The organism is Sphingomonas sp. Leaf231, assembly GCF_001421995.1.
Classification (GTDB): domain Bacteria; phylum Pseudomonadota; class Alphaproteobacteria; order Sphingomonadales; family Sphingomonadaceae; genus Sphingomonas.
Window position 1 is genome coordinate 846,204 of the sequence record NZ_LMLS01000001.1, and the last position, 57,017, is coordinate 903,220.

51 protein-coding genes and 1 tRNA gene (2 of these 52 cut by a window edge) are annotated in these 57,017 nt (G+C 67.8%); 27 read left to right on the forward strand and 25 right to left on the reverse strand.

Annotated features, from left to right (window positions below):
* A protein-coding gene (gene lon / locus ASE95_RS04040; RefSeq protein WP_056631735.1) for an endopeptidase La crosses the window boundary here: on the reverse strand, positions 1–901 show its 5' end (the start). The gene continues 1,496 nt to the left of window position 1, outside the view; the window shows 901 of its 2,397 coding nt (coding positions 1–901); its start codon is at positions 899–901; its stop codon lies off the left edge, out of view.
* A 199-nt stretch (positions 902–1,100) separates the two neighbouring features.
* On the opposite strand from lon, the gene ASE95_RS04045 reads away from it, so the two are divergent.
* Together ASE95_RS04045 and ASE95_RS04050 are read left to right on the forward strand one after the other, a co-directional pair.
* Positions 1,101–2,660 (forward strand): M1 family metallopeptidase, encoded by a 1,560-nt coding sequence (locus ASE95_RS04045; protein ID WP_443025430.1) that lies wholly within the window; start codon positions 1,101–1,103, stop codon positions 2,658–2,660.
* On the forward strand, positions 2,657–2,896 hold the full coding sequence (locus ASE95_RS04050) for a hypothetical protein (RefSeq protein ID WP_235528171.1): 240 nt from the start codon (positions 2,657–2,659) through the stop codon (positions 2,894–2,896). The genes ASE95_RS04045 and ASE95_RS04050 overlap by 4 nt, the downstream gene beginning before the upstream one ends.
* Here the strand turns inward: ASE95_RS04050 and ASE95_RS04055 are convergent.
* The 4 genes from ASE95_RS04055 to ASE95_RS04070 all read right to left on the reverse strand — a co-directional run bounded on the left by ASE95_RS04055 (position 2,869) and on the right by ASE95_RS04070 (position 7,716).
* A complete protein-coding gene (locus ASE95_RS04055) occupies positions 2,869–3,993 on the reverse strand; it encodes a calcium:proton antiporter (RefSeq protein ID WP_056631741.1) in 1,125 nt (374 codons plus the stop codon). The genes ASE95_RS04050 and ASE95_RS04055 overlap by 28 nt on opposite strands.
* Positions 3,994–4,205: 212 nt before the next feature.
* Entirely contained in the window at positions 4,206–5,471 is a 1,266-nt protein-coding gene (gene clpX, locus ASE95_RS04060) for an ATP-dependent Clp protease ATP-binding subunit ClpX (RefSeq protein WP_056631744.1), read from the reverse strand.
* Positions 5,472–5,849: 378 nt separating this feature from the next.
* Entirely contained in the window at positions 5,850–6,539 is a 690-nt protein-coding gene (gene clpP / locus ASE95_RS04065) for an ATP-dependent Clp endopeptidase proteolytic subunit ClpP (RefSeq protein ID WP_056631746.1), read from the reverse strand.
* A gap of 130 nt (positions 6,540–6,669) precedes the next feature.
* Positions 6,670–7,716 (reverse strand): glycosyltransferase family 2 protein, encoded by a 1,047-nt coding sequence (locus ASE95_RS04070; protein WP_082449968.1) that lies wholly within the window; start codon positions 7,714–7,716, stop codon positions 6,670–6,672.
* An 80-nt stretch (positions 7,717–7,796) separates the two neighbouring features.
* On the opposite strand from ASE95_RS04070, the gene ASE95_RS04075 reads away from it, so the two are divergent.
* Positions 7,797–9,332 carry a hypothetical protein gene (locus tag ASE95_RS04075; RefSeq protein WP_156347869.1) on the forward strand — a complete coding sequence of 512 codons (1,536 nt, stop codon included), beginning with the start codon at positions 7,797–7,799 and terminating at the stop codon, positions 9,330–9,332.
* 190 nt (positions 9,333–9,522) lie between these two features.
* Here ASE95_RS04075 and tig read toward each other — a convergent pair whose 3' ends face one another.
* Entirely contained in the window at positions 9,523–11,181 is a 1,659-nt protein-coding gene (gene tig, locus ASE95_RS04080; RefSeq protein WP_056631752.1) for a trigger factor, read from the reverse strand.
* Between the two features lie 57 nt (positions 11,182–11,238).
* Positions 11,239–11,323 (reverse strand) — tRNA-Leu (locus ASE95_RS04085).
* Positions 11,324–11,427: 104 nt separating this feature from the next.
* Here ASE95_RS04085 and ASE95_RS17995 point away from each other — a divergent pair.
* Positions 11,428–11,592 carry a hypothetical protein gene (locus ASE95_RS17995; RefSeq protein ID WP_200918733.1) on the forward strand — a complete coding sequence of 55 codons (165 nt, stop codon included), beginning with the start codon at positions 11,428–11,430 and terminating at the stop codon, positions 11,590–11,592.
* 9 nt (positions 11,593–11,601) lie between these two features.
* Complete coding sequence (locus tag ASE95_RS04090; RefSeq protein WP_056631755.1) at positions 11,602–11,802, forward strand: hypothetical protein; 201 nt, start codon at positions 11,602–11,604, stop codon at positions 11,800–11,802.
* 27 nt (positions 11,803–11,829) lie between these two features.
* Here ASE95_RS04090 and ASE95_RS04095 read toward each other — a convergent pair whose 3' ends face one another.
* Both ASE95_RS04095 and gatB read right to left on the reverse strand, forming a co-directional pair.
* Positions 11,830–12,699, reverse strand: a complete 870-nt coding sequence (locus ASE95_RS04095) for a hypothetical protein (protein WP_056631758.1) — start codon at positions 12,697–12,699, stop codon at positions 11,830–11,832.
* Between the two features lie 93 nt (positions 12,700–12,792).
* Positions 12,793–14,250, reverse strand: coding sequence for an Asp-tRNA(Asn)/Glu-tRNA(Gln) amidotransferase subunit GatB (gene gatB / locus ASE95_RS04100; protein ID WP_056631761.1), 1,458 nt, complete (start codon positions 14,248–14,250; stop codon positions 12,793–12,795).
* A 130-nt stretch (positions 14,251–14,380) separates the two neighbouring features.
* On the opposite strand from gatB, the gene ASE95_RS04105 reads away from it, so the two are divergent.
* Complete coding sequence (locus ASE95_RS04105) at positions 14,381–15,427, forward strand: glycosyltransferase 61 family protein (RefSeq protein WP_056631764.1); 1,047 nt, start codon at positions 14,381–14,383, stop codon at positions 15,425–15,427.
* An 86-nt stretch (positions 15,428–15,513) separates the two neighbouring features.
* Here the strand turns inward: ASE95_RS04105 and gatA are convergent, their stop codons facing one another.
* Positions 15,514–16,998 carry an Asp-tRNA(Asn)/Glu-tRNA(Gln) amidotransferase subunit GatA gene (gatA, locus tag ASE95_RS04110; protein WP_056631768.1) on the reverse strand — a complete coding sequence of 495 codons (1,485 nt, stop codon included), beginning with the start codon at positions 16,996–16,998 and terminating at the stop codon, positions 15,514–15,516.
* Positions 16,998–17,285 carry an Asp-tRNA(Asn)/Glu-tRNA(Gln) amidotransferase subunit GatC gene (gatC, locus tag ASE95_RS04115; protein ID WP_056631771.1) on the reverse strand — a complete coding sequence of 96 codons (288 nt, stop codon included), beginning with the start codon at positions 17,283–17,285 and terminating at the stop codon, positions 16,998–17,000. The genes gatA and gatC overlap by 1 nt, the downstream gene beginning before the upstream one ends.
* 139 nt (positions 17,286–17,424) lie before the next feature.
* On the opposite strand from gatC, the gene ASE95_RS04120 reads away from it, so the two are divergent.
* The 5 genes from ASE95_RS04120 to ASE95_RS04140 are packed head-to-tail and all read left to right on the forward strand — an operon-like array spanning position 17,425 to position 21,608.
* Positions 17,425–18,525, forward strand: a complete 1,101-nt coding sequence (locus ASE95_RS04120) for a DUF3089 domain-containing protein (protein WP_056633168.1) — start codon at positions 17,425–17,427, stop codon at positions 18,523–18,525.
* The gene (gene ruvX, locus ASE95_RS04125) at positions 18,522–19,028 is read left to right on the forward strand and encodes a Holliday junction resolvase RuvX (RefSeq protein WP_082449518.1); all 507 of its coding nucleotides are present in this window, start codon (positions 18,522–18,524) and stop codon (positions 19,026–19,028) included. The genes ASE95_RS04120 and ruvX overlap by 4 nt, the downstream gene beginning before the upstream one ends.
* 45 nt (positions 19,029–19,073) lie before the next feature.
* On the forward strand, positions 19,074–19,358 hold the full coding sequence (locus tag ASE95_RS04130) for a DUF1294 domain-containing protein (RefSeq protein WP_200918735.1): 285 nt from the start codon (positions 19,074–19,076) through the stop codon (positions 19,356–19,358).
* 43 nt (positions 19,359–19,401) lie between these two features.
* On the forward strand, positions 19,402–20,391 hold the full coding sequence (locus ASE95_RS04135; protein ID WP_056631774.1) for an aspartate carbamoyltransferase catalytic subunit: 990 nt from the start codon (positions 19,402–19,404) through the stop codon (positions 20,389–20,391).
* Positions 20,388–21,608, forward strand: a complete 1,221-nt coding sequence (locus ASE95_RS04140) for a dihydroorotase (protein WP_056631777.1) — start codon at positions 20,388–20,390, stop codon at positions 21,606–21,608. The genes ASE95_RS04135 and ASE95_RS04140 overlap by 4 nt, the downstream gene beginning before the upstream one ends.
* 3 nt (positions 21,609–21,611) lie before the next feature.
* On the opposite strand, the gene ASE95_RS04145 is transcribed toward ASE95_RS04140, so the two are convergent.
* The 3 genes from ASE95_RS04145 to serB form a co-directional block, all read right to left on the reverse strand.
* Complete coding sequence (locus tag ASE95_RS04145; RefSeq protein ID WP_056631780.1) at positions 21,612–22,460, reverse strand: tetratricopeptide repeat protein; 849 nt, start codon at positions 22,458–22,460, stop codon at positions 21,612–21,614.
* Entirely contained in the window at positions 22,460–23,176 is a 717-nt protein-coding gene (locus ASE95_RS04150) for a ParA family protein (protein ID WP_056631783.1), read from the reverse strand. Before ASE95_RS04150 ends, ASE95_RS04145 begins: the two co-directional genes overlap by 1 nt.
* A gap of 79 nt (positions 23,177–23,255) precedes the next feature.
* The gene (gene serB / locus ASE95_RS04155; RefSeq protein WP_056631786.1) at positions 23,256–24,137 is read right to left on the reverse strand and encodes a phosphoserine phosphatase SerB; all 882 of its coding nucleotides are present in this window, start codon (positions 24,135–24,137) and stop codon (positions 23,256–23,258) included.
* On the opposite strand from serB, the gene miaA reads away from it, so the two are divergent.
* The 6 genes from miaA to ASE95_RS04185 all read left to right on the forward strand — a co-directional run bounded on the left by miaA (position 24,136) and on the right by ASE95_RS04185 (position 30,462).
* Positions 24,136–25,050 carry a tRNA (adenosine(37)-N6)-dimethylallyltransferase MiaA gene (gene miaA / locus ASE95_RS04160; RefSeq protein WP_056631788.1) on the forward strand — a complete coding sequence of 305 codons (915 nt, stop codon included), beginning with the start codon at positions 24,136–24,138 and terminating at the stop codon, positions 25,048–25,050. The genes serB and miaA overlap by 2 nt on opposite strands.
* A 78-nt stretch (positions 25,051–25,128) precedes the next feature.
* Positions 25,129–26,904: a biosynthetic-type acetolactate synthase large subunit gene (gene ilvB, locus ASE95_RS04165; RefSeq protein WP_056631791.1), complete on the forward strand. Its 1,776-nt coding sequence runs from the start codon at positions 25,129–25,131 to the stop codon at positions 26,902–26,904.
* Between the two features lie 139 nt (positions 26,905–27,043).
* On the forward strand, positions 27,044–27,559 hold the full coding sequence (gene ilvN, locus ASE95_RS04170) for an acetolactate synthase small subunit (RefSeq protein ID WP_056631794.1): 516 nt from the start codon (positions 27,044–27,046) through the stop codon (positions 27,557–27,559).
* 120 nt (positions 27,560–27,679) lie between these two features.
* Positions 27,680–28,699, forward strand: coding sequence for a ketol-acid reductoisomerase (gene ilvC / locus ASE95_RS04175; RefSeq protein WP_056631798.1), 1,020 nt, complete (start codon positions 27,680–27,682; stop codon positions 28,697–28,699).
* Between the two features lie 328 nt (positions 28,700–29,027).
* The gene (locus ASE95_RS04180; RefSeq protein ID WP_056631801.1) at positions 29,028–29,750 is read left to right on the forward strand and encodes a hypothetical protein; all 723 of its coding nucleotides are present in this window, start codon (positions 29,028–29,030) and stop codon (positions 29,748–29,750) included.
* Between the two features lie 94 nt (positions 29,751–29,844).
* A complete protein-coding gene (locus ASE95_RS04185) occupies positions 29,845–30,462 on the forward strand; it encodes a YceI family protein (protein ID WP_056631803.1) in 618 nt (205 codons plus the stop codon).
* 65 nt (positions 30,463–30,527) lie between these two features.
* Here ASE95_RS04185 and ASE95_RS04190 read toward each other — a convergent pair whose 3' ends face one another.
* Both ASE95_RS04190 and ASE95_RS04195 read right to left on the reverse strand, forming a co-directional pair.
* Entirely contained in the window at positions 30,528–30,890 is a 363-nt protein-coding gene (locus ASE95_RS04190) for a hypothetical protein (RefSeq protein WP_056631806.1), read from the reverse strand.
* 65 nt (positions 30,891–30,955) lie between these two features.
* Positions 30,956–31,345: a BLUF domain-containing protein gene (locus ASE95_RS04195; protein WP_056631809.1), complete on the reverse strand. Its 390-nt coding sequence runs from the start codon at positions 31,343–31,345 to the stop codon at positions 30,956–30,958.
* Positions 31,346–31,589: 244 nt separating this feature from the next.
* On the opposite strand from ASE95_RS04195, the gene leuA reads away from it, so the two are divergent.
* Positions 31,590–33,248 (forward strand): 2-isopropylmalate synthase, encoded by a 1,659-nt coding sequence (gene leuA, locus ASE95_RS04200; protein WP_056631812.1) that lies wholly within the window; start codon positions 31,590–31,592, stop codon positions 33,246–33,248.
* The gene (locus ASE95_RS04205; RefSeq protein ID WP_056631814.1) at positions 33,245–33,907 is read left to right on the forward strand and encodes an HAD-IA family hydrolase; all 663 of its coding nucleotides are present in this window, start codon (positions 33,245–33,247) and stop codon (positions 33,905–33,907) included. Before leuA ends, ASE95_RS04205 begins: the two co-directional genes overlap by 4 nt.
* A 19-nt stretch (positions 33,908–33,926) precedes the next feature.
* Here ASE95_RS04205 and ASE95_RS04210 read toward each other — a convergent pair whose 3' ends face one another.
* Genes ASE95_RS04210 through ASE95_RS04220 form a run of 3 tightly spaced genes read right to left on the reverse strand, consistent with a single transcriptional unit; the run spans position 33,927 to position 35,391 of the window.
* Positions 33,927–34,352: a DUF1178 family protein gene (locus ASE95_RS04210; protein ID WP_056631818.1), complete on the reverse strand. Its 426-nt coding sequence runs from the start codon at positions 34,350–34,352 to the stop codon at positions 33,927–33,929.
* Between the two features lie 36 nt (positions 34,353–34,388).
* On the reverse strand, positions 34,389–34,646 hold the full coding sequence (grxC, locus tag ASE95_RS04215; RefSeq protein ID WP_056631822.1) for a glutaredoxin 3: 258 nt from the start codon (positions 34,644–34,646) through the stop codon (positions 34,389–34,391).
* A 31-nt stretch (positions 34,647–34,677) separates the two neighbouring features.
* Positions 34,678–35,391 carry a ComF family protein gene (locus ASE95_RS04220; RefSeq protein WP_082449521.1) on the reverse strand — a complete coding sequence of 238 codons (714 nt, stop codon included), beginning with the start codon at positions 35,389–35,391 and terminating at the stop codon, positions 34,678–34,680.
* A 50-nt stretch (positions 35,392–35,441) separates the two neighbouring features.
* Here ASE95_RS04220 and ASE95_RS04225 point away from each other — a divergent pair, with 50 nt between their 5' ends.
* Entirely contained in the window at positions 35,442–36,281 is an 840-nt protein-coding gene (locus ASE95_RS04225) for a class I SAM-dependent methyltransferase (protein WP_056631827.1), read from the forward strand.
* A gap of 3 nt (positions 36,282–36,284) precedes the next feature.
* On the opposite strand, the gene ASE95_RS04230 is transcribed toward ASE95_RS04225, so the two are convergent.
* The 5 genes from ASE95_RS04230 to ASE95_RS04250 form a co-directional block, all read right to left on the reverse strand.
* Positions 36,285–36,671 (reverse strand): response regulator, encoded by a 387-nt coding sequence (locus tag ASE95_RS04230; protein ID WP_056633178.1) that lies wholly within the window; start codon positions 36,669–36,671, stop codon positions 36,285–36,287.
* A 69-nt stretch (positions 36,672–36,740) separates the two neighbouring features.
* Positions 36,741–39,119 (reverse strand): sensor histidine kinase, encoded by a 2,379-nt coding sequence (locus tag ASE95_RS04235; RefSeq protein WP_056631831.1) that lies wholly within the window; start codon positions 39,117–39,119, stop codon positions 36,741–36,743.
* Positions 39,116–40,423, reverse strand: coding sequence for an EAL domain-containing protein (locus ASE95_RS04240; RefSeq protein WP_082449523.1), 1,308 nt, complete (start codon positions 40,421–40,423; stop codon positions 39,116–39,118). The genes ASE95_RS04235 and ASE95_RS04240 overlap by 4 nt, the downstream gene beginning before the upstream one ends.
* Positions 40,424–41,143: 720 nt before the next feature.
* The gene (locus ASE95_RS04245) at positions 41,144–45,364 is read right to left on the reverse strand and encodes a translocation/assembly module TamB domain-containing protein (RefSeq protein ID WP_056631834.1); all 4,221 of its coding nucleotides are present in this window, start codon (positions 45,362–45,364) and stop codon (positions 41,144–41,146) included.
* A complete protein-coding gene (locus tag ASE95_RS04250; RefSeq protein ID WP_056631835.1) occupies positions 45,364–47,577 on the reverse strand; it encodes an autotransporter assembly complex protein TamA in 2,214 nt (737 codons plus the stop codon). The genes ASE95_RS04245 and ASE95_RS04250 overlap by 1 nt, the downstream gene beginning before the upstream one ends.
* A gap of 293 nt (positions 47,578–47,870) precedes the next feature.
* On the opposite strand from ASE95_RS04250, the gene ASE95_RS04255 reads away from it, so the two are divergent.
* Genes ASE95_RS04255 through ASE95_RS04265 form a run of 3 tightly spaced genes read left to right on the forward strand, consistent with a single transcriptional unit; the run spans position 47,871 to position 53,962 of the window.
* A complete protein-coding gene (locus tag ASE95_RS04255) occupies positions 47,871–49,085 on the forward strand; it encodes an efflux RND transporter periplasmic adaptor subunit (RefSeq protein WP_235528173.1) in 1,215 nt (404 codons plus the stop codon).
* A gap of 6 nt (positions 49,086–49,091) precedes the next feature.
* On the forward strand, positions 49,092–52,403 hold the full coding sequence (locus ASE95_RS04260; RefSeq protein WP_056631841.1) for an efflux RND transporter permease subunit: 3,312 nt from the start codon (positions 49,092–49,094) through the stop codon (positions 52,401–52,403).
* Positions 52,400–53,962, forward strand: a complete 1,563-nt coding sequence (locus ASE95_RS04265; RefSeq protein WP_056631844.1) for an efflux transporter outer membrane subunit — start codon at positions 52,400–52,402, stop codon at positions 53,960–53,962. Before ASE95_RS04260 ends, ASE95_RS04265 begins: the two co-directional genes overlap by 4 nt.
* Positions 53,963–54,034: 72 nt before the next feature.
* Here ASE95_RS04265 and ASE95_RS04270 read toward each other — a convergent pair whose 3' ends face one another.
* Positions 54,035–54,370, reverse strand: a complete 336-nt coding sequence (locus ASE95_RS04270) for a phasin family protein (RefSeq protein ID WP_056631847.1) — start codon at positions 54,368–54,370, stop codon at positions 54,035–54,037.
* A gap of 123 nt (positions 54,371–54,493) precedes the next feature.
* On the opposite strand from ASE95_RS04270, the gene ASE95_RS04275 reads away from it, so the two are divergent.
* The 4 genes in view from ASE95_RS04275 to ASE95_RS04290 are tightly spaced (at most 54 nt apart) and all read left to right on the forward strand, a layout consistent with a single transcriptional unit that may run on beyond the window.
* The gene (locus ASE95_RS04275; RefSeq protein ID WP_156347870.1) at positions 54,494–55,033 is read left to right on the forward strand and encodes a homogentisate 1,2-dioxygenase; all 540 of its coding nucleotides are present in this window, start codon (positions 54,494–54,496) and stop codon (positions 55,031–55,033) included.
* Positions 55,030–55,671 carry a peptidylprolyl isomerase gene (locus tag ASE95_RS04280; protein ID WP_056631851.1) on the forward strand — a complete coding sequence of 214 codons (642 nt, stop codon included), beginning with the start codon at positions 55,030–55,032 and terminating at the stop codon, positions 55,669–55,671. The genes ASE95_RS04275 and ASE95_RS04280 overlap by 4 nt, the downstream gene beginning before the upstream one ends.
* A gap of 54 nt (positions 55,672–55,725) precedes the next feature.
* Complete coding sequence (locus tag ASE95_RS04285) at positions 55,726–56,958, forward strand: M20 metallopeptidase family protein (RefSeq protein ID WP_056631854.1); 1,233 nt, start codon at positions 55,726–55,728, stop codon at positions 56,956–56,958.
* Between the two features lie 5 nt (positions 56,959–56,963).
* On the forward strand, positions 56,964–57,017 hold the 5' portion of the coding sequence (locus tag ASE95_RS04290) for a biliverdin-producing heme oxygenase (RefSeq protein WP_056631857.1). The gene runs 468 nt beyond the window's last position; the window shows 54 of its 522 coding nt (coding positions 1–54); the start codon lies at positions 56,964–56,966; the stop codon falls past the right edge of the window.

Consider the following 57,017-nt stretch of genomic DNA (forward strand, 5'->3'; position numbering starts at 1 on the left):
TGCCCCAGGGAAGGCCCAGCAGCACATCGAGGTAGTTGCGCACGACCGTCGCCTCGGCACTCATCGGCGCCATGGTCTTCAGCTTCTTCAGCTCCGAGGTGGCCTTGGTGCGGGCTTCCTTGGACAGCTTGAGCGTCGCGATCTTCTGCGCCAGCTCGGCAACCTCGTCGCCCTCGCCCTCTTCACCCTCGTTACCCAGTTCGCGCTGGATCGCCTTCAACTGTTCGTTGAGGTAATATTCGCGCTGGGTCTTTTCCATCTGGCGCTTGACCCGGCTCTTGATCTTCTTCTCGACCTGCAGGACGCCGAGTTCGCCCTCCATCAGCGCGAAGCCCATTTCCAGCCGCTTGAGCGGATCGGTCTCCATCAGCAACGCCTGCTTTTCGGCGACCTTCACCTGGATATTGCCCGCGACCGTATCCGACAGGCGGCCAGCGGCATCGATTTCGGCAAGCTGCGCCGCCAGTTCGGTCGGAAGCTTGCGATTGAGCTTCGCGTAATTCTCGAACTGATCGATGACCGAGCGCATCAGCGCCGCTACCTCCGGACCCTCGACCTCGGCATCGGCCACCGGCGCGATCGTCGCGGTGAGATACTCACCGGCCTCCTCCAGCATTTCCAGCGTGGCGCGCGCCTTGCCCTCGACCAGCACGCGCACGGTGCCGTCCGGCAGCTTGAGCAGCTGGAGCACGGTGGCGGTGACGCCCATCGTGTACAGATCGTCGCGCGCGGGATCATCCTCGGCCGGGTCCAGCTGCGCGACGAGAAAAATCTCCTTGTCGGCGGCCATCGCGGCTTCCAGCGCAGCGACCGACTTGTCGCGTCCGACGAACAACGGCACGATCATATGCGGGAAGACGACGATGTCGCGAAGCGGCAGAACGGGGAAAGTGGACGTCATGGAAACTCCGGTGCCGCCCGATGGGGGCGGTAAGTGTCGTTTATATGGTGCGTTGAGGCGCGGCATCAATCTCACGCTCGCGCTCTCCGTCCCAGGCTCGGTCATCGCTGCCCAGCTGCCGGTCAAGGGCGAGCCGCCGATCAGCGCGCAAACGCAGATCTCGGGCGGCGTCCGGGCGGACGGGCAGGACGATCTGGCGATGCGCGCCGCCGACCTGTCGTTTGCGCCCGACCCCGTCACGCGGCGGATGACGGCGCGGGCGACACTGGTGCTGGAGGCGAAGCGCGACGCGGCGCGGCTGACGCTCGATCTCGATTCGAACTACAACGTGCGGACGCTGGCGCTGAATGGACGGGCGACGCGGTTCACGCGGCTCGACGGGAAGATCGTGGTGATGCGTCCGCTGGCGAGCGGAAAGCGTGCGACGCTGACGATCGTCTATGACGGCGTGCCGCACGTCGCGCTGAATGCGCCTTGGGACGACGGAATGGTGTGGTCGCGGACTCCCGATGGACGCCCGTGGATCGCCAGCACCACCGAAGGCTATGGCTGCGACCTGTTGTGGCCGTGCCTCGATTTCCCCAGCGGCGAGCCGGAGGTCGCCACGCTCCATATCACCGCGCCCAAGGGGCTGAAGGCGCCATCGAACGGACGGCTGATCGGCGTCGACACGCTGCCGGACGGGCGGACGGTGTGGAACTGGCGGGCGCGCCAGCCCAATACCTACGCCATCGCAATCAACATCGGCCCGTACGAGGTCATCGAGGGTAGCTACCAAAGCCGCTTCGGCAACACGATCCCGCTACATTACTGGCACCTGCCGGGCGAGGGAGCGAAGGCGCGAACGCTGTTCGACGAGTTCGCGCCGACGCTCGATTTCTTCGAAAGCGTGATCGGACCCTATCCGTTCGCCGACGAGAAACTTGGCGTGGTCGAGACTCCGCACAAGGGCATGGAGCATCAGACGATCAACGCCTACGGCAACGATTATGCCAAGGCGCCGGAAGGATTCGATTGGCTGTTCCATCACGAATTCAGCCACGAATGGTTCGCCAACCAGCTGACCGCCGCCAATTGGGACGATTATTGGCTTCACGAGGGATTCGGCAGCTACATGCAGCCGTTATACGGACAGTGGCGCGAGGGCGAGGCGCGCTATGCGGTGATGATGGAGGCGCAGCGCAACCAGATCGTCAATCGCGCGCCGCTGGTCCGCGACCGGGTGCTGACCGAGGAAGAGGTCTACGAACCCGCCAGGGGCGGCGCGGGCACCGACATCTATTACAAGGGGTCGTGGACGCTCCACACGCTGCGCTGGCTGATCGGCGACGCGCGGTTCTTCGCGTCGGTTCGGCGGCTGGTCTATGGGCGGCGCGATCCGCAGCCCGGCAACTTCAGCCCGCGCTACGGCTCCACCCGCGAGTTCGAAGGGATCGTCCGCGAGGAAAGCGGGCAGGATCTGTCGTGGTTCTTCGACACCTATCTGCGCGATCGTGCGTTGCCCGAACTGACGATGACACGCGATGGCGGCACGTTGCGGCTGCGCTGGACGACGGAGGGCAGACGCGCCTTTCCAATGCCGGTCGAGCTGCGGATCGACGATGAAGTGCGACGGGTGGAGGTGCCCGCCGACGGCGCGACGATCACGGTGCCGGCCGCTGCCCACGTCGTGGTCGATCCGGCGGCGCGCATCCTGCGCCGATCGGTGGCGGTGGAGGACTATCAGGCATGGCAGACACAGCAACGAAGGGCACGATGACCCCCCGGATCGCGGAGATGGCCGCGATCTTCATGATCGGGGACGGATTGCTCGGGCTGACCCAGCCGGAACGCCATATCGCCTTGTGGCAGGACGGCGCGCTGGGTGCCGAACATACGGTGCGCCCCTTTGTGGGACGCCCCGGTCGCCGGAGGCTCTATGCGATCGTGCAGATCGCCGCCGGGCTGGCGCTGGCGGCGCGCCAGCGTCAGGGCACGACCGTCGTGAACAGGTAGACCGCGAAGATCACCAGATGCACCGCGCCCTGCAGCACGGTCGTCCGCCCGGTCCCGAGCGAGATCGTCGCGATGAACAGCGACAACGCGAGCAGGATGATCTTCATCGCGCTTAGCCCCAGCGCCAGCGGCAGGTCGAGCACCAGACTGACGATCGCGACCGCGGGGATGGTCAGCCCGATCGTCGCCAGCGCGGAGCCGAGTGCGAGGTTGAGGCTGGTCTGGATCCGGTTGCGCGACGCCGCCCGGTAGGCGGCAAGACTTTCGGGCGCGAGCACCAGTGCGGCGATGACCACGCCGACCACGGCAAGCGGCAACCCGGCACCGAGCACCGCTTCCTCGACGGTTTGCGACAGCGCCTTGGCGAGCAGCACCACCGCAACCAGCGCGACAAGCAACGTGCCGAGTGCAAGGCCGGTGGTCAGCCGCGACGGCATGGCGGCGTGGCCATCCTCGCCATCCTCCTCCGGCAGGAAATACTCGCGATGGCGCAACGTCTGCACCATCACGAACATGCCGTAGAGGAACAGGCTGACCACCGCGACCAGCACCAGTTGCGACGTCGCGTAATAGGGGCCGGGGGTCGTCAGCGTATAATTCGGCAACACCAGCGTCAGCACCGCCAGCGCGGCCAGCGTGCACAGCGCCGCGCTGACGCCGCGCAGCGTGAAGCGTTGCTCGCCATGCCGGACACCGCCGATCAGCAGACACAGCCCGATGATCCCGTTGAGGATAATCATGATGGCGGCGAACACCGTATCGCGCGCCAGGGCCGAGGCGTCGCCCGCGTCGGACAGCATCAGCGAGACGATCAGCGAAACTTCGATCACGGTGACGGCGATCGCCAGCACCAGGGTCCCGAACGGCTCCCCGACACGGTGGGCGACCACCTCGGCGTGGTGGACCGCCGCAAGCACACAACCGAACAGCACTATCGTCGCGCCGATCGTACCGGCCGCACCATACGTATAGAGCGAGAACAACACCGTCAGGATGCCGAGTGCCGGCAACCCCAACGTCCACAACGGCAGGTCGAGCCGGTGGAGCAGCGAGCGGCGAACGTCGGCGGGCGGCAGGGCGTCGTCTTCGATAGTCATGCGTTGGATCGGGCTCCCGTTTCCCGACCAATGCGCGAGCGACGGACACGATCCACGTCAAAGGCTCGCCACGTCGATGGCTTGACCTTGAACCACATGCGGCGGCGAACGGCGGAGCGCCATTTCCGTGGCGGGCGCGGTCCCGGTCGCCGCCGCCCCGATCCCGATCGGCAAGGAGCCGTCACCCGGTCACAGGTGACGGCTTCCGATCGTCAGGCGACTTCGCCGGCTTTCTTCTTTTCGGCATAGACGCGGACCGGGTCCTTACGACCCTCCACCACGTCCTTGTCGATCATCACTTCGTCCACCGAATCCATGCCGGGCAGGTCGAACATCGTGTCGAGCAGGATCGCCTCGAGGATCGATCGCAGGCCGCGTGCACCGGTCTTGCGCTCGATCGCCTTCTTGGCGACCGTGACCAGCGCATCGTCGGTGAAGCCGAGCTTGACCTCCTCCATCTCGAAAAGCTTCTGATATTGCTTGACCAGCGCGTTCTTCGGTTCGGACAGAATCTTGACCAGCGCCGGGATGTCGAGGTCCTCGAGCGTCGCGATCACCGGCAGACGTCCGACGAATTCGGGGATCAGGCCGAACTTGAGCAGATCCTCCGGCTCGGTCTGGCGCAGCACTTCTCCGGTGCGACGCTCCTCCGGGGTTGCGACATAGGCACCGAAGCCGATCGACTTGCCTTGCAGGCGATCGCCGATGATCTTCTCCAGCCCGCTGAACGCGCCGCCACAGATGAACAGGATGTTGGTCGTGTCGACCTGCAGGAACTCCTGCTGCGGATGCTTGCGCCCGCCCTGCGGCGGCACGCTGGCGGTGGTGCCCTCCATCAACTTGAGCAGCGCCTGCTGCACGCCTTCGCCGGAGACGTCGCGGGTGATCGACGGATTCTCGGCCTTCCGGCTGATCTTGTCGATTTCGTCGATATAGACGATGCCGCGCTGCGCACGCTCGACGTTGTAATCGGAGGCCTGCAACAGCTTCAGGATGATGTTCTCGACATCCTCGCCGACGTAGCCGGCCTCGGTCAGCGTCGTGGCATCGGCCATGGTGAACGGCACGTCGAGGATGCGCGCCAGCGTCTGCGCCAGCAGCGTCTTGCCGCAGCCGGTCGGGCCGACGAGCAGGATGTTGCTCTTCGCCAGTTCGACGTCCGCGCCCTTCGCGCCGTGGTTCAGCCGCTTGTAGTGATTGTGGACGGCCACCGACAGCACGCGCTTGGCCTGCTTCTGCCCGATGACGTAATCGTCGAGCACGTCGCAGATTTCCTGCGGCGACGGCACGCCGCCATCCTTCTTGGCGACCAGCGCCGACTTCGTCTCCTCGCGGATGATGTCGTTGCACAGTTCGACGCATTCGTCGCAGATGAAGACGGTTGGACCAGCGATCAGCTTGCGCACCTCGTGCTGCGACTTGCCGCAGAACGAGCAATAGAGAGTGCTCTTGCTATCGCCGCCACTAAGTTTCGTCATTCAGTCCATCCTTCGTCGCGGGCCGCCTGCCCGCCGTGTGCGCGGTGCAGCCTATCCCACCGCACCTTAACCAACAACGTACAAAGCGGGGCTTACGCCGTGGCCGATCCCGGTTCCGGCACCGCCCGCCATCGCGCATCGTGATCCGAGAATGTCATATCGAACCTTCGGAGGCCGGCTTCAAGGGTGGAGCGCCCGGCGAGCGCGCAGCCTGCTTCGACGGCGCCGACGCGCCACACGCGAATAGCGTCGGTCGGCCCGGCGGTCATCCGCTGCGGAGCGGACAGGATCGAGTTATGAGGAGCGGCAAATGCCCGGCCAGGATCGGACATCCGGAATGACGGCGCGGGCAAGCGACGCCCGCGCCGTCCGTCACGATCAGGCCGTCGCTCCGACGTCCTCGGTGGGTTGCGGACGCTTGTCGAACACTTCGTCGATCAGGCCGAACTCCTTGGCCTCATCCGCCGACATGAACTTGTCGCGGTCCATCGCACGCTCGATCTCCTCAAGCGAGCGCCCGGTGTAGCGGGCGTACAATTCGTTCAGGCGGTGCCGGATGCGCAGGATTTCACGCGCCTGGATCTCGATATCGCTGGCCATGCCCTGCGCACCGCCCGACGGCTGGTGGATCATGATCCGGCTGTTGGTGAGCGCGACGCGCATCCCGGGTTCGCCCGATGCCAGCAGGAAGCTGCCCATCGAAGCGGCCTGACCGATGCAGACCGTGCCGACGCGCGGGCGGATATATTGCATCGTGTCGTGGATCGCCATGCCCGCCGTGACGACACCGCCCGGCGAGTTGATGTACATGTAAATGTCCTTCTTCGGATTTTCCGATTCCAGGAACAGCAGCTGCGCGGTGATGAGGCTGGCCATCCCATCCTCCACCCCGCCGGTCACGAACACGATCCGTTCGCGCAACAGGCGCGAGAAGATGTCGAACGAACGCTCGCCACGGTTCGACTGCTCAATAACGATCGGCACCAAGCCGGCTTGCGTCTGCTGCATACCCAGCCCGGCGTTCGCCAGCTTGCCCGCGAAATCGCCGGTGTCGAACGGATTGTGCATGAAAAACTCTCTTCTCGGCTTTGGGAACGTCCGCAACATCGGTGCTCAGGCGAAACGGTTCAAGCCCCCATGCGACCCGTGCGGGCGAGCGGCAGCGCGACTCGTGGAAGTTGACAAAGCTCACATCACGTCACCCTTGCGATCCCTCCTGCAGCAGGCCGGGCGTCGGCCCCGCCCCTACCGCATGATCTGCGCCCCCCGCCGCCATCGTGCCACGGTCCGCCGCCTGTAGGACAGCCGCCGCGCCGGGGGCGGGATGTGCGAGATAGGCGAGCCGCCGCACCTCGCGCCGGCCATGGACCACCGTATCGAGAATCAAGCCGGCGAAGACGCACAATGCCGCCAGGATGATCAGCCCGGTCGTCAGGATGGCGGTGGGCACGCGCGGCACCAGCCCGGTTTCCACATAGGTCACCACCAGCGGGCCGGCCAGCACCACCGCCAGCAGCGCCAGCACCATCCCCAGCCCGCCGAAGAACCACAACGGTCGCTCGATCCGGTAAAGGGTACCGATCGTCCCCAGAATACGCCAGCCGTCGCGATAGGTGCTGAGTTTCGATACCGATCCCTCCGGACGCGCGAAATAGGGTGTCTCGATCTCCCCCACGGGCATCTTCAGTTCCAGCGCATGGACGCTGATCTCGGTCTCGATCTCGAAGCCCACCGACAGCACGGGGAAGCTTTTGACGAAGCGGCGCGAAAACACGCGATAGCCGGTCAGGATATCGGTGAAGCTGCGTCCGAACAGCCGCGTCAGCATGCCGGTCAGCATCGCATTGCCCAGCCGGTGGCCGCGCCGGTACGCCGCCGCGGCCTCGCCGATCCGGCAGCCGACGACCATGTCGAGTTGTTCGTCCAGCATCCGCGCAACCAGCGCGGGCGCGGCACTGGCGTCGTAGGTCGCATCGCCATCGGCCATGACGTAGAGGTCGGCGTCGATGTCGGCGAACATCCGCCGCACCACGGCGCCCTTGCCCTGAATACGCTCGGTCCGCACCACCGCGCCGGCAGCGCGCGCCACCTCAACGGTGCGGTCCCGGCTGTTGTTGTCGTAAACGTAGATCGTCGCGTCCGGCAGCGCGGCGCGAAAGCCCGCGATCGTCTGCGCGATCGCCGCTTCCTCGTTGTAGCACGGCAGCAGCACGGCCACCGACGGCCGTTTCCCAATTCGAACCATCATGTCACCCCCCGGCGGCCGCGAACGCTCGCCCTGGCGCTCTTATGTGCTAAAGCCTTTAAAATCGAGGGAACCTTACATTGAAGCGTGATGATCCGGAACCGGTCCTGACAAGGATGGCGGCGCGACAGCTTACGTTGTTGCTGCTCGCTCCGTTGCTGTTGTGGCCAGCGTTCGTCAATGGCGGCGCCTTTTTCTTTCCGGACACCTCGTCCTACATCCGCACCATCGATGCGCTGGCGGTGCGCGTGCTGAACCGGCCGAGCGACTGGACGTCGAGCCGGACACTACGGGTCGCGGCACCTTCCACCCGCCCGGCCCCGGCCGCTGCAACGGCCGTTACGGCCGCCGGTCCCTTCCAGCCGATGGGGCCGCCGGTGTTGGCGGGGCGATCGCCCTTTTACGGTGCGCTGACCTATCTTGGCGTCCTGGCCGGCAGTTTCTGGGTCGTGATCGCCATTCAGGCGCTGGCCGCGATGATGGTGGTGATCGGCGTCGTCCGGCATGCCGTCTCTCCCGCGCGTCACACCGCCTTCGCCGCGGCAGTCGCCGGCGCGGTCGCCGTGACGATGGTGACGCCGCTGCCCTTCTATGCCGCGATGCTGACGCCGGATGCGTTCGCAGGTCTGGCGATCGTCGCCGCCGCCACGCTGCTGGTCGGGTGGCGACGGGAGACGCGCATCGGGCGGATCGGGTGGATGGCGCTGATCGCCTTCGGTGCGCTGACGCATAGCGCGACGATGCTGATCCTGCTGGCGATCGTCACCGTCGCGGCGCTGTTCCGGCTGCTGCGCCACCCCAACGTACCGGCGCGCGCGGCGATCGCCGGGATCGTCGCGGCGGCGCTGGTCGGACTGGCCGGCGAAATGGCCAGTTCGGCGGTCGTCGAGCGGATGACCGGCCATCCGCCGGTGCGACCGCCGTTCATCACTGCGCGGCTGACCGCCGATGGGGTGGGGACCGATTATCTGCGCGAGCATTGCGGGACGGAGCGTTGGGTGCTGTGCCGTTTTCTCGATCGCCTGCCTTCGCCCAGCGACAGTTTTCTGTGGAGCCCCTACGCCTGGGACGGCGTCTTCATGACCATCCCGGCCAGCGACGCGCGGGCACTGTCGCGCGAGCAGATGCCATTCGTGCTGGCGGTGCTGCGCGACCGCCCGGGCGAGGTGATACAATCGTCGGCGGCGGCGATTCTGGAGCAGGCGCGGCAGGTCGGCCTGAGTGAATTCCACTACACGCCCGAGGAATATGGCGGCTTCGTCGAGCGCATGCCGCCGAACCTGGCCGCGCAGCTGCGCGAAACCGGCGCGTTCCGCCGCACGATACCGCTAGGCGTGGTCGTCGCGCTGGCGTGGCCGTTGCTGATCGCCAGCATCGCGGCGTTCATATGGGCATACCGCCAGCCCGACCTGCGTCGCCATGCCATGCTGGGCGCGTGGGTGCTGTTCGGCTGGGCGATCAACATCGCCGTCTGCGGCGCATTGTCGACGCCGCACGATCGCTACAACATGCGGGTCATCTGGATGTTGCCGCTGATCGCGACGGTGATTGCCGCCGCCGCGCTGGCGCGTCCGCGGCGTGACACGACGATCGTCGCTTTGCCCGCCGGGGCCTGAGCCGACCGGTCCGTTCGTTGCCGCGAACCGTCGAACCCGCGCAGCACGAACGGCGCGCGCCCGCACCATAACGAAGAAGGCGTCGCCGACCGGGAGGTGATCCCCGTCGACGACGCCTTCGGTCGTAACGCCAGTCCTGGCCGGCGGAAGCGCACCCGCGCCCCCGCCCCGGCAGGTCAGCCCCGGCAGGTCAGGCGGCGGGCTTCTTCGCACGCGGCTTCTTGGCCGGTGCGGCATCCGCTGCCTGCGTTCCCTCGGCGGACTCGGCGGCCTCGGGGGATGCCTCGGCAACCTGCGTCTCCGCTTCGACCGGCGCAGCCGCCTTCTTCACGCGCGGCTTCTTCGCCGGCGCGGTTTCGGCCCCGCCTACCTCATCGGCAGGCGCATCCTTGGCAGCCGACTTCTTCGCGGGCTTCGCAGCGGCATCGCCGCCCTCGCCGCCGCTCGCGCCCTTCTTGCCGCGCGCCTGCTTGGGCTTGTGGTTGTCGTGATCGTGGCTGTGCGTGCCGGTAGCGAAGCCGTCTTCGCTCTCGATCGCGGCTTCCAGCTCTTCCTTGGTCGTCTCGCGATCGGTGATCTCGGCCTTGTCGAACAGGAAGTCGACGACCTTGTCCTCGTACAGCGGCGCGCGCAGCTGGGCGGCGGCCATCGGGTCCTGCTGCACGTACTGGATGAAGCGCTGGCGATCGTCCGGGCCGTATTGCTGCGCGGCCTGCATCATCAGGCGCTGCATTTCCTGCTGCGTCACCTCGACGCCATTGGCCTGACCGATCTCGCTGAGCAACAGGCCGAGACGCACACGACGCTCCGCAATCTTGCGATAATCGTCGCGCTCCTTCTCCATCTCGTCGAGCGCGGCCTGCGGATCGGGCTCGTGCGTCGCTTCGTGCTGAAGCTGCTGCCAGATCTGGTTGAACTCGGCCTCGACCATCGACGGCGGCACTTCGAAATCATGCCCTTCGGCCAGCTGGTCGAGCAGCTTGCGCTTCATATAAGTACGCGTCAGGCCGTTGTTTTCCTGCTCGAACTGGCCCTTGACCAGACCCTTGAGCTGCTCGAGGCTTTCCAGCCCGAGGCTCTTGGCCATCTCGTCGTCGATCTGGCTCTCACCGGCGGTCTTCACCGCCTTGATCGTCAGGTCGAAGGTCGCGTCCTGACCCGCCAGTTCCTTGGCACCGTAATCCTCGGGGAAGCTGACCTTGATCTGACGCTCCTCGCCGGCCTTCGCGCCGACGACCTGCTCCTCGAAGCCCGGGATGAGGCGGCCCGCGCCCAACTCGACATCCATATCGGTGCCGGTGCCGCCGTCGAACGCAACGCCGTCCATCGTCTTGCCGACGAAATCCATCGTCACCTGATCGCCGGTTTCCGCCGCCTTGTCACCGGCGTCTTCCCAACGCTTGGCACCATCGGCGAAGCGCTTCAGCTGCTCCTCGATCGCCGATTCGTCGACCGGCACGGTCAGACGCTCCAGCTTCAGCCCCTCGATCGCGGGAGCCGGCACCTGCGGCAGCACCTCCAGCTCGATCTTCAGCTCGGCATCCTTGCCCGACTCGTAGCCCTCGCCCAGCTCGACAGTCGGCTGCATGGCGGGTCGCAGCTGCTGCTCGGCGATCAGCGCCTGGATACCCTCCTGGATCGACGTGTTCAGCGCGTCCTGCTCGATCGCCGGACCGTGCATCTTGCGCACCAGGTTGGTCGGCACCTTACCGGGCCGGAAGCCCGGCATCTTGATCTGCGGCGCAACGCGCTTCAGCTCCGCATCGACCCGCTTGGCGATGTCGCCCGCGGAGATGGTCAGGGTGTAGGCGCGCTTCAGGCCCTCGTTCAACGTCTCGACAGTCTGCATTGGCCGCTTTCGTCAGGAGAATTTTGTTAGTGGTGGCCACCCCGCTGACGCGGGGACTGGTGCGGGCGAAGGGAATCGAACCCCCACATCTTGCGATACCAGAACCTAAATCTGGCGCGTCTACCAGTTCCGCCACGCCCGCTAGTCGGACACCGCCGGTCGGCGGCATCTATACCGCGTTGCGCCCAGGAGCAAGCGGGCAACCCGCATCGTTGCGGCGCGTTAGGAAGGAAAGGAGAAAATACGATGGCCACCAACCCCGGAGACATCCCGGCCGACGTGCCGCAGCCGAGCCAGCCGGTCACGCCGGATGCCCCCCCGCCGGAAATCAATCCGCCGGGTCACGACATCGATGTGCCCGCACCCGGCGCACCTTCGGGTGACCCCGCCCCGGTCAATCCCAGCATCTGAGAGGCGAACATGACCGAAAATACGATCGATCCGACACCGAACCGCGACGATGATCGCCCCGACATCCAGCAGGCGGTCGAGGCGCGCAGCGACGCGGTGAAGCGCGGCGAAGGCGGCAAGGAGCCGCCGCGCTTCACCGACGCCGGCGCCTTCGACGGCAACAGCGGCACCGGCGGGGAGGTGAAGAACCAGGATCTGACGCAGCAATAGCGGTTCCCACCCCCGGAGGCGCGCTCGTCAGTCGCCGACGGCGAAGTCGAACACACGGGCGGTCATCACGCCGCCGGAATACATGCCGGACCCCGATCCGGCCGACATCGAATACAGAAATCCGTATTCGCCCGGCGCCAGATCGGCGTCGGGACGAACACGGAACACCCCGGGCGCGACGCGATCGTAGCTGAACGCGATGCGGTCCTTGTCCATGACGCCGGTCTTGGAGCCGGCGATATTGAAGCTGCCGACCCGCGCTTCGCGACGGTTCTGCTTCACGTCGAACCGGATCAGACTGAATTCGTTCGGCGAGGTGGTGGTCACCGTCGGTCCGGCCAGGAACGATCCCGTGTTCGCTCCGTGCGAAAGGCTGCTGTTCGCTTCGTCGAAGTAGAAAAAGAACTCCGGGCGCGGTTGCTGGCCGCGGATGCGCGCGCGCGCATTCGGGACCACCGACTTCATCTTGATCGAGGCGATGCCGCCGGTCATCATATAGCCCAGCATGCCGCCGGTCTTGGTCTGATTGGCGGTGGTCGGGTCGATCCGTGCCATCTGCGCGGTGTCGCCGGTTCCCTTCAGCAGGTAGATCCCCGCCGGATGGGGCACCCGCCAGTCGGGCGAATCGATCGACGAAGCGGAAGCGGCACCCGCCGCATTGCCGCCGGCGGCCAGCATCGCCGCAATGACGGCGGACGACACCCCCTGCTGCTTCAGGGCGATGATCTGGTCGGTGGACAAATCGAACTGACCGGGCGTCGCCTTGATCTTCGCGAGGACCGCCTCATCCCCCAGTCCCGCCTTCACCAAGGTGATCACCGTGGCATTGGTCAAGGTTTCGGCCGACGCAGCGGCCGGCAGCGCGCACGCAAGCAGCGCCGCAAGCAAGCGATTCATGATGTTAGTCCCCCCTCGCCGTCAACGGACGGCGGGGGGAAGCTAGCGAGCGTTGGCCCGGACGCAAGCGGCTGCGCCCCCGTTATGGGTCAATCAGCCGAGCGCCTTCTTCAGCAGGTCATTTACTACCGCCGGATTGGCCTTGCCGCCCATCGCCTTCATCGTCTGACCGACGAAGAAGCCGAACAGCGTCACCTTGCCGCCGCGATATTGCTCGAGCTGGCCGGGATTTCTGGCCAGCACGTCGGCGATCACCGCCTCGATCGCGCCGGTGTCGCTGGTCTGTTTCAGCCCGCGTTCCTCGACGATCTTGCCCGGCGCGTCGCCGGTTTCCAGCATCGCCTCGAACACCTGCTTGGCGAGGCTGCCGCTGAGCGTGCCGTCAGCGACCAGCGCCAGCAATTCGGCGGCCTGTCCCGGAGTCACCGGGCTGTCGACGATCTGCTTGCCGAGCCGGTTAAGCGCGCCGAACAGCTCGCTGGTCACCCAGTTCGCCGCCGCCACCGGCTTGGCCCCCGCCTCCAGCAAGGCATCGAACCAGCGCGCGCTTTCGACCTCGGCGGTCAGCACATCGGCATTGTAGGGCGTGATCCCCAGCCCCTCGTAACGGGCGCGCTTGGCATCGGGCAGCTCGGGCAACGAGGCGCGGCAATCGGCGAGGAAATCATCGTCGAGTTCGAGCGGCAACAGATCGGGATCGGGGAAGTAGCGATAATCGTGCGCATCTTCCTTCGAGCGCATCGACCGCGTCGTGCCGCTGTCCGGGTTGAACAGCCGTGTTTCCTGCACGATCGCGCCGCCGGCCTCCAGCACCTCGACCTGCCGGGCCGCCTCATGCTCGATCGCCGCCATCACGAAGCGCACCGAATTGACGTTCTTGGTCTCGGTCCGCATCCCCAGCGGCTCACCGGCCCGCCGCACGCTGACGTTGACGTCGGCGCGCATCGAGCCTTCTTCCATGTTGCCGTCGCAGCTGCCGACATAGCGCAGGATCGCCCGCAGCTTGCGCAGGTACGCGCCCGCCTCGGCCGGCGAACTCAGATCGGGGCGGCTGACGATCTCCATCAGCGCCACGCCCGAGCGATTCAGGTCGACATAGGAGCGGGTCGGATGCTGATCGTGCATCAGCTTGCCGGCGTCCTGTTCGACGTGGATGCGCTCCACACCGATCGTCTTGGCCGTGCCGTCCACCTCGATCTCGACGCTGCCCTCTCCGACCAGCGGATGGTACAGCTGCGAAATCTGATAGCCTTGCGGCAGATCGGCGTAGAAATAGTTCTTGCGATCGAACCGCGACCATTTGTTGATCTGCGCGTCGATCGCCATGCCGGTGCGCACCGCCTGGCGGATGCATTCCCGATTGGGCACAGGCAGCATGCCCGGCATCGCGGCGTCGACCAGCGATACCTGCGAGTTCGGTTCGGCGCCGAAGGTGGTGGCCGCGCCGGAGAACAGCTTGGCGTTGCTGGTCACCTGGGCATGGACCTCCAGCCCGATGACGACTTCCCAGTCGCCGGTGTCACCCTTGATACGATACGCGTTGGCGGTCACCTGTTCCGGTCCTCCTGTTCGACCGCCGCTCTAGTCAGCGGGCCGCGCGCTGGCAACGGGATGGTTCCGGCTTGACTTGGGAGAGTCCGTCCGGTCCATCCGCGTTCCACAGCCACGGGGGACCGCCACGATGTTCAGCCTTCGCCCGATCACGGCGCGCGTCATGCAGCGCCTGTCCGCCGACGGCTTCTGGCGCGGCGCGGAGACGGTGGAGTGCGACGCGGCGGGACGCGTCGAGCGCGCGCCACCGCTGTTCCTGCCTGGCGAGCTGGAGCGGATCGTGGCGCATTACCCCGGCGTGTCGCCGCGTGACGACCTCGACCGCCTGCTCCACCACGACCGCGTCGAACCGGCAACGGAGGCGCGAATCGTGCGCGATGTCGTGATCGCGGACGGCACGCTGATGCGGCGTGGCGGCGTGACCGTGCTGCGCTCCGATCGCAAGCGCGCTGTGCTGCGCGGGACGATCGCCACGGTGAACGAGGCGATGCTGTGCACCGACTGGGTCATCGAACGATATTTCGGACATTGGGTGGCCGATGGCTGGTCGCGCGAGCAACTGGCGATCGACCGCGGGATCGTGCCCGGCGTGCTCGATCCGCAGCGTTTCGGACACGGCGGGGGCTATCGCACGCTGATCGGCTTACCCGCCGTCGCGCTGGCGGACACATTGGTGCGCCGGTTATGGATGGTCGACGATCGCGGCTACAATCCGGGGCGGATGGCGCGGTATCGCCGCGTGCGGGCGCGGCTGCGCGCGGCGGTGCGCGGCGGAGGCCCGGCGCGCGTCTTCATCCGGCGCGGTGCGCAAGCCGCAGGACGCCAGTTGCTGAACGAGGAGGCGATCATCGCGGCGCTGGCAGCGCGCGGGTTCGCGATCGTCGCGCCGGAGGAGGAAACAGCGGAGCAAATCGCGGCGACGCTGCGCGATGCGCGGATCGTCGTGGGCGTCGAGGGATCGGCGCTGGCGCACGCCAATGCGGTGCTGGGCGACGGCGCGTGCGTGTTCGCGATCCAGTCGCCGACGTCGTTCAACTCGATCCACCGGCTGGCGACCGCCGACGCCGGCCTGCGGTTCGCGTTCGCAGTCGGCGAACCGGGCGTGGCGGAGGGCTTCACCATGCCGGTCGAGCGCCTGTCGGAAGCGATCGACATGGTGGAGGAAGTGCTCCGCTAAGACCCTGCTTCTGCCGTAACCCGACCCAATCCGGCGTGTCCGGGAGGGGGCCGTTCGAGCCCCCCCCCCCCTTTTGATCTAGCGCGTCACCACCAGCGTGGCGGGCGGGCGGTGAAGCCGGCACGTTCCTCGATCGCAAGGGCGGCATTCAGCACGCCTTGTTCGTCGAGCGGTCGCCCGATGATCTGCAGGCCCAGCGGCAGCCCGGCGGCGTCCAGCCCGCCCGGCACGCTCATCGCGGGCAGCCCGGCAAGGCTCGATGGCACGGTGAACACGTCGTTGAGGTACATCGCCAGCGGATCGGACGACTTCTCGCCCAGCGCGAACGCCGCCGACGGCGCGGTGGGGGTGAGCAGGACGTCGCAGGTCTCCCACGCACGCTCGAAATCGCGCGCGATCAACGCGCGGACCTTCTGCGCCTGCGTGTAATAGGCGTCGTAGAAGCCGGCGGAGAGGACGTACGTGCCGATCAGGATGCGGCGCTTCACCTCGTCGCCGAAGCCCGCCGCCCGCGTCTGCGCGTACATCTCCTGAAGGTTCGCGCCATCGGGCAGGTCGCGCAGGCCATAACGCACGCCGTCGTAGCGCGCGAGGTTGGACGACGCCTCGGCAGGGGCGATGATGTAATAGGCGGGCAGCGCGTATTTGGTGTGCGGCAGCGATACGTCGACGATCTCCGCGCCGGCATCCTTCAGCCACGCCACGCCCTGCTGCCACAGCGCCTCGATCTCGGCGGGCATACCCTCGACCCGATATTCCTTCGGGATGCCGACGCGCTTGCCCTTGAGCGAGGCGTTCAGCTGCGCCTCCCACTGCGGCACGGGCAGATCGAGCGAGGTCGCGTCCTTCGCATCGAAGCCGGCCATCGCCTCCAGCATGATCGCGCAGTCGCGAACGTCGTGCGCCATCGACCCGGCCTGGTCGAGCGACGACGCGAAGGCGATCGTGCCCCAGCGCGAGCAGCGGCCGTAGGTGGGCTTGATCCCCGAAATGCCGACGAACGCGGCGGGCTGACGGATCGAACCGCCGGTGTCGGTGCCGGTCGCGCCGGGCGCGATCCGCGCCGCGACCGCCGCGGACGAACCGCCCGAAGAACCGCCGGGCGCCAGTGGCGCATCGCCACCGTCGCTGCGCCGCCACGGGCTGACGACATTGCCGAAGTGGCTGGTTTCGTTCGACGAACCCATCGCGAACTGGTCCATGTTGAGCTTGCCCAACATGCCCGCGCCCGCGTTCCACAGGTTCTGCGATACGGTCGATTCGTATTCGGGGGTGAAGCCTTCGAGGATGTGGCTTGCCGCGGTGGTCGCCACGCCCTTCGTGCAGAACAGGTCCTTCATGCCGATCGGCACGCCGGCGAGCGGGCCAAGCTGCTCGCCCGCGGCCCGCGCCTTGTCGGCGGCCTCGGCGGCGGCGAGCGCGTGGTCGGGCGTCTCGACGAGGAAGGCATTCAGCGGGCGAGCGGCGACGACGGCCGCATTGAACGCGCCGGCCACGTCGCGGGCGGAGAAGTCGCCATCGCGGACGCCGTTGCGGATCGCGGCGATGCCCAGATCGGTGAGTTCGGTCATTATTCGATCACCTTGGGCACGGAGAAGAAGCCATGTTCGGCCTGTGGCGCATTGGCCAGCACGGCGGGACGAATGCCGCCGTCGGTGACGACGTCGTCGCGCAGCCGCAGGTGGTTGGGAATGACCGCGGTCATCGGTGCGACCCCGGCGGTGTCGACCTCCCCCAGTTGCTCGATCCAGTCGAGGATGTTGCCGAGTTCGGGCGCGAGCCGGGCGGCTTCGTCGTCGGTGATGGCGATGCGGGCGAGGCCGGCGATACGCCTGACGGTTGCAGTGTCAACGGACATGTCCGTGCCGCTACCATCCGACGGGGCGATGTTGCAACACGCGTCGCGCGGCGCGGTTGCACGATCCGCAACGATCGGGCACCAGCCTTGCGGTTGCCGGCGCAGCGATCTTGCTGCACCGCACAATGGTGACACGCTCTTGGCCCGCAAATTCCTCTATGTCGTCGTCGCACTGATCGTGCTCGCGACCGCGGCTGCCTTCGCCTACCGGCTGTGGGGCGTGGAAATGATGCGCATGGCGATGGTGCCGGGCGAATCGTTCCGCGATCAGCAGCGGGTGACCGCCGGGGAATACGCGCAGGACAAGATGTGGCTGGCGCGCCCCGCGCTCGCCGGCAATCCGGCGCTGTGGACGCCGCCGGGTTACGCGCCGCGCAAGACGCCCGGCGGCGCGGCGGTGTTCTTCATCCACCCGACATCGTACCTCAGCCGTGCGCACTGGAATGCGCCGTTGACCGACGACGAGGCGAACAACCGCGCCGCGCTGTTCCTGCGCGGACAGGCCAGCGCATTCAACGAAGCGGGCGAGATCTGGGCGCCGCGTTACCGGCAGGCAACGTTCGGCGCGTTCCTGACCGACCAGCGCGCCGCCGAGCAGGCGCTGGCGCTCGCTTACGGCGACGTGCTGGCGGCGTTCGAGGCGTTTCTGGCCGAAGCCGGGCCGACGCGGCCGATCATCCTGGCCGGGCACAGCCAGGGCGCGCTGCACCTCACCCGCCTGCTGAAAGACCGGGTGGCGGGAACGCCGCTGACCAGGCGGATCGTCGCGGCCTATGTCGTGGGATGGCCGGTGTCGGTGACCAACGACCTGCCCGCGCTCGGCCTGCCGGCGTGCACGCGCGCCGACCAGCGCGGCTGCATATTGGCGTGGCAGACGTTCGCCGAGCCGGCCGATCCGTCGCTGATCCTCGACCAATACGACCGCTCGACCGGGTTCGACGGCACATCGCGGCGCGGCACCGCCATGCTGTGCACCAATCCGCTGACCGGCACGCCGAACGCCGCCGCGCCGCCCTCCGCAAACCTGGGCACGCTGTTCCCGAACGCCGCGATGGACGAGGCGCGGATCGAGGCGGGGCGGATCGGCGCGCGATGCGGCGGGCGCGGCATGTTGCTGATCGGATCGCCGCCGGACGTCGGGCCATATGCGCTGCCCGGCAACAACTTCCACGTCTATGACTATAGCCTGTTCTGGGCGAACGTCCGTGCCGACGCGGCGCGGCGGCTGGCGGCCCGATGAGTGAGGGTCCGGTGACCGCCGGTTCATCGCCCACCGCCGTGATCCACGCCACCGCCGCGGCATTTCGGGCCGCGTTGCCCGATGGCGGGCGTTTGCTGGGGCTGGATGTGGGCACGAAGACCGTCGGCACCGCATTGTGCGATGCCGGATGGAGCTTCGCCAGCCCGGCGCAGCTGATCCGGCGGACCAAGTTCACCCTCGACAAGGCAGCGCTGCTGTCGCTGTCGCAGGCGCAGCACGTTCGGGGCTGGGTGATCGGCCTGCCGCTGAACCTGAACGGCAGCGAAGGCCCGCGCAGCCAGTCGACGCGGGCATTCGCTCGCAATTGCCGCGACATCGGGGTGCCGATCCTGCTGTGGGACGAACGCTGGTCGACCGTCGCTGCCGAGCGCGCGCTGATCGAACAGGATTTCAGCCGCGCCAAGCGGGCCGAGCGGATCGACAACCATGCCGCGGCGCACATCCTGCAAGCCGCGATCGACGCGCTGGTGGCGGTTTCCTGACGATCGTCGTTTATGCGCACCGCGTTCAGGCCGCGGAAATCCCTTATGGTGCCTGACGCCTTGTCGTTCGTCGCAACGGCGGTTCTGGCGATCAACCTGCTGACGATCCTTTGCTTCGCCACCGACAAGCGCGCCGCCGAGCGCGGCGAGCGGCGCATCCGCGAATCGACGTTGCTGTGGCTGGCGGCAATCGGCGGCAGCCCGGCCGCTTTCTGGGCACGCCGGCTCTTTCGCCACAAGGCGCGCAAACAGCCGTTCTCGCTGCGCCTTCAACTGATCGCCGTGATGCAGGCCGGCATCGCGCTCGGTCTGGCGTCGTTGCGCTTCTGACCGGCTTGCACCGTCCCTGCCCCGCCACTAGGCAGCGGCTTTGATGATGCAGTCGGACCACCGCCCCGCCACCCTGATCCCCGGAGGCGCGGTGTTTCCGCATCGCCACCTGACCGGGATCGAGGGACTCGAACCGCACGAGATCACCTTCCTGCTCGACGAAGCGGATGCGTGGGTGGAGGCGAACCGGACGCGCGCCACGCCCGACAAGCGACTGGCCGGCTTCACGCAGATCAACGCCTTTTTCGAGAACAGCACCCGCACGCTGCTGAGCTTCGAGATCGCCGGCAAACGACTGGGCGCGGACGTGGTCAACATGCACGCCGCACAGTCGAGCGTGAAGAAGGGCGAGACGCTGATCGACACCGCGATGACGCTGAACGCGATGCGCGCAGACGTGATCGTGATCCGGCATATGTCGAGCGGCGCGGTGCGGCTGATCGCGGACAAGGTCGACTGCCCGGTGCTGAACGCGGGCGACGGGCGGCACGAACATCCGACACAGGCGCTGCTGGATGCGCTGACCATCCGGCGGCGGCTGGGCGGCATCGCCAACAAGCGCGTGGTGATTTGCGGCGACCTGCTCCACAGCCGCGTCGCGCGTTCGAACATCCTGGCGCTGACCGCGCTGGCCGCGGAGGTGCGGGTGTGTGCGCCCTCCACGTTGATGCCGCCCGCGATCGAGCGGTTCGGGGTCACTGCGTTCACCGACTTCGACCGTGCGCTGGACGGGGCCGACGTGGTGATGATGCTACGGCTTCAGACCGAGCGGATGGCGGGCGGCTATGTCCCATCGAGCCGCGAATATCACTTGCGCTACGGATTGACGCTGGAACGGCTGAACACGCGCGCGCCGGGGGCGCTGGTGATGCACCCCGGCCCGATGAACCGCGGGGTGGAGATCGATTCGGCGGTGGCCGATCACGTCGAGCAATCCGCGATCACCGAGCAGGTGGAGATGGGCGTGGCGGTGCGAATGGCGTGTCTGGACGTGCTGACCCGCCGATCGCGCCATGTGGAGGGCTGGGCATGACACAGGCACTGCACCTGACCAACGCGCGGATCGTGTGCCCCGATGGTGGCGAGCGTCGTGGCGACTTGCTGATCGTCGATGGCACGATCGCCACCGGCGAGGCGCCGGGTGATGCCGAACGTGTCGACTGCCGCGGCAAGTTGCTGGCGCCCGGCATCATCGACGTCGGCGTGGCACGGATCGATCGTGCCGCGGCGCGAGCAGGCGGCATCGTGCGCGTTGCGCCGATGCCGGATCAAACGCCGGTACTCGACGAACCCGGCGCCGTGCAGCGGCTGGCGTTGATCGGGCGGCCTGATTTGTGGATCCACCCGATCGCCGCGGCCACGGTCGGTTCGAAGGGGGAGGATCTGGCCGAGATGGCGATCTGCCTGTCGGCCGGGGCACGCGCGGTCGGCACCGGGCGCGGGTGGATCGCCGACAGCGGCGTGATGCACCGCGTGCTGAGCTATGCGCGCGACCTGGAGGTGGTGGTGGTCAGCCATGCCGAGGACGGCGGGCTGGCGGCGGGCGCGGTGGCGACCGAGGGCGAGACGGCGACGCGACTCGGCCTGCCCGCGGCCCCTGCGCTGGCCGAGGCGCTGGCGATCGCGCGCGACCTGATGCTGGCGGAGGAAACCGGCGCGCGGCTTCACCTGCGGTGCGTCACCACCGCCGCGGGGTTCGCGCTGGTTCGTGCGGCAAAGGCGCGCGGGGTACGCGTCACCTGTGGGATCACCCCGGCATATCTGTTGCTGAGCGACAATGCGATGAGCGACTTTCGCACATTCGCGCATCTCTCCCCGCCGCTGCGCAGCGAGGACGATCGCAAGGCGGCGCTCGCGGCATTGACCGACGGGACGATCGACCTGCTGTGTTCGGGCCACGACCCGCGCGGCCCGGAGGAAAAGCGGCTGCCGTTCGCCGACGCCAGTGCGGGGGGAGCCGACGCGGCGACGCTGTTGCCGCTCGCGCTAGGGCTGGTGCGCGACGAACGCATCACGCTGCCACGGCTGTTCGCACTGCTGTCGCGTGGACCGGCGGCGTTGCTGGGGCTGGACGCGGGCACGCTGGCGACCGGCATGCCCGGCGACGTCATCCTGATCGACGATCAGGCACCGTGGCAGATCGATGCCGACCGGCTGCCGGGCAAGGCGGGCAACACACCGTTCGACGGCCTCCCGGTGCAAGGCAAGGTGATCGCGATGTGGAAAGGCGGCCGCGCGATCGCGGGCTGAGCGTCAGCGCGTCCGATGCGGCGGACCGGCACCGGCGAGGGCGGCGGTGACCGTCGCTTCGTCCGCAGGGCCGGGCATGTAACGGTCGAGGCCGTCGTCCGCGGCGACGGAGGCAGGCACAGCATGCAGCGCCAGCGCGGCCGGCTGACCGGGGTCGACCGCCGGCGCGATCTTCAGCAAGGCGGCGACCTGATCCGCCGTTCCCTGCGGACGGGCGAAGCGCATCCAGTCGAGGATCCGCTGACGCGCCGCCGCCGGAGGAAGATCGAGCCCGACCATGAAGAACGCGTCCGGCCATTCACCGGACAGCGCGAGTGCCAGCGCCAGATTTTGCCGGGTGCGGGCGTCGGCGCCGGGCACGCGCATCGCCGCCATCAACACCTCCACCCCCTGTTGCGGCGCGCCGGCCAACGCCAGTGCCAGCCCGCGATCGGCGGCGGGGATCATCCCTTCGTAGCGCGTGAGCGTCGCCACGGCCGCGTCGTCCTGCCCGGTGGCTATCTGCGTCAGCGCGAGGTTGAGGGCAGTGCGCGCGTCGGCCTGTCGCAGCGCCAGCGTGTCCGCGAACGCCTGCGCCGCCGAGGCGAAGCGTCCGGCGCGCAGATAGGCGGTGGCCAGCAACGCACGCGCGTCTCCATCCGCGCCGTCGCGGGCCACCGCATGCTCGGCATGGGTGATCGCCACGGTCCAACGCCGCTGCCGCAGTGCGCGCTTCGCCGCTTCGACGTCTTCGGCGCGGGTGGACGCGAGCGCGCCGCGCCGCCCGCCCGGATCGAGGTGCAGGATCGCGCACCCGGTCAGCGCCATCGCCAGCATCAGCGCCATGCCGGCGCGCACGGTGTTGCGGACCATCAGACCGGCACCCGGCGGCCGAAGCTGTGCGCTGGCGACCTTACCGCGCCATAGCCGCCACCCGGCACCCCCGCAGCGAAGACGGTGCGGCGAAAGTTCTTTTCCAGCCGATCGGAGACATAGGCCCAGAGCGCGGCGACCTCGGCCGCCGCGCGGCCAGCGGGTTCCGCCTCCATTACCGTGCGTCCATCGGTCATCGACGCGGCGTAGTCGGTGCGCTGGTGGATGATGACCGGGGCGACCGTGCCATGCTGCGACAGCGCCACGGCGGTTTCGGCGGTGATCGGGGCATAAGGCGTAGCGGCGTTCATCACGAATAGCAGCGGCTTGCCCGACCGCTCGCAGAGTTCGACCGTGGCCCCCACCGCGTGCAGGTCGAGGGGGCTGGGCCGCGTCGGTACGATGATGAGTTCGGCGACGTGGATCACCGCCTGGATCGCGACGGTCAACGCGGGCGGCGTATCGATCACCGCAAGCCGCGCGCCCTGTTCCCGGACAGCTTCGAGATCGGCGACGAGGCGCGGCACGCCGGTCGCCACGAACGCCGGATTTCCCTCACCCCGCGCTGCGGCCCAGTCGACCAACGTTCCCTGCGGATCGATGTCGAGCAACACCACTGGTCCGGCACCGGCGTGCTGTGCCTGCACCGCCAGATGCCCGGCGAGTGTCGTCTTTCCCGACCCGCCCTTCTGCGATGCGACCGCCAGTACGCGCATATCGGCTGTCGATGCCCCCGTTTAATCCGTCCCGATGCTTTGGCACGCAGACGGTGGAGGAAGCGTTAACGACGCATATTCAACAAGTTCGCCATTCGGCGCGCGGCACGCCCTGCGCCCATAGCAACGCGGTGAGATCGCCATGCTCGATCCGCGCGCCCGCGGCGGCGGCGACGATCGGCTTGGCGCGATAGGCAACGCCCAGCCCGGCAATCTCGATCATCGCCAGATCGTTGGCTCCGTCGCCCACCGCCAGCGTCGCAGTATCCGGCAAGCCCAGCGCGTCACGGGTCTCGATCAGCGTGGCGCGCTTCGTCGCTGCTCCCACGATCGGGCGGGCGACGGTGCCCGACAGCGCGTCACCGTCGATTTCCAGCACGTTGGCGATCGCGCGGTCGAAGCCGATCTCCGCCGCGACCGGATTGGCGAAGCGGCTGAAGCCGCCCGAGACGAGCACGGCCGTCGCGCCCCAGCCCCGCATCGTCCGTACCAAGGCGACGGCGCCGGGCATCAACGTGACCCGCTCGCGAAGGCATGCGTCGATCACATCGGCGTCCAGCCCCCTGAGCAGCGCGACGCGCGCATCCAGCGCCGCCTCGAAATCGAGTTCGCCGCGCATCGCAGCCTCGGTGATCGCGGCGATCTTCGGCTTGAGGCCGGCATAACCGGCGAGTTCGTCGATGCATTCGACGGTGATCATCGTCGAATCCATGTCGGCGACCAGCAGCATCTTGCGACGCTCCGCTGCCGGTTGGACGACCAGGTCGACGCCGTCGAAGGCTCCTTCCAGCGTGGCGCGTGCATCGACCGGCGCGCGTTCGAACCGCCAGTCCGCCGCGTCGCCTTCGTCGATCCACGCGAGCGTCGTGGGGACGCAGCCGGCCGCCGCCAGCCGATCACGCGCGTCGGCCATGATGTTGGGCGTCAGCCGCCCTGCTGCTATCAGCGTCGCCGTGAACATGCCCACCCCCGAGAAACCAAAGCTGGCGCTCATCGCAGGGCCGACCGCCAGCGGCAAGAGCGCGCTGGCGATCGAACTGGCCGAGCGGATCGGCGGCGTGGTCGTCAACGCCGATGCCAGCCAGGTGTATCGCGACCTGCGTATTTTGTCGGCGCGGCCCACGCATGAGGATGAGGCGCGCGTGCCGCACCGGTTGTTCGGCCATGTCGACGGCGCGAAGGCGTGTTCGGCAGCAAGTTGGGCGGCGGATGCGGCGGCCGAGGTACGGCGCGCGCACGCCGCAGGCCGGGTGCCGGTGCTGGTCGGCGGAACCGGGTTGTACCTGCGCACCTTGCTGGACGGAATCGCGCCCGTGCCGGAGATCGACGCCGACATCCGCGCGTCGGTGCGCGCGCTGCCCGTTGCCCAAGCCCATGCGGCGCTCGCCCGCGCGGACCCCGCCGCCGCCGCACGGCTGGCGGCACGCGACACGACGCGCGTGGCGCGCGCACTGGAGGTGGTGCGGGCGACCGGGCGCACGCTGGCGGCGTGGCAGGCGGAGCGCTCCGGCGGCATCGGCGACACCGTAACGGTGCGCGGCGTCGTCCTGCTGCCCGACCGTGATGCGCTGTTCGCACGTTGCGATGCGCGGCTCGCGGCGATGTTCGACGACGGCGGCATGGAGGAGGTCGCCGCGCTGCTCGCACGCGAGGACGTTCCCGGCGACGCGCCGGTGCGGCGCGCCATCGGCGTGTCCGAGATCGCCGCGCTGCTCGCGGGCGTGGTCGATCGCGACACGGCGCTGTCCGCGGCGCAGCAAGCGACCCGCCGCTATGCCAAACGGCAATATACGTGGTTTCGCCACCAGATACCGAGCGACTGGCTCCGCTGCACCGCAACCACTTCGCAATTTTATTTCACTGAAACGTGTTGACCCGCAATTTTATATGCCGTAGCGCGCCGCCATCCGCCGGGCTAAGGACGTTCGGCATTTTCAACGAGGAGACGTGACGTGACCGAGAAGAGCGGAGCAGACATCCTGGTCGAGGCGCTGTGCGATCTCGGCGTGGAGGTCGTGTTCGGCTACCCGGGCGGTGCCGTCCTGCCGATCTATGACGCCCTGTTCCGCAACTCCGTGGAAAATGGCGGGCGAATTAAGCACATCCTGGTGCGTCACGAACAGGCCGCGACCCATGCCGCGGAGGGTTATGCCCGTTCGACCGGCAAGCCCGGCGTCGTGCTGGTCACCTCCGGCCCCGGCGCGACCAACGCGGTCACGGGGATCACCGACGCGCTGCTCGATTCGATCCCGATGGTGGTTATCACCGGACAGGTGCCAACCGCGCTGATCGGATCGGATGCGTTCCAGGAAGCGGACACCGTCGGCATCACGCGTCACTGTTCCAAGCACAATTACCTGGTGAAGGATCCCGCGCGCCTCGGCCCGGTGATCCACGAGGCATTCCACATCGCCACGTCCGGCCGTCCCGGTCCAGTCGTGGTCGACATCCCCAAGGACGTGCAGGTCGCGACCGCGCGCTATGCCAAGCCCGGCCCGATCCAGCACAAGACGTATCGCCCGCAGCTGAAGGCCGATCGCGGCGCGATCGAGCAGGTCGTCGACATGCTGGCCGCTGCCGAGCGTCCGGTGCTGTACACCGGTGGCGGCATCATCAATTCCGGGCCGGCGGCGTCGCAGCTGTTGTGCGAACTGGCGCGGATCACCGGTGCGCCGGTCACCTCGACGCTGATGGGACTGGGCGCCTATCCCGCGAGCGGGCCGCTATGGCTGGGCATGCTGGGCATGCACGGCACGTTCGAGGCGAACATGGCGATGAACCAGGCCGATCTGGTCGTCGCGATCGGATCGCGGTTCGACGACCGGGTGACCGGACGGCTCGATGCCTTTTCGCCGAACAGCCGCAAGGTGCACATCGACATCGACCGGTCGAGCATCAACAAGACGGTGCGCATCGATCTGGCGATCGTCGCCGACGCCGGCCACGCCATGGAAGACATGGTGCGCGTGTGGAAGGCGCGCCAGCATCCCAAGCCCGACACGACCGAGTGGCAGCGCCGGATCGAAGGCTGGCGCGCGGTGAAGTGCCTCGACTTTCCGGAGACCGGGCCGAACGAGAACAACGGCGAGATCATGCCGCAGCGCGCCGTACGCGCGCTGTTCGACGCCACGCACCATCGCCAGCCGATCATCACGACCGAGGTCGGCCAGCACCAGATGTGGGCGGCGCAGCATTTCGGTTTCGAGCTGCCGAACAAGTGGCTGACCAGCGGCGGGCTGGGCACGATGGGTTATGGCCTGCCCGCGGCGATCGGCGCGCAGCTGGGCAATCCGAACGCGCTGGTCATCGACATCGCGGGCGAAGCGTCGATCCAGATGAATATCCAGGAGCTGGCGACGGCGACGCAATATCGGCTGCCGGTCAAGGTGTTCATCCTGAACAACGAATATATGGGTATGGTCCGCCAGTGGCAGGAGCTGACCTATGAGAGTCGCTATGCCGAAAGCTACTCGGATTCGCTGCCCGATTTCGTGAAGCTGGCCGAAGCCTATGGCTGGAAGGGTATCCGCATCGAGCGGCCCGACCAGCTGGAAGCGGGAATCGCCGACATGCTGGCGCACGACGGGCCGGTGATGGTCGATTGCATGGTGGCGAAACTGGCCAATTGCTTCCCGATGATCCCGAGCGGCGCGGCGCATACCGACATGATCCTGCAGGCCAACGAAGTCAGCGGCACCATGGACGACGAGGCCAAGGCGCTGGTCTGACCCACCTTCCCTCCCTTTCGGGAGGGGCCGGTGGAGGCGGAACGCTTGTAATCCGGCGCCCTGTGCGCCGGACGCTCCGCGCACCCCCGGACGACACCCACCCCGACCCCTCCCATGTGGGAGGGAGTGAGGAACGTAAGTGCACATCCGCGAAGAGAAAGCCGAACGCCACACGCTGGCGGTGATCGTCGACAACGAACCGGGCATCCTTGCCCGCATCGCCGGGCTGTTCACCGCGCGCGGCTATAATATCGAGAGCCTGACCGTCAGCGAGATCACCACCGACAAGGCGGTCAGCCGGATCACGATCGTGACCAGCGCCAGCCCGGCGACGCTGGAGCAGATCGTCGCGCAGCTCGACCGGCTGGTGCCGGTCCATCGCGTCCACGACCTGACCGCCGAGGGCGACCATGTCGAGCGCGAGCTGGCGCTGGTGAAGGTGCGCGGCACCGGCGACCAGCGGATCGAGGCGCTGCGGCTGGCCGAGGTCTACCGCGCCCGCGTGGTCGACGCGACCACCAGCAGCTTCGTCTTCGAAGTGACCGGCGGCTCGGCGAAGCTCGACAAGTTCGTCGAGTTGATGGCCGAGGTCGGCCTGATCGAGGTCGCACGCACCGGCATCGTCGCCATCGCCCGCGGGCGCGAGGCGGCCTGAGTCAACCACCACCATGTCGCCCTGGCGCAGGCCGGGGCCCTTCGGCGGGACGCAAGGTGCCTGCCGCACGGGCTGCCCGCCTCGACCGGTGCGACGGACATTGCGAAAGGGAATGAGTATATGAAGGTCTATTACGATCGCGACGCCGACCTGAACCTGATCACGTCGAAGAAGATCGCCATCGTCGGCTATGGCTCGCAGGGCCACGCCCATGCGCAGAACCTGCGTGATTCGGGCGTGAACGAGATCGCCGTCGCGCTGCGCGAGGGATCGGCGACCGCGAAGAAGGCGCAGGACGCGGGCTTCAAGGTGATGTCGGCCGCCGAGGCGGCGGCATGGGCCGACATCCTGATGATCCTGGCTCCCGACGAGCATCAGGCTGCGATCTACGAGAACGACATCAAGGGCCGGTTGAAGCCGGGCAGCGCGCTGGCGTTCGCGCATGGCCTGAACGTCCACTTCGGATTGATCGAGCCGCCGGCGGACATCGACGTCATCATGATCGCGCCCAAGGGCCCCGGCCACACCGTGCGCAGCGAATACGTCCGCGGTGGCGGCGTCCCGTGCCTGATCGCGATCCAGCAGGACGCCAGCGGCAACGCGCACGACGTTGCGCTCGCCTATGCCAGCGGCGTCGGCGGCGGTCGTTCGGGGATCATCGAGACCAACTTCAAGGAAGAGTGCGAGACCGACCTGTTCGGCGAGCAGGCGGTGCTGTGCGGCGGCGTGACCCACCTGATCCAGGCCGGGTTCGAAACGCTGGTCGAGGCCGGCTACGCCCCTGAAATGGCGTATTTCGAGTGCCTGCACGAAACCAAGCTGATCGTCGACCTGCTGTACGAGGGCGGGATCGCGAACATGCGCTACTCGATTTCGAACACCGCCGAATATGGCGACATCGTCACCGGCCCGCGGATCATCACGGACGAGACGAAGAAGGAGATGAAGCGCGTGCTGGCCGACATCCAGTCGGGCCGGTTCGTGAAGAACTTCGTCCTCGACAACCGTGCCGGCCAGCCCGAGTTGAAGGCGGCGCGCAAGGCGGCGGCGGCGCACCAGATCGAGAAGACCGGTGCCGAACTGCGCGCGATGATGCCGTGGATCGGCGCGAACAAGCTGGTGGACAAGGACAAGAACTAACCAAAGAGCGGCAGTCGTCAGCGAAGCTGGCGGCTGCCTCGCACAAGCCCGGCCGGCCCGGCGAAGCCGGCCCTTCGAATACGGCTTCGCCGGGTTGGACGGGCCGGTACGGCGTGATGCTCGACCGCGATGTCGGGTGCATGTCGATGGCATCGCGCACCGCGTCGCGACCATCCCCGCGCCCCTCCCCGCGCCGGTCGACATGGCCGCTTCGTCACCCCAAAGCCGATTGCCGCCCTCACCCCGCTGCTGTAATCGCCCGCCCATGCGGACGGCGACGTACCGAGCTTCGTCGTACCGGACCCGTCGTGATGCGGGCAGTCGCGTCGTGTCCACGCTATTGGCGCTCGGCATCGCCGCGGCGATCATCCTCGCTTTGTTGACGATGGGCGGCGTAGTGCGCGGCGACTTCGGCGACGGCCGCCGACTGACCACGTTCGATGTCCGCAACGAAGGCGCGCAGCAGCAGAAATCCGCGACCCGACAGGCCGAGCGACAGCGCGCCACCCCCGAACGCAGCGAGATCACGCCGCCGCGTGTCACGGCCGAGCGCCCGACGCCGGTGCCGCCGCTGCCCGAGCAGCCGCTGCACCTGCCCGGAGTGATGATCCTCAACAAGGCGGATTACGCCGCATCCGACATCGGCACGATCCGCGGCACCGCTGGACCGCCGGCGACCGGCAAGGGCAGCGAGGGACGCGGCGACGATACGCAAACCGTCGGGCTGGGTCCGGGCGGCGAGCCGCTTTATGCCGCGGAATGGTATCGCCGCCCGTCACGTGCGGAAACCGAGCCATATATGCCGCGCGGCAAGACCGGGTGGGGCGTGGTGGCATGCCGCACCGCGCCGCGCTTCCATGTCGAGGATTGCCGCGAACTGGGCGAATCGCCGGGGTCCGGGATCGGGCGCGCGCTCCGTCAGGCGGCGTGGCAGTTCCTGGTGCGCCCACCGCGCAAGCGCGGCACCGATATGATCGGCGTATGGGTGCGGATCCGTTTCGACATCACCCCGCGGGGCGGACCGGACGAAGCCACCGACGACAATGGCTGACCGCGCGGACGCGAAATGATCCGTTTCGCGCACAGTGTCTTCGCAGCGACGCGGATTTGTGGTGCAACGCAGATCACAACAGGAGATCAACACCATGCGCCCCATCCTCGCCGCCGTCATCGCTGCAACGCTCGCCGTTCCCGCAGTCGCGCAGCTGGCCACCACCCCGCAGCAGCCCGGCCAGCCCGCGGCGTCGCGCGTTACCGCCGGCACCTATCAGGTCGATGCCGCACACACGCAGGTGACGTGGGAAGTCAACCACATGGGCTTTTCGATGCTGCAGGGGCAGTTCGGGGCGCAGGGCGGGTCGATCACCATCGATCCCAAGAAGCCCGCCGCCACCAAGGTCGACGTGACCTTCGCGATCGACGAGCTGTCCGTCACCTCGCAGCAGTTCGCCAAGCACCTGAAGTCGGGTGAGTTCTTCGACGCCGCCGCCAATCCGACCGCACGGTTCGTCTCCACTTCGGTAACGCCGCGGGGCGCGACCCGGGCGACGCTGAACGGCAACCTGACGATCAAGGGCGTGACGAAGCCGGTGGCGCTGGACGTCACCTTCGTCGGCGCAGGCACCAACCCGATGAGCAAGAAGGCGAATCTGGGCTTCACCGGCACCGGCACGATCAAGCGTAGCGACTTCGGCCTCGGCTATGCCGCCCCGGTCGTCTCCGACACCGTGAAGCTGACCGTGCAGGCGGCCTTCACCGCCTGATCCGCCGGCTGCGACACGATCCGGCACCGGGCATCGGCCCGTGCGGGATCGTGTCGCCACCCGCGTCAGTCACCCAGCGTATAGGCGGTGGTGAATTTGCCGTCCTTGCGGTTGCCGATGCTCCAGATCATCGCCCTTCCACCGGCGTAATTGACGGCATAGGTTTCCACCCGCGCGTCACCCTCCTGCTCGGCCCTGACGAAGGAGACCCGCTCGACCGTGCCCTGCGCCGCGAGCGCCGGCTTCATCGCGGGCATCTGATCGCGGCACGCGGACAGCAGCGGCTCCGCCATCACCTCCGCAGGGCAGCGCCCCTCCGCCGCCTGCGTGACGATCAGGCGCAGCGCCGCGCCGTATTGGCCCTGCTCCGCAGCCTGCGCCGACCCCGCGGCGAGCACCGCCACCACCACCAACATGACCTTGCGCATCCGGTCCCCCCTGTTTTGACAAGGAGGTATCGGCGCGATCCTTGATACTCGCAAGCGCCGTCGCCTCAGGCGGCCCGGCGTAGCTGGACGAAGCCGTCGAAGGTGGCGCGCACGCCCGGCGCCGCACCGGCGATCAGCGACCGCACGTGGCGGACGAAAGCATCGCCATCGTCGCCCGCCACACGTTCCGCCATCGACCACTCGCCGAACTCGCGTACGGCGACATCGCGCGACGACAGCATCACGACTGCACGATGACGGGGATCGGCCTCGATCCGCTTCATCGCCTGCTCCACCGCCGTCGCCTCGCCTTCCAGCGCCTGGAGGAATCGCCGACCATCGGCATAGAGGAGCCCGGTCAGACCGTCGCGGGCGTTGTTGCGGCGGGATGCGGCCAGAATCGGGGCAGTGTCGGCCATGCCGACGGCGGAGCTGATGTAAACGACCTGCAGCATGGAAACTCCGGGAATTGCCAGCCCACATGACCGACTAAAGGTTTCATTTTGCTCAATTTAACGATGCGGCTGGACACAAGGCTGCGCCGCGCGCTACGAATCGGCCCGATGACGCGCCAACCGGCCCTGCTTCTGCGACTTACGCGCCCTTAGGCGCGCACTTGCCGACGCGTGCATCGCACGCGCGACGCGCCTAAGGGCTGTTCCGATCTTCCCTTACCGGTCCTGCCGAAGAGAGCCCGTCATGCTGCGCGACCCGTCCGCCAAATACCGCCCGTTCCCCGCCATCGACCTGCCCGATCGCCGCTGGCCGTCGCGGACGATCGCCGCTGCGCCGCGCTGGCTGTCGACCGACCTGCGCGACGGCAACCAGGCACTGATCGATCCGATGGACGCCGAGAAGAAGACGCGCTTCTTCGACTTGCTGGTCAAGGTCGGGCTGAAGGAGATCGAAGTCGGCTTCCCCAGCGCCGGCGCGACCGAATTCGACTTCATCAGCGGTTTGGTGCGCAAAGGCCGCGTACCCGACGATGTCGCGATTCAGGTGCTGACCCAGTCGCGCCGCGACCTGATCGTGCGCAGCTTCGAAAGCCTGGAGGGTGCGAAGACGGCGATCGTCCACCTCTACAACGCGGTAAGCCCGGCGTGGCGCAAGATCGTGTTCGGGATGACGCGCGAGGAGGTGAAGGCCATCGCGATCGAGGGAGCCAAGGTGCTGCGCGACGAAGCGGCCAGGCGCCCGGACACGCGCTGGCAGTTCGAATATTCGCCGGAAACCTTCTCGACGGCCGAACTGGACTTCTCCGTGGAGGTCTGTGCGGCGGTGATGGACGTGCTGCGCCCCACCGCCGACGCGCCGATCATCTTCAACCTGCCCGCGACGGTCGAGTGCGCGACGCCCAACGTCTACGCCGACCAGATCGAATGGTTCGGACGCAACATTCCCGACCGGGACGCGGTAGTGATCTCCCTGCACACCCATAACGATCGCGGCACCGGCGTGGCGGCGGCGGAACTGGGGTTGATGGCGGGCGCCGACCGCGTCGAGGGCTGCCTGCTCGGCAATGGCGAGCGCACCGGCAATTGCGACCTCGTGACGGTCGCGCTCAACATGTACACGCAGGGCATCGATCCCAGGCTGGACCTGTCGAACATCGACGAAATCGTAAAGACCGTCGAATATGCCACGCGCATTCCGGTGCACCCCCGCACCCCCTATGCCGGCGATCTGGTGTTCACCGCCTTTTCGGGCAGTCATCAGGACGCGATCAGGAAGGGGTTCGCGGCGCAATCGGCCCGCAACGACGATTATTGGGAAGTCCCGTACCTGCCGATCGATCCCGCCGACCTTGGCCGCAGCTACGAGGCGGTCATCCGCGTCAATTCGCAGAGCGGCAAGGGCGGCGTGGCGTGGGTGCTTGAGCAGGACAAGGGGCTGAAGCTGCCCAAGCGGATGCAGGCCGACTTCAGCCGCCACGTCCAGGCGCTGGCCGACGAAAGCAGCCGCGAGTTGAACGCCGCCGACATCTGGGGTGCCTTCGAACAGGCGTATCTGCCCGGCGATCGCGACCGCTTCGTCCTTCGCGACTATGAAGAGAGCGGCGCGTCGGGCGAGCGCGTGTTCGTCGGCCGGGTGGCGATCGACGGTGAAGAACGATCGCTGTCGGGGCGGGGCAACGGGCTGATCTCCGGCGTGATCGCGGCGCTGGCCGACAGCACCGGGCCGGCGCTGGACGTCGCAGATTACACCGAACATGCCATCGGGCATGGCGCGGGCGCGCAGGCGGTAGCGTATCTCGAATGCCGCACCGGCGACGGGCGGACGGTGTGGGGCGTCGGCATCGACAGCGACATCGCCACCGCCAGCGTCCGCGCGGTGCTGTCCGCGGCGAACCGCGCATGACCCGTCGCTATGCCGCCTTCCTGTTCGACATGGACGGGACGCTCATCAACAGCATTCCCTCGGCGATCCGCGCATGGACGAACTGGGCCGAGCGCCACGGCATCGACGTCCCCGAGTTGATGGCGGTGATGCACGGCGTGCGGGCGATCGAGACGATCCGCCGCTTCGCGCCACCCGGCGTCGATCCGCAGGCGGAGTTCGAGGCGCTGTTGCAGGCCGAGATCGACGATGTCGCGGATGTCGCCGAGATCGCGGGCGCGACGGCGTTCGTGGCTGCGCTGCCGCCGGAGCGGTGGGCGATCGTCACCTCCGCACCACGCTCGCTGGCCGAGGTGCGACTGCGTGCCGCGGGGATGACGCCGCCCGCCGTGATGGTCACCGCCGATGACGTCGAGCGCGGCAAGCCCGCTCCCGATTGCTTCCTGCTGGCTGCCGAGCGGCTGGGCGTGTCGGCCGCGGATTGTCTGGTTTGGGAAGATGCCCCGGCGGGGATCGCGGCCGCCGAGGCGGCGGGGGCCGACGTGATGGTCATTACCGCCACCCATCATGCCCGGATGGAAACGCGCCACGGGACGACGGTGGATTATGCGACGCTGACGATCGCGGAAGCAGAGGACGGCAGCCTGCTGCTGAATGGTACAGCCGTCCCGCAGGCATGACGGGCCGGCACGGCGGCGTTCAGTTGACCGTTTCGGGTGGCGCGATCGGCAATGGCAACGGTGCGATCGACACGCCTTCCTCCACCAGTTGGCGCGCCTCCGCCATGCTGGCCTGACCATGGATCGGTGCGGTGGCCGTATCGCCGGCGTGCATCGCCCGCGCCTGCTCGGCGAAGTCGCGGCCGACCCACCGGGAACCCGACAGCGCGCGGGCCTGCGCCTCCGCGACCATCGCCAGCAACGCCTTGGCCTGGGCGGGAGCGGCGCCGCGATTGCCCTTCGCCGCAACGTTCGGGGCCATCAGCGCCTTCTCGATTTCCGCCACCCCACAGATGGGGCAGCTCAGCAGCCCGCGTGCCTTCTGATCCTCGAAAGCCGTCGACGACGCGAACCATGATTCGAAGACATGTCCGTCCGGCACGCAGCGTAGGTCGAAGACGATCATCGCAACAGGACGGTCCGCCCGATCAGGGCCGCCACGTCACCGACCGAGCATCGCGTCGAGCTTCCCTGCGCGTTCCAGCGCGGCGAGATCGTCCGACCCGCCGACGTGCGCGCCGTCGATGAAGATCTGCGGCACGGTGGTGCGCCCGCCCGCGCGCTCGATCATCTCGCCACGCCGGGAGGTGTCCATGCCGATATCCGTCTCCTCCACCGCAACGCCCTTGGACGACAACAGCTTCATTGCGCGGGCGCAATACGGGCAGAACGCCTTGGTGTAGATTTCAACCTTTGCCATGTTACCTAGGTGTGATCGCGACGCTGCGGTGTCAATCTTCGTCGGTGACGATCACCCGCGCCCATGCCAGAATCGTCACCGATGCCGCGCCCGCGTCGAGCAACATCCGGACGCAGGCATCCGCCGTCGCCCCGCTGGTGAACACGTCGTCGACCAGCACCAGCGCACGACCGCGCACAACGCTTCGTCCGGCGGCGGTCACCCGGAATGCGCCAGCGACCGTCGCGCGACGCTCACGCGGGGATCGGTCGCGCAGCGGCGGGGTGGCGCGATGCCGCTCCATCGCACGGAGGTCGACGGGCACGGCCGAGAGGCGCGACAAGGCGGTCGCGATCAGCGCCGCCTGATTATAGCCGCGCCACCACAGTCGATGGCGGTGAAGCGGCACCGGCACCAGCAGGGACGCGTCAGGCGGTACGTGACGCGCCATCAGTCGGGCCGCCGTATCCGCATAAGCGGTGCGGCCCGCATATTTCAGCCGCAGCGCGACGGTGCGTGCCACCGGACCATAGGCCACCGCCGCGCGGACCCCGGCGTGCGCGGGCGGATCGGCCAGGCAGACGACACAGCGCGCCTCTGCACCGCGATCATGCGCGAAGGGCACGTTACACGCGGCGCACCACGGTGGCCCGAGAAAGCGCAGGCCCGACCAGCAATCGGCGCAGAAACGCCCCTGCCCGGCCACAGTGCCGCCACAGCCCGGGCATCGCGGCGGCAGGACGAGATCGATCAGGCGGGACAGCACGCACGGACTTGTGACGCGCGGTGCGAACGGGCACAAGCGGATGCAGGATCATGCAGCCACCCGACATCTTCGATCGCACCGCGCGCCGCGCGCGCCGGGACCGCGCCGTCGCCGATTACGCCGCGCACGATTTCCTGCGCTCCGCGATGCTGGAAGGCATCGCCGACCGGCTGGACGCGGTGAAGCGCGACTTTGCCGACGTGCTGGATGTGGGATGCTTCGATGGCGGGTTCGTACCGCCGCCCGGCACGCGCGTCGCGCGGCTCGACGCGGGGTTCGGCTTCGCGCGCGCCGCCGGCGGAGTGCAGGGCGACGAGGATCGCCTGCCGTTCGCGGACGCCAGTTTCGACCTGGTGGTGGCGGCCGGCACGCTGGACAGCGTCAGCGACCTGCCCGGCGCGCTGACGCTGATCCGCCGTACGCTGCGCCCGGACGGACTGTTTCTCGGGGCATTCGTCGGCGGCACCAGCCTGTCGACCCTGCGCGCGGTGTTGCGCGACGCGGAGGGTGATCGCCCGGTCGCACGTCTCCACCCGCAAATCGACTTGCGTTCGGCGGGCGACCTGCTGGTCCGCGCCGGGCTGACGCTGCCGGTCGCCGATGTCGAGACGCTGACGGTTCGCTATGGCTCGTTCGGCCGGTTGCTCGACGACTTGCGTGGCATGGCGGCGGGTAACGTGCTGGCGTCGCGCCACGCGCTGCGACGTGACGTTCTGGCGCGTGCGGCGGCCGCGTTCGCCGCGCGCGCCGCACCGGACGGGCGCACCGCCGAACGGTTCGACATCGTCTTCCTGACCGGCTGGTCGCCATCGCCGGACCAGCCCAAGCCGGCGAAACGCGGGAGTGCCAGCACGTCGCTGGCGGCGGCGCTGCGGCCGCCGGGCGCCTGATCGTCAGAGCAGTTCGGCGTCGCCGTCCCTGGCCAGCAACCGGCCCATCGCATCGAACAATTCGTCCATTGCCACAGGCTTGAAGATCACATCGTCGGCCCCGCCCGCCAGGCAGCGTTCGCGCAGGTCGACCGCGGTGTCCGCGGTCACGACGATGATCGGCATCCGCGCCTTTGCATCGGTGCGCGCGCGGATGTGGCCGATCGCCGTCATGCCATCCATGCCCGGCATCCGAAGATCGACCAGCGCGATGTCGAAATCATGGGCATCGATCAGCGCGAGGCCGATCTCCGCACTTTCCGCCTCCACCATTTCCGCGCCGGCGACATGCAGCATGTCACGAACAACGCGGCGATTCATCCTGTCGTCCTCGATGAACAATGCCGTCATCGTCGCCATCTCCGGACCCTTCCCTGCGCGGCATCCCGAAAGGCGCGAGACACCGCAACGTAGTGCCCGTCAAGCGGCGTGCTGAACCGGCCGAACGGGCATCGCGTCTATTGCGTCCACTAACCCCTTTTTGGAAACAGGCTTCTCGATAACCTTTGTGAGCCCTGTGGTACGCATTTCACGGCGTTCCCGCTCCTCAAGGGCACCAGTCAGCAATGCAACGGGCGCATCGCGGGCCGCAGCGACCAGCACGGCAAGTGCATCGGGAGCGCGACCGAAGGTGTCGGCATCGACCAATATCCGATCCGGACGAATGCGGGCGATCTGCTCCAATGCCTCTGCCGCATCGCTGAACGCGACGGTGCCGCGCGCGCCGAACAACGCGCGGAACATCGCCCGCACGATCGGATTGCGCTCCACCACCAAGAGGCCGCCCTGCGCGGCTTCGACGGCTGGCACCGCTGCTGGAACGCACGGCAGGTCGAGCGTGAAACATGATCCGGTGCCGACCCGGCTGGTCACCGTGACGTCGCCGCCCATCGCCTGCGCCAGGCTGCGGCTGATCGACAGGCCCAGCCCGGTCCCGCCGAAATGCCGGGTGGTGCCGGCATCCGCCTGCCGGAACGATTCGAAGATGATCCGTTGCGCTTCTGTGCCGATGCCGATCCCGCTGTCGGCCACGGCGATCCGCAAGCGCCCGCCCTCGTGCGCGACCAGCAGCGACACCGATCCCTCTGCGGTGAACTTCACCGAATTCGACAGCAGGTTGAACACCACCTGCCGCAATCGCGCGGCGTCGCCCACGATCCATCGCGGCGCATCGTCGAGCTCCACCTCGAACCGCAAACCCTTGGCGAGCGCCGGGTCGCGCCACAGCCGCGCGGCTTCCTCCACCGTCGCGCGCAGATCGAACGGAGCCGCCTCGATCGTCAGCCGGCCCGTCTCGATCTTGGCCATGTCGAGGATGTCGTCGACCAGCGCGCGCATCGTCAGCCCGGCCGCACGCACCACGTCCAGCCGGTCGCGGGTCACCCGGTCCAGCCCGGGATTCGCGATCATCACCTGTGTCATGCCGAGAATGCCGTTCAGCGGCGTGCGGATCTCATGGCTGGTCGTGGCCAGGAACTCGGTCTTGGCGCGCGACAGTTTCTCAAGCTGGGCGTTGCTGGCCGCCAGACCGCGATTGGCGTTACGTTCCCGGTTGCGGCTGCGCCCGATCAGCGCCAGCCCGATGCCCAGCAAGCTGATGACCAGCACGGTCGTGCCGACCACGCCGTACAGCAGCCAGCGCTGCGTGCGGGCGGTGGCGCGTTGATAATCGATGGTGCGGGACAACGCCGCCGCCTTCAGCCGCGTGATCCGCAACTCCTGATTGGCATAATCGAACCGCGCGCCGGCCAGGGCGGCGCTGGTCGAACGCGCGATCTCGGTCGCCTGATCGTCGAGCCGCTTCAGCGCGGAGAGATGCGCCAGCGCCGACGGAGCGTCGTGCGCGGCGGCGAACACGCGATACGCGATCTCGTGCGCGTCGCCGTCCGACAATACGGTCCGGGTCAGGTCGATCCCGGCAAAGCGCTGGTCCAGCAACTGCCGGGCGCGGGCGATATCGCCTTGGTTCAGGGCGACATCCGCTGCCGCCGCAAGCAATTGCGGGCGGATCGGCGCCGCGCCGGGGCGCTCGGCTGCGCGCAGCGCCCGAGCGGTACTTTGCGCGGCGTCGGCGACGTCACCATCGCGCAACTGCGCCAACGCCAGATTGCCGAGCGACTGCGCAACCATCGGCGCGCTGTGCAATGCCTGCGCCGCGGCCAGCGCGGTACGAAACTCGCGCTGCGCTTCCGTGAAGCGGCGCAGCGCCAACAACGCGTTGCCGCGCCCATTGTCGACCGCCACCGTCAGGCCCGGATCGTTCGGATACACGTCGCGCGCCTGATCGAAATATCGCAATGCCGTCTCGTAATCGTGGCCGCTGACATACAGCAGCGCGATCAGGATCAGCGCGCGGGCGCGGCTGCGTGCGTCGTGCAGCGCCACGAACATGCCATGCGCCCGTTGCAGCGTGGTCAGCGCACGGGCGACCCGGCCTGCATCGGTCAGGGCACTGCCCTGCGACAGGGTGATGTCCGCCAGCAATCGCGGCGGGGCGGCAGCGGCGCCGGCCAGCCGATGCGCCTGTTCCAGCGTCCGCAATGCGCCATACGGATCGCCGACGCGCATCTGCGCCTCGCCTTCCAGCCACAGCAGGGTCGCGCCCGGAACCGCACGCGCGTCCGCCGGCTTCAGCCGCGCCCGCGTCGATCGCGCCAGTGCGATCGCCTGTTCGGGATCGCTGGCCATGCGCTGCTCGATCGCGGTCACATCCGGCGTCGGTGCCGCCACGGCGGGCAAGGCCAGCGCGAACGAAGCGGCGAGGATGGCGTCACGCGCGATCCGCACCAGCCCCGTCATGCGCGTTTCCACGTCGCCGCCAGCCGCGTGAAGGACGATCGGGTCTCGTTGGTGGCCAGCCGATGCCGCCCCTCCGTCAGGAACGCCGCCAAGGCATCCAGCGGGACGGGCGGGCTGATCAGGTAGCCCTGCACCATGTCGCACCCCATCACCGACAGCAACGCAAACGCGGCCGGTGTCTCCACCCCCTCCGCCACCACTTCCATGTCCAGCGCATGCGCCAGATCGATCGTCGAGCGGACGATCAACGGATCGCGGTTCGAACTGGTGAGCTGGGTGATGAACAATTTGTCGATCTTCAGCTCGCGCGCAGGCAGCTGTTTCAGATAGGCCAGGCTCGACAGCCCGGCGCCATAATCGTCGATCGAGATGCTGACGCCAAGCCGGTCGAATTGCTGAAGATGCGCGATCGCGCCTTCCGGGTCGCGGATCACCGACGTCTCGGTCACCTCGAAGCCGAGTTGCGCATCCGGCGCGTCGGCGATGCAGGCCGCGATCCTGCGCGCAAAGCCGGCGTCGGCGAGCAGATGGCCGGAAATGTTGATGAAGATACGCAGGTCGTGTCCCAGCGTGCGCAATCGTCGCTGGTCCTCGATCGCGCGGGCGATGGTCCATAGGGTCAACCGCTCCATGCGCTGCGCGCGTTCGGTAGCGGGAATGAACTCGGTCGGCGGCACCATGCCGCGTTCCGGATGCTGCCAGCGGACCAGCGCCTCGATACATTCGATCGCCTGTCGGCGAACGTGCACCTTGGGCTGGTAATGCAACACCATCTCGCCCCGTTCGACCCCGCGATCGACGGCGTCGGCGATCGCGTCGTCGCCAGCATCGGACCGGATATGATGGCGCGGCACCAGCAGCGGCCCCGACAAGGCGTCCGCCAGGTCGGCTTCCGCTTCCTCGATCAACAGGGCCACGTCGCCGTCCGCCTTGCCGATCGCCCCTCCGAAGACGAGATCAAGCTCATGAGGGTCGCCATCGATCATCGCCGGTGACGCGCAGCTGCGACGACTTGCCGCCATCACCTCCGCCAGCGCATCGCGCCGGTCGCCGACGAACTGCACCTCCAGCATGTCCCGCCCGGGTGCCTCGACCGCGGCCTGCGGCATCAGCGCGGCAAGTCGATCCACAAGTTGCGACATGATGTTGCGGGTGCCCGCGACGCCGATCGTCCGACGCATGGCGTTGTGGTTGCGCCACCGGATCAGCACGCAGACGCGCCACCGCCCGGCTTCACCCGCCGCACCGATCACGAAGCGGTCCGCGACACGCAGCGGCGGGGCAAGATGATGCAAACTGGCCATATCCGTTGCGGTCGTAGAACGCACTCTTGAAGAATGACTTAAGTCCTCAAGGCCAATGGTGAATAGATAGTTAACGACATTGAGCCATGCCTAACAATCCATTAAGACGAAGTCACCCATAAGGGTCGTCAAAAAAAAGAGGGAGTTGGTCATGTTCGCATTTGTCATCGCTATGATCCACGGGCTGGTCGTTAAGCCCTGGTAATCGCCGGGATGGTCCGGCTGCGGAGCCGTCCAGCTTTGGGACGATTTCCGCCGCCGGACCGCCCTTCGTTCACGCCCGCCGCTGCGGCAAGATGACGGGGCTTTTGTCCGCCGCCATCAGCAGCGCATCATCTCACGACAAGCCATTCGGCCCCACATAGCGCGCGCGGCGCGTAGAGGTCTTGAACGGCGATACGTCGAGGCGCGATCCGCCGCCCGGCCCGTCAGGCAGAGTGTGGCGACCGGCCGACCGTCGCGAGCGTGACCTTCCCGCCGCTAGACCCGGTCCGCCTTTCCCGTTCGTCGGACATGCGCGCGAAACGCCGTTGCGCGGCTCTTGCGCCGTCCCGAACGCGGGCCGGATAACAAGCCCCCCCGACCCGAAAACAGCTCCGCACCTGCAGGAACGGTCGATCATCCGACCGTGAGCCGCTGGCCCATGATCTTGCGACCGGGGCGGGTAGGCCCACCCCGGAGTCGCATCCGGGGTGAGGCTCCAGCAAGAAGGGCGTCGGCCTAGAAGTCGCGCGAGTAGCGAAGCTGGACGTTCGATCCGCCGAACGATCCGGCTTGCGACAGGATGCTGATCGCCTTGGTCAAAGCGATGGTCAGCTGCGTCGCGGTGAAGCCGCGGGCATCGGTGACGATCTCTATATAGATGTCGTCCGTCAGGTACTTGCCTGCCGCCAATGCCGATCCCCGCCCGGAAGCCTCATCCGCGCCCAGAATGCGCAGGCGATCGAACCCGGTCGCCGAGCGCAGCTTGCCGAGCGGGTTGAGTCCGCCCCCGGACCCGCGCAGCGAGTTCAGCGCGGACGCCAGCTGCAACGCCTCGGTCGCGGAGAGATTCTCCGGGTTGGTCCCGAACAGCAGCCGGCTCAACACCTCGTCCTGCGGCAGCGCCGGGGTAGAGGTGAACGCGATCTGCGGACGCTGGCCGGTTCCGGTGATGTTGATGTTGAACGTCACCCCGTCGTTGCTGGTGGTCGCCAGGATGTTGATGTCGGGATCGGTAAGCGCCGCACCGCCGCGGAACCGGACCTGACCGCGCTGCACGTCGAACCTCTTGCCGGCGAAGGAATAGGTGCCGCGCACCAGATCCAGGCCGCCGGCGATCGTCGGAGCGGCGGAGGTGCCGCCGACGCGCAGGTCCATCGACCATTCGCTTTCCAGCCCCATGCCCGACACGAACAACTGGTTTTCGGCACGGACGCGCAGGTCCAGCTTGAACAGCCCGACCGGCGGCGCGGCGGGACGGTCGGTCGGACGCGCCACGCGAACGTCGCTTTTGCGGCGGACCCCGGTCAGCTCCGGTACTTCGGCCGCACCCTGGCGGATGATCTCGTAACGCGCATTGGGCACGCGGATGTCGCCGGAGATCAGGCCGCCGTTCGCGCCGTTCTGGATGCGGATGTCGCCACTGGCGGTCGCGCCCAGCGCATCGGAGCGCGCCAGCTGCGCATTGCGCATTGCCACCCGCACGTCGAGCGGGAAGCCCTGCGCCGCGGCCAGGCTGACGTTACCTTGCGCCTGCACCGTGCCATCCCCGGCCCTGGCCTGTAGTTGCGACAATTCGAGCCGGTCGTTGTTGAAGCGCGCCGCGATGCGCATGTTGGTCAGGCGCGTGCCGTAGGTCTCGTTGGTGTAGGTCAAATTGTCGGCCCGGACGAGGCCGTTGATGCGCGGCGCACCGACGGTGCCGCCGAAGTCCGCCGCAATCGCGATCGGCCCGGACAATTGCTGTTCGGCCAGTCCGGCTAGGCTGAACAGCACCGCGGACGGTCCGTTGTAACGAATGCCGCCCGACAGCGGTCCTTGCATCAGGCGGGTCGCCCAGCTGCCACTGCCGCCTGGCGTCAGCGTAGCGACCATCCGGCCGACCGGCGTGCCATTGCGCTTGATCAGGGCGCGCCCCTCACCCGCCGCGCTGGTCAACCGTCCCTGGAACAGGATGTCGACCGGCTCGGACACGGAGGTCAGGCTGGAACGCGTGAAATTGGCGACGTTGACGCGCGCGTCGGCGCGGGGGAACGCCTGCCCGGCTTCCTGCACGTAATCGACACTGCCGGTCGCTTGCCCGCCGACGCCCAGATTGGGCACCAGCGCGCTGATCAGCGACAGATCGAGCTTGTCGAGCCGCAGCTGTGCCTGCGTCGCCGCGCCGCCGAATTTGCCGGCCAGTCGCAGCGAGCCCTTGTCGAAGTCGATCCGTGCCGGCTCCAGCCGGTAACCGCTGCGTTCCGGCACGATTCGCGCGGGGACGGCGGTACGGAAAGCGACGTTGTTCGCCGCGCCTTGCAAGGCGACCAGATACTGGCTGGGCGACAGGCGCGAGTTGACCGCGACGCGGAACGGCACGCCGTTCGATCCGGTGAACAGCGCCTTGGCCGTGCCGGAGCCGCCGCGATAATCGACCTTCACGCGCCCGGTTTCCAGCACGGTCGCGCCGTAGCGGAGGTCGGCGACCTGCGCATCGGCGACGATCTGCGGCTTGTCGTAGAGAACGATGTCGGCGTCGATCAACGCGCGACCGATCGTGAAGTCGACCATGCCCGGGATCTTCGCCGACACGGCACGCGCGTTCACGCTGGCACGCTGGTAGCGGCCCTGCGCACCCAGCGAGGCGAGGCCGTTCAGTCCCTGCCCGTTGAAGCGTACCTGCCCCGCAAACGGGCCAGCGGCGGTCTGCACGACACGGCCGGCGAACTGGACGCCCGCGAACAGGACGCGGCGGATATCGACCGCCAGCTGCGCGCCCGGCGTGACGCGGACGTCGGCGGTGAACGGCCCGTAATTGGTGCCGCCGCTGGCGTTCACCTGATAGGTGCCGCCGCGGCCGACCACCCGTGCATCGAGGTTCGCCAGCCCGATCCCGACGCCCGGACGCGGCGCGCGCAGTCGCACGACGGGCGCGGTGGCGGAGCCGGTGACGCGCGCGAACAGCGGGCCATATTGGGTCGAGAAGGCGTCGGCATCGACCAGCAATGCGCCGCTGGCCGGATTGAACTGGCCCCGACCGCGGGTAATGCGGAATTGCGGCGCGTTCATCTTCAGGCTCTGGAAGGTGACGACGCCCTCGGGCGAGTAACCAAAGCGCGTACTGAGCACCGCATTGCCACCCAGGAAGGTGCGGACACCTTCGTTGAACAGCTGCCTGGTCTGTACCGCGACCCGACCGGTGACCCCGAAGCCTCCGCGGGCGCCGGGCACCAGTTTGGCATCGGTCTGGATGTTCAGGATGCCGACGCTGTCGACGCGGAAGTTGTTCACGCGCCCCTGCAGCCCGCCGGTGTAGCGGCCGGTCTGCATGTTGGCCGCGATGATCGCGGTCGCGTCGATCGTGTCCGAACGGATGCGCAGATTGTCCGACAGGATATTGGGCATCTGCACCGCGATATCACCGTCGATCCGCGCGTTGGTGGTGAGGCCACCCAGCGCCGGATTGAGCCCGGCGACGCGGCGCGCGCGCGCATGAACCGGCACCAGAATACGGTCGCTGTCGACGCGCGCGAGACCTTCGGCGTAAAGATTTTCGACGCTCATCTCGCCGAAACCCAGCGAGGCTGCACGCACCTTGTAATCGACGGTCGGCGTGGCGAACGCGCCGTTCAGCACGACACGCGCATTGACGTCGCGGCCACGAAGATTGGGCGCGATCACACCCGGCGTAAGAAGACGCGCGTCGACCGCGAAATTGCCGAATCGACTGTTCTTCAGGTCCAGCATCCCGCCCGCATCGACGGCAAGCGCGTCCGACGTCAGCTTGATACGCGTATCGGCGCGGCGTTCGCCCAGCGTCACGTCGGCGGCCACCTGCAAGGCCGGGGCGGTCAGGCGTTCGACCGGTCCTTCGAGGTACAGGCCGGGTCGCGTCGGCCCGCGCACCTTGAAATGCCCGTCGCGGGCGTTCAGCGACAGGTTCGCCAGTTCTCCTCCGCCCAGCGTCGCGATCGCGCGCCCCTGCCACGCGGCCCAGCTGCCGCGGCCGTTGATGGTGGCTGTCAGCGGCGCCTTCAATCCGGCAAGTTGCGCGACCACGCCCCCGGCCGGCGCGTTGAGCCGCACGTCGACGTCGAGCTTGTTGTCGTCGGGCACCGCATCCAGCTTCACGCGGGCGACGTCCCCCCCGACGACACCCGGCGCGCGCAGCGCAACGGCGTCGACCAGCAATTGAGCGCGCCGATCGGCGATATGCGCCTGCCCGTCGAAGCGCGCGACATGCCGCGCGCCCGACACCGCAGGCTCCATGACGAAGCGCGCCACCTGCAAGCGGTAGATGTCGATGTCGAGGTCCGGCAGCAACGGCGCGTTCGGGTCGGTCGGCTCGGTCGAGGGCTTCAGCTCGGGATTGCGCCGCAGGGTGATGAGCTGGCTGCCGACGCTGCGCACGTCGACGTGATTGTCGATGAACGCGAACGGACGCCAGTCGACATCGAGCCGCGGCGAGGTGAGGAACACGCCCTTGGGATCGCTGACCCGCACGTCGCTGAGCCGCATCCGGCCGTACAGCGACCCGTCGATACGGCCGACCTTGATGTTCAGCCCGGAAGCGGTGGTATAGCCTCCGATCTGGTCGGCAACGAAGCGTCGCCCGGGATCGGTGTTGATCCCCAGCACGATCACGGCGACCAGCACCAGCAGCGACAGGATCGCGACGCCGATCCACTTCAGAACGCGCTGCCACAACGGGCGGCGGCTCACCATTCCCTCGTCGGGCGCCAGCGTGTCGTCAGTCATCAGAACGCCTGCCCGATCGAAATGTAGAGTGCGACCTTCGCATCGCCCTCACGCGGATTGAGCGGCGTCGCCACGTCGACGCGCATCGGCCCGAAATTGGTGTAGAAACGCCCGCCGATGCCCGCGCCGAAACGCAGGTCGCTCGCGGTCGGCAGGGTGCTTTCATACGCGTTGCCGGCGTCGATGAAGGGCACGATCCCGAAATTGCCGAAGCGGTAGCGCGCCTCGATCGAGAATTCGTTGATGCTGCGTCCGCCGATCGGCCGCAAATCGCGCAGTTCGTCGCGATCCTCCTGCCCCGGCACCAGCGACGACGCCGGCTCCAACGGCCCGAGCCGCTGGAAGCCATAACCGCGCACCGATCCGCCGCCACCGCCGTAATAGCGCCGCGACGGCGCGATATCGTCACGCGCGATCCCGAAGATGCTGCCCGCGCGCGCTCGCCCGGCGATGACCAGCTTGTCCGAGATCGGATAGTAACCAGTCGCCTCCACCAGGCTTCGTCCATACGGGCGAACCGACCCCTGGACCGACGTTTCCGGGCTGAGGCTCAGCTTCAGACGGTACCCGCGGGTCGGGTTCAGCAAGTCGTCGGAGCTGTCGAACAACACCTGACCCGGCAAGGCCAGCACGCCATAGGTGCGGCGCGTCCGGTCGTTGGTGGCGAAATCGTACACGCTCTCGTTCGTGCCGACCAGTTCGAAGCCGTAGGCGTAGGTAAAACGCTTCTGCCAGATCGGGGTGGAATCATAGGAGATCCGGCCCGACAGCGTCCCGGTGAACGCATCGAACGCGTCGTAATTGGCGCGCAGTGCGCTGGCGACCAGCGTTACGGTGCGATCGCGCTTGCCGGCGTTCTGGCGGCGGAAAGTCGCCGACAACCCCTGTTGCTGCGTCCCCGCGATGCCGCCCAGGATCAGCGCGCCCTCGGGCGGGAAGCGGTTGCGGTTGGTGAAGGTACCCTCGGCCGTCACGCCCTGCCCGGTCTGGAAGCCGAGGCCGCCGGCCAGACTCTTGGCCGGGCCGCGCGTCTGGCGGACCATCAGGTCGACCTGCTCGGTGCCGTCGGGCAAAATCGTGCCGGTACGAACCGGTTGCACGCCCACGCCGTTGAACAGGCCGGTCGCGACCAGCGCCTCACGCAGGTCGTCCGCCTTGCGATTGTCGTACAACTGCCCCTGATCGAAGCGCGGGAAGACATTAAGATGCTTCAGGTCGAACACCGGATCGCCTTCGGTGCGCAGCGCGCCGAACGACGAACGCGGACCGGTGTCGACGGGCAGCGTATAGTCGCCGCGCGCGGTCTGTTCGTCGAGGAGGATGTCGCGCTCCCCAACCTTGACAAACGGATAGCCCTGCTGCGGAAGTTTCAGGCTGACGTTCGCCTCCGCGCCCTGCACGCGCGCCGCCTCGATCGGGTCGCCGGTACGGAGCGGCAGTTCGTTGCGGACGAGATCGGGCGGGGTCGTCGGCTGGGTCTGTACGGTGATCGTGCCAAGCTTGTATTGCTGACCGGGCGTCGCGCTGACGATCGCCTTCAGCTGCTGCTTCTCGCCCGTCACGTTCTCGATCGTGGAGACGGCGGTACCGTCGTAATAGCCGAGCGACTTCATCAGTCGCACCGCCAGTTGCTCGTCCTCTCGCCCGCGTGCCGCGACCTGCGTGGCATTGTCGGCCTTGCCCTTGCCATCGCGCAGCGCGGACAGCGAGTTGAACTCGTCGGTCAGCCCCAACGGATCCAGCCCGCGCACTTCGCTGGCGTAGCGGATGTCCGGCGCGTCGTCCCCGTCCGCCGCCGCGACGCTTTGCAACGGCGCGGAGTTGAAGGCCGACAAGGGTTCCAGCGGCTGCGCGAGCTGCGGGTCGACCGGCGGCGCGGGCGGCAACGTGCCGGAGACGATCGGCTGCTGCGCGGCCTGCTGCACCGGCTCCGAAATGGCGGCGGCGTCTGGACCATCGGTCTTCATGGGTTCCAGCGGGGCGTTTATGTCGCCGGAAAGCGGCGGCAGCGCCTGGTCGAACTCGGCATCGGGAACGATCGGGGCGTTCGCCTGTGGATCGGCGGCGGCGTCCGCCGGAGTCGTCCGCGGTGCGTCAGGCCCTTGCGCGGGTGCCGAACCGGGATTTTGCAACTGCGCGTGCACCTGTCCGGCAGCAAGCGCTAGCCCGGCGGACGCCAGGAGCAGACGGGAGTGACGAACAGAAAAAACCAAGAATTACGCCCCTTTGCGCAAGGCGCCCCGGTTCTCCCGATCGCACCTTCGTGCTTCGTAACGATCCATTAGCGGATCGGTTGCGATCGCCCGGCATGAGTGAATCGTACCGGGCGATGGCTTGCGCGGTCGATGCGCGCGCCGGTGTTGATGGCGTCACCGAAAGTTTCACGTGCGACTAAAAAATAAAATCGTCACGTTGCGAAACATTTGCGACAAATGGCACGTAGCCGGATGGCGCTTCCCGCATACAGACAGGGCACAGTGTGACGACAGGTTCGATGGTACGGCGGATGCGTGCAGCAGCCGGGCCGGCAGGCACGGCGGCGCTGCTTGCTCTTGCGGCGTGCAGCGGCGGCGGGGGCGAACAGGCCAAGGGCAAGGATGGTCCGGGCGGCGCGGGCGGCGGGCCGGTGCAGGTCGGCTATGTCGTCGTGCAGCCGACCGCAGTGCCGACGATCAGCGAATTGCCCGGCCGCACGGTCGCCTATGAAAGTTCGCAGGTCCGTCCGCAGATCACCGGCGTCATCCAGAAGCGCTTCTTCACCGAGGGCGCGCTGGTGAAGCGGGGGCAGCCGCTGTATCAGATCGATCCGTCGCTCTATCGCGCCGCCGCCAATCAGGCGAGCGCCAACGTCGCCAATGCGCAGGCGACGTTCAGCGCCGCGAAAATCCGCGCCGAACGCTACAAGCCGCTCGCGGACATGGAGGCGATCAGCGCGCAGGATTATACCGATGCGGTCGCGACGCAGCGGCAGGCGGCGGCGACGATCGACGTCAACCGCGCCCAGCTGGACACCGCGCGCGTCAATTTGCGCTTCACCACCGTCCCCGCGCCGATCACCGGGCGGATCGGGCGATCGCTGTTCACGGTCGGCGCGCTGGTCAGCACGACGCAGGCCGATCCGCTGGCGACGATCCAGCAGCTCGACCCGATGTTCGTCGACATCCAGCAATCGAGCGCCAACCTGCTCGCACTGCGCCGCAGCCTGGCGGCGGGCGGGTCGGCCCCGGCGCGAGCCGATGTGATCCTGAAGCTGGAGGATGGCAGCGATTACGGCATCCGCGGCACGGTCGAGTTCGCCGAAGTCGTTGTCGACCCGAGCACCGGCACGATCACGCTGCGCGCGCGCTTCCCCAATCCCGACGGCCTGTTGCTGCCCGGCATGTTCGTGCGGGCGCAATTCGCGCAGTCGATCCTGAAGAATGCCTTCCTCGTGCCGCAGGCAGCGGTCAGCCGCGATGCGAAGGGCGCGGCGACGCTGTACGTCGTGGGCTCGGACAACAAGGCGGCGCAGCGCACCATCCAGGCGGATCGTACGCAAGGCGCCTACTGGATCGTCACCGGCGGGCTGCGTGCGGGCGACCGCGTCATCACGCAGGGACTGGCCAACCTTCGCCCTGGTGCTGCCATCACGGCGGTGCCAGCGAACGCGCCGCAGCCGGTGAAGGCGCCGTCGCCCGAGCAGATGGAGAAGATGCAGGCCGGCAAGAGCAAGGCGGGCTAGCACCACATGTCCCGCATCTTCATCGACCGCCCCATCTTCGCATGGGTGCTGGCCATCATCGTGATGCTGGCCGGCGTCGGCGCGATCCTGTCGCTGCCGATCGCGCAATATCCCGACGTCGCCCCGCCGCAGGTGTCGATCCGCGCGACCTTCCCGGGTGCCAACGCGCAGACGATCCAGAACAGCGTCACGCAGGTGATCGAACAACAGCTGACCGGGATCGACGGGCTGCTGTACTTCCAGTCGAGTTCGTCGAGCCGCGGCTCGGTGACGATCACCGCGACCTTCGACAAGGGTACAGATCCCGACATCGCGCAGGTGCAGGTTCAGAATCAGGTCCAGCAATCGCTCAGCCGCCTGCCGCAACAGGTGCAGCAACAAGGGCTGGTGGTTCGCAAGTCCAACCCGGACTTCCTGCTGATCGTCGGCGTCTATGACACCACCGACAAGCTGACCAACCAGGACGTCTCCGACTATCTCGTCTCCAACCTTCAGGATCCGCTCGGACGTACCCAGGGCGTGGGCGACACCAACGTGTTCGGCTCGCAATATGCGATGCGGATCTGGCTCGACCCTGCGCGGCTCAACAGCTTCCAGCTAATGCCCGGCGACGTCGTCACCGCGATCCAGAACCAGAACACCGAAGTGGCGGCCGGCGAGATCGGCGGGCAACCGATGCCGTCGTCGCAGATGCTGAACGCGGTGGTCACCGCGCAGTCGCGGCTTCAGACCCCGGCGCAGTTCGCGCAGATCATCCTCAAGACCGCACAGGATGGCGGCACCGTTCGCCTTTCCGACGTCGCGCGGATCGAATTGGGCGCGGAGAGCTACAATGCGTTCAGCCGCGTCAACCGCCACCCGGGTGCCGGCATCGCGGTGCTGCTCGCGCCCGGCGCCGACGCGCTGAAGACCGCCGAGCTGGTGAAGGCGCAGGTCGCGCAGGCGGCGAAGGGCTTCCCGGCGGGGCTGACCTACGCTTTCGCCAACGACACCACCGACTTCATCAAGCTGTCGATCGAAGAAGTGGTCAAGACGCTGATCGAGGCGATCATTCTGGTCGTCATCGTCATGTTCGTCTTCCTGCAAAGCTGGCGCGCGACGCTGGTGCCCGCGATTGCGGTTCCGGTCGTCCTGCTCGGCACGTTCGCGGTCTTCTATGTCGCGGGCTTCTCGATCAACACGCTGACGCTGTTCGGGCTCGTGCTCGCGATCGGCCTGCTGGTGGACGACGCGATCGTCGTGGTCGAGAACGTCGAGCGGCTGCTGGAGGAAAACCCCGGCATGACCCCGCGCGAGGCGACGATCGAATCCATGAAGGAGATCACGGTCGCGCTGGTCGCGATTGCGCTGGTCCTGTCGGCGGTATTCATGCCGATGGCGTTCTTCGGCGGATCGACCGGCGTGATCTATCGCCAGTTCTCGCTGACGATCGTGTCGGCGATGGTGCTGTCGGTGCTGGTCGCGGTGATCCTGTCGCCGGCGCTCACCGCCACGCTGCTGAAGCAGTCGCATGACGAACACGGCGACCCGATCGAGCAGAGCTGGATCGGCCGCAAGCTACCGCGCGTCGCCCATGCGCTGGAGCGGGCGCGCGACGGTTTCAACACCACCTTCGATCGCGGCGTGGCGCGCTATGTCGCGGGCGTGCGGCGGGTGATCGACCGCAAGGCGCTGTTCCTGCTCATCTACCTGCTGACGCTGGCGTTGCTCGCATTGCTGTTCCTGCGGATGCCGACCGGCTTCCTGCCGACCGAGGATCAGGGCAGCGCCATCGTGCAGTTCCAGCTTCCCGCCGGCGCCACCCGCGCCCGGACGGAGGAGGTGCAGCACAAGGTCGAGGAGTATCTCGCCGGCAGCGAGGGCAGGAACGTCCGGACGATGTTCACCGTCAGCGGCGGCGGTGGCGGCGGGGCCAGCGGGCAGAACACCGGTCAGGGCTTCGTCAACCTGCGGCCGTGGGCCGATCGCGAAGGGAAGGAGAACACCGCCGACGCGATCGTCGCACGTGCCTCCGCAGCGTTCCGCGGCCTTCGCGACGCACGCGTGTTCGCGCTGGTGCCGCCGGCGGTGCGCGGATTGGGCCAGTCGAACGGCTTTACGATGGAGTTGCAGAATTCCAGCGGCATGACGGCGGAAGCGTTCACCGCCGCGAAGGACAAGTTGCTCGCCGCCGCCAACGCCGATCCGGCGCTCGCCTCCGTCCGGTTGACCGAATTGCCCGACGTCGCGACGCTGAAGGTCGATATCGACCAGCAGAAGCTCGCCGCGCTGGGGCTGACGCAGGCCGACGTCAACACCACGTTGTCGACTGCCTGGGGTGGACGCTACGTCAACGACTTCGTCGATCGCGGGCGCGTGAAGCGCGTGTTCGTGCAGGGCGACGCGCCGTATCGTGCCGCGCCGACCGACCTGAACCAGTGGTTCGTGCGCGGGTCCGGCGGCCAGATGGTGCCGTTCGCCGCCTTCGCGCAGATCGGATGGAGCCAGGCACCCGTCACGCTGTCGCGCTTCAACGGCATCCCCTCGTTCGAATTCCAGGGTGCCGCGGCGGAGGGCCGAAGCTCGGGCGATGCGATGGCGCGAATCGAGGAACTGGCCGCGCAGATTCCGGGAACCAGCGTGTCATGGGCGGGGCTGTCGTTTCAGGAGCGGCTGTCGGCGGGGCAAGCGCCGTTGCTGTACGGCCTGTCGATCCTGGTCGTGTTCCTGTGCCTCGCCGCGCTGTACGAAAGCTGGTCGATCCCGTTCGCGGTGTTGCTGGTGATCCCGCTGGGGCTGATCGGTGCGATCCTGTTCACCACGCTGCGCGGGTTGGTGAACGACGTCTATCTACAGATCGGCCTGCTGACGACGATGGGACTGGCGGCGAAGAACGCCATTTTGATGATCGAATTCGCCGAGCAGGAAGAAAAGAAGGGCAAGCGCGTCATCGATGCCGCCTTGTCGGCGGCGCGCATCCGCTTGCGCCCGATCCTGATGACCAGCCTGGCCTTCATCTTCGGCGTGCTGCCGCTGGCGATCTCGACCGGGGCGGGCGCGAACAGCCGCATCGCGATCGGCACGTCGGTGATCGGCGGCATGATCACCGCGACGGTGCTGGCGATCTTCTACATCCCGCTGTTCTTCGTGCTCGTCCGGCGCGGGTTTCGCGACGGCTGGAAGGGGCTGCGCCGCGGTGCCGACCCCAGCCCCGATGACGACGGCCCGCACGACCAGGATGGCGGCGATCGCGGCGGGGCGGCCGCGTCCGACGAAACGAAGCGCCTGCCGCGCCCGATCGACAAGCCCGCGCTGCCAGCGCCCGAGGGGGCACGATGACCCGCCTGTTCGCCACATTGTCCGCCTCGGTCGCGCTGGCCGGCTGCTCGCTGGCGCCGACCTACGTCCGCCCCGCACCGCCGGTGCCGAACTCATGGCCCGTCGGTGACGCGTATCTGCGCCAGAGCGAGGCCGCGCTACCCAGCGTCAGCTATCGCGACATCTTCCGCGACCGGCGATTGCAGGCGTTGATCGATCAGGCGTTGGCCAACAACCGCGACCTGCGGGTGGCGGTCGCCAACATCGAGGCGACCCGCGCGCAATATCGCATCCAGCGCGGCGACCTGTTTCCGCAAGTCAACGCCACCGGCGCGTACAGCTATCGCGAGAGCAGCCGGTCGGGCGTGAACACCGGGATCAACACCGGCACCGGGGCTGGTGGGACCGGAACCGGCGGCACGGGCACCGGCGGCGTCGGAACGGGCGGCACCGGACCTGGCACCGGCGGGACCGGCGGCGTCGGGACCACCGTCGTGTCGGGATCGAACAGCACCTTTCAGGCGCAGCTCGGCCTGACCGCTTTCGAGATCGACCTGTTCGGCCGCGTCCGCTCGCTGACGGGCGCAGCCCTGTCGCGCTATTTCGCGCAGGAGGCCGCGGCCCGGGCGACGCGGCTGACGCTGATCGGCGATCTCGCCACCGCGTGGCTGAACTATGCCGCCGATCAGAGTCTGCTGACCGTTGCCGAACAGACCGCCGTGGCGGCGCGCGCCAGCGTGCGGCTGACCGATGCGCGACGTCGCGGCGGCGTGTCGCCGCGCACCGACGTACGACAGGCCGAGCAGATTCTGGCGACCGCCGAGGCCGATCTGGCCGAGCAGCGCACGCTGCTGGCGCAGGACATCAACGCCATCCAGCTGCTGGTCGGCGCGCCGGTCGATCGCGCGCTGCTGCCCGGCGGGATCGAACAGGCCGCGCAGGCGATCGGCGAGTTACCGGCCGGGATCGACTCGGGCGTGCTGCTGCGGCGGCCGGACGTGGTTCAGGCGGAATATTCGCTACGGGCGTTCAATGCCGAAATCGGCGCGGCGCGCGCCGCATTGTTCCCGCGCATCACGCTGACCGGGCTGGTCGGCTTCGCGAGTACCGCGCTGCGCACCTTGTTCTCGGGCGACTCGTTCAACTGGTCGGTGGCGCCGGGCATCAGCTACCCGATCTTTCGCGCGGGCGCGGGGCGTGCCGGGGTCGACTATAGCGTGGCGCAGCGCGACGCGGCGCTGGCCAATTACGAAGTGACAATTCAGGGCGCATTTCGCGAGGTGTCCGACGCGCTGGCGCGTCGCGGGACGATCAGCGAGCAACTGGCCGCCAATCAGCGTTTCTACACCGCCGCAGTGGACACGTTGAACCTGACGAACGCGCGTTACCGTGGCGGCATCGACACGTATCTGACGTCACTGGATGCGCAACGGCAGCTGTATTCGGCACAACGTACGCTGGTGCAGACGCAGCTTGTGCGGGCCGCCAACCTCGTCACCCTCTATCGCACGCTGGGTGGCGATTCGCTGCTCGACGTGACTGATGACGGGCCGCGACCTGTGCCGGTCGGGGGCAAGTAAGGCGCTGGCGCCACCCCGGATCGGGTCCGGGGTGGCGATCGAATGCCGGGAGCCGCTGACGTCACCTCATGCTCAGGCAGCGTCGCTCCCGCCGCCGGGGCTTACCGATGCACGGCCGAACTGCATGATCAACTGTCCGATTTCACGAGCCTGCTCCATCGAACGCTGACCCTGGGTGCGAAGATAGTCGCTCTGGATCTGCATCACCTGCGACAGATCCTTGGCCTGTGCCGCGGCACGCATCGCGGCGAACGCTTCCTGCGTGTTGCTTTCGACCTGATCGAGGATCTTGGTGCTGATCGTCGATCCGCTCTCCAGCATGTGCTGTCCCGACGCGCGCATGCGGTCGGTGGCGTTCTGCGCCGCGTCGGCGGCGGCCCGGCCCATGTCGTTCCTGTCGTCGGTCATCGTCGATCTCCCTTGTCGAAGCGTGAAGCTGCCCGTTCCCGGACAACCCGGCAAGGCGTGCTTGGTTGCCGCGGTGCAAACGCCGGGCTGGTGGAGCGCCCGGCGCGCGGGTAGAACAGGCGCATGTCCCGGATCACGAAAATGTCCCCTGCCCTGCTGTTCCCGTTGCTAATGGCTGCCGCACCGCCGCAGGAATCGCCTGCACCTGAGCCGGCGTGTGCCGCGACCCGCCCCGTCCTGCCGGTCGGATTCGAGGGGTGGAGCGTGCGTACGCCGACAGATGCGGGTGCGGGTACGCGCAGCGCGCCGGTCATGGTCCTGGGCCGCGCGACGGACTTGCGGCTGGTGCCCTTCGACCGGCTGATACCCGCCACGCCGCCGGTCCGAATCCCGGAAGCCGGAAGTGTCGCGGGGATGGCGCTGTTCCAGGTGGCGCGCGCCGGGACGTACCGCTTCGCGCTGGGCGGCCCCGCGTGGATCGAGATCGTTCGCGGCGGTCATGTCGTCCCGGCGGTGGCGCACGGGCATGGTCCGGCATGTACCGGCATCCGCAAGATGATCGACTTCCGCCTCGCGCCGGGTCGCTACATTATGCAACTCACCGGCGCGTCGGCGGCCACGCTGCCGGTGATGATCGCACCGGCGCAGCGGGTGGCGGCATGATCGCGTCGCTGATGGCGCTGGTGCTCGCGCTGCCGCAGAGCGGTGCCGCGACGCCGATACCGCCGCCTTCGCCTGCCTCATCGCCTCCGTCCTCCACGGTGCCGGTGCCGGCAGTGGCTGCGGCGATGCTGACCCGCGTGGTGCTGACCACCGAGGCAGGGCCGATCGTGATCGGCGTCGACAGCCGCGCAGCACCCGTGACCGCGGCCAACTTCTTGAAATACGTCGACGGCCGCAAGCTGGACGGCATCGGCTTCTACCGCGCGGTGAAGGTCGCCGACGGATTCGGGCTGGTCCAGTTCGGCACCCGCAACGATCCCAGGCGCTCCCTGCCCGCAATCTCCCACGAACCGACCAGCGAGACCGGCCTTAGCCATACCGACGGTACGATCTCGATGGCGATGGGTGCGCCCGGCAAGGCGCGCGGCGACTTCTTCGTCGTGGTCGGCGACCTGCCGTCGATGGACGCGAAGGACGGCCAGCCGGGTTTCGCCGCCTTCGGCCGCGTGCTGGAGGGGATGGACGTGATCCGCACGATCCTGACCGCGCCGACCTCGCCCACGATGGGCGAAGGCGCGATGAAAGGGCAGATGCTGTCGCCCGTCGTCCGGATCACCACGGCACGTCGCGCGCCCTGACGCGCTTCCGCGTTCATGACGGATCGGTTACACGCGGGGGCGAAGGAGTTCGTCATGACCAGCACGCTCGCCACCCGAACCGACTGGAGCGCGATCGCCGCCGCCGATCTTGCCGACGTCATCGCGCTGCGCCGCGCGATCCATGCGGAGCCGGAGGTCGGGCTGAACTGCCCGCTGACCACCGCCAAGGCGAAAGCGGCGCTGTCAGGCCTGCCGCTAGAGATCCACGACAGTACCAGCACCACCGGTTTCGTCGCGATCCTGCGAGGCGGACGCGCGGGTGGCGACGGATCGAACGGGCGGACCGTGCTGCTGCGCGGCGACATGGACGCGTTGCCGATGACCGAGGAGACCGGGCTGCCGTTCGCCTCCACCATCCCCGGCGCGATGCACGCCTGCGGCCATGACGCGCATACCGCGATGCTCGCGGGGGCGGCACGGGCGTTGTGCGCGCGTCGCGAGGAACTGAGCGGGACGATCGTCTTCATGTTCCAGCCCGGCGAGGAGGGGCATCACGGCGCACGGCACATGATCGCCGACGGGCTGCTCGACATCGCCCGGCCCGAGGCGGCATTCGCGCTACACATCCTGCCCAATGCGCCGGCCGGCATGTTCGTCGCGCGGGAGGGCGCGATGCTCGCCTCGACCGACACCGTGCTGGCGACGATCCGTGGCACGGGCGGCCATGCCGCCATGCCGCACGAGGCGATCGATCCTATCCCGGTCGCCTGCGCGATCGTCACCGCGTTGCAACAGCATGTCGCGCGGCGCGTACCCGTCGCCGATCCCGCCGTGCTGACGATCACGCAGTTCCACGCCGGATCGTCGCACAACATCATCCCCGGCGAGGTCCGGTTGATGGGGACGTTGCGCACGCTGTCGAACGGCACCCGTACCAGCATGCGTGAGGCGTTCCACCGCATCGCGCAGGGGATCGCCGCCGCGCACGGGTGCGTCGCGGACACGTCGATCGACGAAGGCTATCCGGTGACGATGAACGATCCGCGCGCCACGCGCGTGATGCGCGAACTGGCTGCGGAGGTGCCGGGTGCGGCGGGATGGACGACGATGCCAGCCCCGATCATGGGGGGCGAGGATTTCAGCTATGTGTTGCGCGAGGTGCCGGGTGCGCTGGCGTTCCTGGGCGTCGCCGCGCCGGGCAGCGACTGGCGCACCAACCCGCCGCTGCACAACACGCGCATGACCATCGACGAACAGGTGATGGCGACCGGCGTGGCGATGCACTGCGCGGTGGCGGAGCGCTTTCTGGAACGCGGACTGGACTGACCGCGATGACGGCGATGACGATGCTGCGCGACGCGACGGGTGCGGCGCACGAACGGGTC

Bases quoted from the DNA above. Each gene is read 5' to 3' on its own strand.
- gatA (WP_056631768.1), bottom strand. From the start codon at position 16,998: ATGACCGAACTCACCGATCTGGGCATCGCCGCGATCCGCAACGGCGTC.
- ASE95_RS04265 (WP_056631844.1), top strand. From the start codon at position 52,400: ATGACCCGCCTGTTCGCCACATTGTCCGCCTCGGTCGCGCTGGCCGGC.
- ASE95_RS04240 (WP_082449523.1), bottom strand. From the start codon at position 40,423: ATGGCCAGTTTGCATCATCTTGCCCCGCCGCTGCGTGTCGCGGACCGC.
- ASE95_RS04195 (WP_056631809.1), bottom strand. From the start codon at position 31,345: ATGCTGCAGGTCGTTTACATCAGCTCCGCCGTCGGCATGGCCGACACT.
- ASE95_RS04150 (WP_056631783.1), bottom strand. From the start codon at position 23,176: ATGCGCGTACTGGCGGTCGCATCGCAGAAGGGCGGGTCGGGAAAGACG.
- ASE95_RS04045 (WP_443025430.1), top strand. From the start codon at position 1,101: ATGCGCGCCGCCGACCTGTCGTTTGCGCCCGACCCCGTCACGCGGCGG.
- ASE95_RS04280 (WP_056631851.1), top strand. From the start codon at position 55,030: ATGATCGCGTCGCTGATGGCGCTGGTGCTCGCGCTGCCGCAGAGCGGT.
- ASE95_RS04135 (WP_056631774.1), top strand. From the start codon at position 19,402: ATGATGCAGTCGGACCACCGCCCCGCCACCCTGATCCCCGGAGGCGCG.
- ASE95_RS17995 (WP_200918733.1), top strand. From the start codon at position 11,428: ATGGCCACCAACCCCGGAGACATCCCGGCCGACGTGCCGCAGCCGAGC.
- ASE95_RS04130 (WP_200918735.1), top strand. From the start codon at position 19,074: ATGGTGCCTGACGCCTTGTCGTTCGTCGCAACGGCGGTTCTGGCGATC.
- ASE95_RS04225 (WP_056631827.1), top strand. From the start codon at position 35,442: ATGCAGCCACCCGACATCTTCGATCGCACCGCGCGCCGCGCGCGCCGG.
- leuA (WP_056631812.1), top strand. From the start codon at position 31,590: ATGCTGCGCGACCCGTCCGCCAAATACCGCCCGTTCCCCGCCATCGAC.
- ASE95_RS04095 (WP_056631758.1), bottom strand. From the start codon at position 12,699: ATGAATCGCTTGCTTGCGGCGCTGCTTGCGTGCGCGCTGCCGGCCGCT.
- ASE95_RS04245 (WP_056631834.1), bottom strand. From the start codon at position 45,364: ATGACTGACGACACGCTGGCGCCCGACGAGGGAATGGTGAGCCGCCGC.
- ASE95_RS04255 (WP_235528173.1), top strand. From the start codon at position 47,871: ATGCGTGCAGCAGCCGGGCCGGCAGGCACGGCGGCGCTGCTTGCTCTT.
- ASE95_RS04145 (WP_056631780.1), bottom strand. From the start codon at position 22,460: ATGGTCCGCAACACCGTGCGCGCCGGCATGGCGCTGATGCTGGCGATG.
- ASE95_RS04140 (WP_056631777.1), top strand. From the start codon at position 20,388: ATGACACAGGCACTGCACCTGACCAACGCGCGGATCGTGTGCCCCGAT.
- ASE95_RS04270 (WP_056631847.1), bottom strand. From the start codon at position 54,370: ATGACCGACGACAGGAACGACATGGGCCGGGCCGCCGCCGACGCGGCG.
- serB (WP_056631786.1), bottom strand. From the start codon at position 24,137: ATGTTCACGGCGACGCTGATAGCAGCAGGGCGGCTGACGCCCAACATC.
- miaA (WP_056631788.1), top strand. From the start codon at position 24,136: ATGCCCACCCCCGAGAAACCAAAGCTGGCGCTCATCGCAGGGCCGACC.
- ilvC (WP_056631798.1), top strand. From the start codon at position 27,680: ATGAAGGTCTATTACGATCGCGACGCCGACCTGAACCTGATCACGTCG.
- ASE95_RS04275 (WP_156347870.1), top strand. From the start codon at position 54,494: ATGTCCCGGATCACGAAAATGTCCCCTGCCCTGCTGTTCCCGTTGCTA.
- ASE95_RS04105 (WP_056631764.1), top strand. From the start codon at position 14,381: ATGTTCAGCCTTCGCCCGATCACGGCGCGCGTCATGCAGCGCCTGTCC.
- ASE95_RS04285 (WP_056631854.1), top strand. From the start codon at position 55,726: ATGACCAGCACGCTCGCCACCCGAACCGACTGGAGCGCGATCGCCGCC.
- ASE95_RS04260 (WP_056631841.1), top strand. From the start codon at position 49,092: ATGTCCCGCATCTTCATCGACCGCCCCATCTTCGCATGGGTGCTGGCC.
- clpP (WP_056631746.1), bottom strand. From the start codon at position 6,539: ATGCACAATCCGTTCGACACCGGCGATTTCGCGGGCAAGCTGGCGAAC.
- ruvX (WP_082449518.1), top strand. From the start codon at position 18,522: ATGAGTGAGGGTCCGGTGACCGCCGGTTCATCGCCCACCGCCGTGATC.
- ASE95_RS04090 (WP_056631755.1), top strand. From the start codon at position 11,602: ATGACCGAAAATACGATCGATCCGACACCGAACCGCGACGATGATCGC.
- ASE95_RS04185 (WP_056631803.1), top strand. From the start codon at position 29,845: ATGCGCCCCATCCTCGCCGCCGTCATCGCTGCAACGCTCGCCGTTCCC.
- ASE95_RS04055 (WP_056631741.1), bottom strand. From the start codon at position 3,993: ATGACTATCGAAGACGACGCCCTGCCGCCCGCCGACGTTCGCCGCTCG.
- ASE95_RS04050 (WP_235528171.1), top strand. From the start codon at position 2,657: ATGACCCCCCGGATCGCGGAGATGGCCGCGATCTTCATGATCGGGGAC.
- grxC (WP_056631822.1), bottom strand. From the start codon at position 34,646: ATGGCAAAGGTTGAAATCTACACCAAGGCGTTCTGCCCGTATTGCGCC.
- gatC (WP_056631771.1), bottom strand. From the start codon at position 17,285: ATGTCCGTTGACACTGCAACCGTCAGGCGTATCGCCGGCCTCGCCCGC.
- ASE95_RS04235 (WP_056631831.1), bottom strand. From the start codon at position 39,119: ATGACGGGGCTGGTGCGGATCGCGCGTGACGCCATCCTCGCCGCTTCG.
- clpX (WP_056631744.1), bottom strand. From the start codon at position 5,471: ATGACGAAACTTAGTGGCGGCGATAGCAAGAGCACTCTCTATTGCTCG.
- tig (WP_056631752.1), bottom strand. From the start codon at position 11,181: ATGCAGACTGTCGAGACGTTGAACGAGGGCCTGAAGCGCGCCTACACC.
- ASE95_RS04070 (WP_082449968.1), bottom strand. From the start codon at position 7,716: ATGGTTCGAATTGGGAAACGGCCGTCGGTGGCCGTGCTGCTGCCGTGC.
- ASE95_RS04210 (WP_056631818.1), bottom strand. From the start codon at position 34,352: ATGATCGTCTTCGACCTACGCTGCGTGCCGGACGGACATGTCTTCGAA.
- ASE95_RS04190 (WP_056631806.1), bottom strand. From the start codon at position 30,890: ATGCGCAAGGTCATGTTGGTGGTGGTGGCGGTGCTCGCCGCGGGGTCG.
- ASE95_RS04230 (WP_056633178.1), bottom strand. From the start codon at position 36,671: ATGACGGCATTGTTCATCGAGGACGACAGGATGAATCGCCGCGTTGTT.
- ASE95_RS04205 (WP_056631814.1), top strand. From the start codon at position 33,245: ATGACCCGTCGCTATGCCGCCTTCCTGTTCGACATGGACGGGACGCTC.